Genomic DNA, 57,671 nt, shown 5'->3' with positions numbered 1-57,671 from the left:
GATCAGAGCTCTCGGACGTAGTTGGGATTGGTTCGATGACCCCAGCCAGAGCCGCGCGCAGTGACCAGGCTCATCTGCAGACGTACGAGTCGCTGCAGTATAGTCGTTCTGCCGCACAGAATGGTCTATTATCGCGAGCCGCGAAAGAACAACTCGCCGATCAAAGCTGCACCCGGAGCGATTGAAACTCAGCACGATCTCCATGTGTGCGAAGCTCCGTAAGGTTAAGTGTTTGGCGATTGCCTGAAGAACCATTTCGTCTGCACTCCGCCCTTAGTACCGGCCGGCGTACAAGATGTCTAAATGGCACCTTTCGATCAACGTATGAGCTGGGGACAGGCGGTGAAGTAGAGAGCGCAATCGCTCGTCGAATTCATCTCTTCTCTGGGTTAGTACGCCTGGGCAGGCCTTTGATGTCGAATACATATATTGGACGAGTGAGTCGGACGTCCAAAACACCGTGTAAGGGATGTGGCTCCTTGTGATGCTCGAAAACGTCGATTGGCGCAGAACAGCTTCGTGGTCCACCCGCAATTCGCGGCGCTTATCGCCAGGTCCAGCGGGAAAATGGCCTCCCCACCAGGTGTGCACGAACTCCCAGACCCTGTTCCACCAATCATTCGGTACGGCTTCGTCCCGAACTCTTGTGATGATCGCCACCTTGCCGGACGATAGCAGGCGACGATCAAGCGTCTCCATAACGAGCGACCGGTCCATCCAATGAAAGGCACTGGCGATCGTGGCCCCTTGGTAGCCGGTCAAGCCCGAATCCATCTCCTCGGCGGTGCTTTCGATCAGCGAAATGTTGAGCAGGCCGCGTTCGGAGGAAAGTCGGTCGACCTCGCCCAGCATGCCGCGGTTTGGATCGACGCAGTCCACGTGTCCAACGCCCGGAGCAAGTCCAAGTCCGATCTGTCCGGTACCACATCCAAGATCAAGTACCCGACTTTCAGGTGTTAGAAAAAGATGCTCGCTAAGCGACTTGAATAGCTTGTGCGGATACTCCGGTTGATAGCGAGCATAGTAAAACGCGGCTCCCTCAAAGATGCTGCTTGCTAACACCCAGCTCTCCTTTCGGCTGCTTAACACGGCCAAACCGGCGTCTGACGTCTCTCGGGCAGCTAAGTTTGGGACGAACTTGCGCAGCTCTAGAGACTCCGCACTGATACCTCCTGGCGCCAGGCTGCTTTAACTTAGGCCTCGCAATCCCAGAGTCGATGAAGCGATGACGACGAATATTGAGATTGCGACGTACATCGTCACATTCGGCGCCGCGACGCGAATCGACGCGACGTGGAGTCCTGCGAGGAGGATGAAAGTGCTGAGCGTGAAGCTTGCGAAAAGATCAACTGGAACCAACGGTCGAGCCAGGAAAATGATGGCCATCACAGGTATGTCGTATGATAGTGGGAGCCCTAGAAAGCTGCCATCACGTAAGTGGCCGAAGTTGTCAAAGTAGCTCAGCCTAACTGCTCCTGCTGCGAGCAGGCTGGTCGCAGTGACTAGGGCGAAAACCGAGGCCCCGCTGAGCTGGATCAGGATTACCGCGGGCAAGACGGCTCCGTAGATCATGTCGGCAAACCCGTCGAGGCTCTTTCCCATCTTGGCAAAATCTGGACGGCGATGTTTCGTGCGAGCTGCCACTACTCCGTCGAGGTGGTCCGACAGGACCGCCCAAAGTGCTGTTGCTAGCGACAGTTCAAGGCGATTGGACACCGCAAGAAACAGACTGACGGATGATAAGATAAGGCCGCCAGTTGTAATGGCGTTCGCCGGATCCCAGAGGTATTTGAGCATCGAAGTTTCACCCATTGCGAGGCACGCCCCGATCTTGCACTGCCCTGAAAAGTCGCTCTGCGACTTGCAGATCTTCAGTCGTGTCAATTTCGTACCATTTGACATGGTCGCACCGCGTCGTGGCGAGCTGCAGGCCGCGCAGTTCAATAAGGTACGAAAGAAGTTCTTCGATGTAGGCCTCCGTCGCGCCGGACCCTATGATCTGGTCCAGCGCTGGAACAATCGTCGCCTTGAGGGTCGGCGCTGAAAGTCGCAATAGGTTCATCGTTTTGAAAAGCTGTGGGCCATTCGCGGCTAGATTTGCACCGGTTTGCCTCATACGGAACTGCGAGATCAGGCCGCTTTCGGTTAAGAGGACTGCCGAGCCTTCCATGGATTCGTCGAACGGAACGATTGCTGCCACGTCGGTCAGCCCGCTGTGCAGCAGATGTCGTAGCGCGCCTACCTCGAAGAACACATCGCCCTCGAGGAGAAGGCAATCTCCGGAAAGCAGCGCGTCACGCGCGAGCCAAAGCGAATAGGCGCTTCCGGTACGCTCGAAAGCCGACGATGCCACATAGTTGATCGCGAGCGAGCCAAAGCGATGCCCGCACGCGTATTGAATAGCCTGCTTGCGATAACCGACCACGAGCGTCACCTCTTCGACCCCGACGGCTTCCAGATTTCGGAGGGCGTTGTAGAGAATCGGCGTACCGTTGACTTCGACCAAGGGCTTCGGCCGGAGGTCCGTCAGGGGCCGAAGGCGAGAGCCGACGCCGGCGGCAAGAATGATTGCTTTCTTGACAGTCATTTGATCGCGGTAGCCGCCCAGATATAGGTGGTTGGCCAAAGGCGTAATCTGTTCGACATCTCTGGCAGTAGTTGGAGCAGCAAACGTAGGTATTGTTGGCCGAGCCGGCCGTGAATGACCCTAATGCTGCAGCTTGTTGGGATGGAGGTACCGCGCGTCGGCCTCGGCCAGTTCATCATAGCTGAACAGTTCAAAAATATCTTCGAGGGACGCGATCTCGGGCTCGATGGTTGCAACGTTCTCTTCAGCGAAGATGCGGCCGCAGACCCGACGCATTGCGGCGACGGCGGCGCGCATCGAGTGATTGGCCCAAATGACGGTCGAGATCTCGGCGCGACGATACTCGCAGGTCGGTGTCCGATAATATTTCGTTGGAACAATCACGACGGGCAACCTGTTCTGCCAAGCATCTGCGAACGAAAGGATTTCGTCTGCGGAGCTGCTTCGCGAGTGAATCAGGATCGCATCAGCTCCGGATTCACGGTATGCGTGAGCCCGTGCGATTGCTTCGTTCATTCCGTGTCCGGCGATTAGCGCTTCGATGCGGGCCACAAGGACGAGCTCGTTCGCAACCGTATCCTTCACGGCGCGCAAGCGTCCGCAGAATTCGTCAATGTCGGCGAGGGGGTGACGGTTGCCAACAAACGAGTTTAGCTTCGGGAAGCAGCTGTCTTCCAGCGCAATACCCGCTCCGCCGCGCACGCGCAGTTTACGAGCCAGCAGGCGAGCATTGTTGAAGTTCCCGAAACCGCCGTCGCCGTCAACCAGCACGGGCAATTCACTCGAATCGACGATGCGTTCAACCGCGTCAACAAGCTGGCTCCACGATGCTTCGTTGGCGTCACGATAGCCTAGAGAGCAGGCAATCGATAGACCGGACGCCCAAAGACCCTTGAAGCCTGCGCGCTCGGCGATCGCAGCCGAGAGGCCATCATGTGCTTCCATCAGGAAAGAGAGTTCGGCGCTGGAGCAGACCTCGCGGCGCAGCGTATCAGCACGGGAAGAACGAACTTCTTGATCGCTGCCGTCGGTGAGGAGAGAATTTGATTGATCTTGCATGCAGACTCCCGGCGCGCCGATCGGTCTGTGTTCGTTGCTCGCCAAGTGACAGTTTTCTAACGACTTGATCAATTGCTAGCATTGGTAGGTGACATTTCGCTACGGATGCAGGTCGGCAGTTAAGCTGGATTGCTCGGCTAAGGCCGATCCCAGTACTGGCCTACGGCATGGACGGGAGCGGCGGGTACGGCAAGCTTGCATTGGGCTAAGGTTCGTTTTTGACCAATGCCCGGTTCACTGTTTCGAGGATATCTGCTTGCGAAGATGACGCTGCGGCGCTCATGAGCTGCTGCAAAACTCCAGTTCAATTTCACGCGTGACCTCGATGATGCTTTCTGGATGGCCTCCATTCTTGAGCAGCGCATATTTCATGGCATGCGCGCGGTTGACAAAAAGGCCGCCAAAGAAGCCCCCTTGTTCAAGCGCGACCCAGTAGCCGGCCCGATTCCTGCCAACAAGAATGATCCGTGTGGCGGAGCTGCGCGAAGCGGACTCGAGGAGCGGGGTCATCCTGTCCCCTCGTGGAACGAGGGCTGAGGCTCATGTGACGAAATCCATAGCGGAGGCATGACGAACAGTCGCGCAATTGTCAGGCGACTTATAGAAATGGAGTGACATCAACTTCGTTGTCGCCAGGGCTCCGCACAAGCTATGCCGTTAGGCGCAAGCCACGCACCGAGCTCGCAATCAATACGCCGAATTCGAGCGACCGTCTCCTACCAGTGCTGGCCAGCGAGGATGTCCGGCCCAAGTAGGCTAGATCAAAACGGGCAGCATCTCGGATGTGTTCCGCAGACTGGCAATGTAGAAGAATGCGGGGATGAGACGGGCATTTGATGCACCGATCATGTTCACATGATGATCCCACCCAAATATGCGGTGTTGCAACTGATGGGGTACATCAAGGGCAAGAGCGGTATCCACTTGGCGCGGGATGGAGAGAGGAAGCGCAACTTCGCTCGGCAGCACTTCTGGGCGCGGGGATACTTCGTCTCGACCGTCGGTCGCGGTGATCAGGGAATAAATCGCTAAGCAGGAGGCCGGAGTAGATCGGGCTCGACCAAATGAACATGGGCGCCAAGGCTGCGTCCAAGCAGCCAACAAGATCGGGGGCGCGTCAGCGCCCACCAGGGCCGCTTTGAGTAGGTTCGAAGGACGTTTTGGCCTAACCCAAAGCGTAATGGTGATCATCTCGTCATCACCGCGTCGGCCGGCTTAGCTCATCGAGCGGCCCCAGGTTGGTAGCGAACGACCCTATGGGCATGCAAGTCGATTGGCCGGTCTTTGATCGCGCCCTCCTGCAAGGGTCCGTTCTCAAGATGCACGTCCCCCATTTTTGCATCATGCTGCCGAGAAGATCAGCCCTCGTGCTGAGCCTCCAGTAGGCCATCAGATCACCTGCTCCGCAAGCCGATGTATGTGCTTCATCTTCGCCCCAGATAAATAGCCTGAGCAGGTGATGCAGAAGGCAACTTGGAAGTTGTTAAATCGCCTGTTCTTCACTGAGGGTGCGCACTGATGAGAAGGCATAGGCGGCTGAGACGAGCTTGTAGCAACAGCATGCTTTCTCTTCGAGCAATTTGTGTTCATCGATCTGCAAGACGCCGCGCATCTTGCGAAGAAGTCCTTGCTGCTCGAAGCGGATCAAGGTTTCGGTCACCCCCGCGCGGCGAAGTCCCAGTACCGAGGAAAGGTAATCGTGGGTGACTGGCAGCATGCGGCCGTTAACAGCTTCACTTGCAAGGCAAAGCCAGCTCGCGAGGCGCTGTTCGCGATGGTGCCGAACCCCGCACAATGCGGCCTGAACGCACTGAAATGTCAGCGCTTGGACGTACTCGAACAGATGTTCTCTGATCTCGGGACGCGTTTTCATGATCCGACGAAGATCCTCGACGCGAATTCTGTGAGCACTTCCGGGGAAGACGACGACCGATTGATGCGCTGAAAGATGTCCTCCCCACAAAAAAGAAGTGCCAACAGCGCCACGATAGCCTATGACTGCCGTTTCGAGCATACTGCCTGCGGCAATAACTCTCAGCGAAACGAGGCCGCTCTCCATGAAGTAGACGTGCTCGACCGGCCTTTTTGGCTCTTGCAGAACCATGCGTTCTTTCAAGACGATCGGCTCGAGGCACTCCCCTATTGCCGCAAGCTGTTGGATTGAAAGACGCGCCAGGATTACGTTCCTCACAACAGGCCGCTTCGCAGGACCCGCCGGAAGAGAACGCTGATGCTCCGGCCGTGTGCCGGACAGCTGCTCGAGAGCTCCATCGTGAGAGCAGTCAAGCACTTGGAGAACGGCGGGCACGCGATCGGTCATAGTCCCTCTCCTGGCAAGAGGCCTTTCGCTAGCCTGCGCGCTGACCGTAACGAGAGCGTGATTACGACTATAGCAACATCTTCATCTTAATTGGTGCAACGAATAACTCATAGGCGCCCAAATCCCGCGTTGAGGGGCTTATCCTCGACGGTTTTCAACCAAGAGAATGAAGGCGTTTGCGCCGGGAGAGTGGAGCGGTCAGGTCAACACCTCGTTCGCGGGCAAGAGGCGCGCTCATCGGCATCGGAGCAATCAATCGCCTGAGGGAAGCTCAACCGGAACAGCGAATCCGACCTTTACGCGATCCAATATAACCATGCTCTTGAAGCCTTTGATGTCGCGATTTTCGTAGAAGAAGCGTCGCGTGAACTCCTCGTACTCCTCCATGGACCGCGCCGTAATGTACACGACGAAGTCGGCATCGCCCGTAACGTAAAAGCCGTTGACGACGTCGATTGATGATCTCATGGCCTTTTTGAACCTATCGATGATCTCGGCGCTTTCCCGCTCTAAGGTCACCAGCGCAAGCACTTGAATAGGTCGTCCGACCGCTCTTGGCGATACAACCGACACGTCGGCCTGGATGATGCCCTCCGAGCGGAGCCTCTTCAACCGTCGTTGGCACGCGGTAGGAGAAAGCCCAGCCATCTCACCAATCACATCTGAAGTCAGACGGTTATTCTTCTGCACGATCTCGAGAATGCGGGCATCTATCCGGTCGTACTGCACAATCACCTCCAACCTTAGACGAATTTCGCCGCGAGATGACCACTCCGCGCAGGAAATCCTCGAGGATGAAAATACGAGGAAATCTTCCGTGACAAAGGCCAAATTTGAGTGGGTGTTGGTCGCATAGCACTATCAAAGTGAGGATGAGGAGCCTTGTCGCCGGCATTCTGCGGCTAACCGGGAGCGAAGCCCCAAAGCCGAACTCTCGGATGAGATCGCGATTTTCGTTTTCGACAAAGATGTGAACCAAAGCGAAGCGGAAACGCAATCGAGCCCTGCCGCCTGATAGATTCATGTGGAAACGGCAACTTGATTGAGGTTAGCGAGCTACCCGCCCGCTGACGAGCGCGCGGCTGCCGCCGTTTTGCTGCTGAGAGGCGAACCTTCGCGTCGACTTCGTCCCGCCAGCTCGATAACAGCCGCGAGAGCTTTCGCGAGCGGCGTTCCTGTTAGCCGTTGGCGTAACCTCGGTCGCTGGAAGATTGCCGCTGCTCAGCTTTTCCTCCTTTAGTGTCTGCAGTTTTGGAAAGATCCATAATGCTTGCGGTGCATGTTGTCCTCTGCCCCGCAGCTCGTTCTTCGTTGGTCGCCCGCCCGAACTCGGGTGTCTCGTCGCCCAACCCCCCGGATCTGGCTCAACTCAAAAAATAGCGTGCGTTCCCCGTGCGCCTTGCTCCAAGCTGGATTTGGTCTAATGGCGCTGGCGCCATTCAACAGCGCCGATCGGACGGCCGGCCCCTGCCACTGGTTCCGACTGGTGCAGGCCACGTCGCCAGGCTCGCGCTGCCGGCCGCGGACCATCCTGGCTACTATCGAGGTTATTCGAATTCAACGCTGTGGCCAGCATTGCGCTCCCTGCCGGACCGGATGTCGGGTTCGGAAGAGGATTATGATAGCTATCGAAGGATCAACGACTTCGTCGCGCGCGCGGCTTTCGACGTGAGACATCGGGACGCATTCTGGGTGCATGATTATCATTTGCTTCCGCTTGGGGCCGATCTGCATGATCTTGGGATTGAGCGGCCAACCGGCTTTTTCCTGCATACGCCATGGCCGCGCCCGACATGATAGAGTGCGTACCCAAGCATCGCGAACTGATGAAGTCGATGCTGGAGTACGATCTGCTCGGTTTTCAGACGAACCGGGATCTGAACAATTTCCTGGCCTGCCTCCGAACCCATTTTGGGCTGGCGAGCAAGGATGGCGTCGTGGCAACGGAGCGTGGCCAGACGCGACTTCAACGATTCCCCATCGGTATCGATCCCAAGCAGTTCGCAGATTATCTTGCGGCAGACCTCTCGCCCGCCGAACAAGAAAAGATCTCGTTGTTATTGAAAAACTTCGAGGGGTCCAAGTTTGCGATCGGCGTAGACCGCCTCCACTACACGAAGGGTATCGACAAGCGGGCCGAAGCGTTCAACCACCTTTTAGCGGCCGAGCCGGGCAGCATCTCGCTGTTACAGATCGCGCCGTCGTCTCGCGCTGACGTCGAGGAGTATCAGAAGTACAAGGAGGACGTAGAGAATGCGATCAACCACGTCAATGCCGAGCATGGCACAGACGGGTGGAGGCCGATCCACTACACCAATGACTCGTTCAGCCAGGCTGCGCTCGCGCGCCTTTACCGCGCGGCACATGTAAGTGTCGTCACGCCGCTGCGGGACGGCATGAATCTGGTAGCAAAAGAATATGTTGCTGCCCAAGATCCGAAGAATCCCGGCGTTCTGATACTATCGAAGTTTGCCGGGGCGGCTGAAGACTTCAATGAGGACGAGGCGCTGCTGGTCGACCCAAACCACCCCGAAGAGATCGCAGACGCTATTTCGAAAGCGGCCAACATGCCGCTTGAGGAGCGTGTCAAGCGCTGGGGATCGATGATGGATAAGATTGAATCCTATACCATCCACGACTGGCCGGCGGACTACCTCCGCGAGTTGGACAAAAGCCGCGTAACCGTTCCGGCGGATCAGTTCCACCATCTCGGTCTCGGCTGGACCAACGAGGCTCACATGCCCCTGTATCATAATTATACCGCGGCGCTGACCGCCTACAATGACATCGATCCCGCAGCTGCCGCCTTAAAGGAGGCTGCCTATGCAGACGTGAAGTCGGCTTTTGAGGCTTTAGCGGTCCCGCTGAAGCATACACAGGACAGACTCTGGGATCTGCCCGTGCCGACAGCTTCACGCGATGGTACTCGCGGACCAGAGCTCGGTGCTCGCGAGGAATGACCCGGCGAAAAGCATAACAGGGTGGATGACAGGCTTCTGTAGCAGGACAGAAGGGCGATCCATGTCTTCTGCGGTGACGCGGCTCTTGCGGGGGCGCAGGCCCGCGTGATGGCCAGAAACGTTAACGAGCTGCGTCACGACATGATGCGAGTCGTCCATGACCAGAATGGGAGCACCATTTGATGCTGCTATCTATAGACGGCGCTGATGCGACTGGTGGCGGCGCCAGCCGGCGCGCTGCTGGATCGCTCCGCCCCGGAAATCTGCGCTTGCCTCTAGGGGCCGCAACAGCACCGTTACGGGACAGTTCGTACTGAGGGTTGCAGTAGCATCGAGCTGGCCCGGATGATCCGGCAGCGGCGGGCATGCCTGATCGAAAATCTCGCCCTTGATTCCATCTGTGAATGCGACTTCTATGAGGACCACGCTCATGCGTCGGTCCCTCTTCGGGTGGATCAGGATCTAGCTCCCTCAAGCGCTGCTGATGCCCAGCTTCATGCAAGGCCCGCGGTGCGCGGCGCTCTCGCGATCTTGTCCCACGAAAGAACCTGATCGTATGCTTGTACCTGCTGTAGTTTGTTGGCTATCTCAAGACGTATTGCAACGTAGACGGTTTCGCGTCGCTTTCTACTCTCCATGTCTCGAGCACAATCTTCTATGCAATCAGTCAAGAAACGACCTATCGCGTGACTTCGCGCGGTTCGCAAGAAAGAAAGTTCCTCCAACTCGCAATGCTTTCGGCTGACCGGTCGGAAATCGGCCATGCATACCAACCTTAGGATGATGTCGATCTGGCCGCTAGTTAATGCGCTGGTCTTTGTCGGTGATGATGCCCGCCGAGAAGTCCGCCCGGTGACGCCAGCGAAGAGGACCTCAGCTGAGGAGGTAAGCAGCATCGCTGCGTCTCCGGTCTTCGCCCACTGGAGATGGAAAATGCTGGCGCCCTCTGACAGGGGCCCGCCGACACGCTGCGATGTCCGCTTGGCAACCAGTGTCCGCAACCGGACATGGTCGTGCGACCCCGAACGGCTGAAACTTGCGACTCTTTAGCCGGCACGCAGCTTGCACTGAGCAGCCCGCGACATAGCGCAAGCGGCGCTATGTCATACGCTTGCACGCTTTCGGCCGCGTCTGCTTGACGCGCCAGGGCCAGCCAGCGTGGCCCTCGATCTTATTTCGAGAAAGTCCATGAACACGCCACCACTCTTCTCCGCGGTATTGCCTTCGATTACCAGCGCCACGTCCACGGCGCTTTCACTGGAGCGAACTGATGCGGCGGTGGCTGACGACCCATTCCTTTGGCTCGAGGAGTTGGAAGGGCCAGCCGCGTTGGCTTGGGCTCGCGCCGAGAACGAGAAGACGCTCGGCGTGCTTCAGTCAGATTCTCGCTATCGGCGCTTCTACGAACAGGGGCTCTCCATCCTTCAGTCCAAGGAACGGATCGCATATGTTTCACTGAAACGGCGCGGCTTGGAGAATTTCTGGCAGGACGAGAACCAGGTGCGTGGCGTCTGGCGGTGCACCACGCTCGAGAGCTATCATAGCCAAGACCCACAATGGGAGACCATCCTCGATGTGGACGCCTTGGCGGTCGCCGAGAACAGGAATTGGATCTTTCGAGGGAGTAGCTGCCTTCCGCCTGAAGAGCGCCGCCGCCTGATTAGTCTTTCCGATGGCGGCAAGGATGCCGTGTCCGTACGAGAGTTCGACTGCGTCACCAAGACCTTCGTTGCGGACGGCTTTCATCTCCCAGAGGACAAGCAGCACGTCGGCTGGGTCGATGGTGACACACTCCTTGTTGCACGGGACTGGGGTGAGGGGACTTTGACGCAAGCCGGCTACCCCTTTGTGGTGAAGGAGCTCAAACGCGCTCAGCCGCTCAGTGAGGCTCGCGAGATCTTTCGTGGCGAGCCTACCGACGTTGGAGTGTCCCCCTTGGTGCTTCGTGACAGCGAGGGTCATATTCATGCGACCGGCGCGATCCGCGCAATCAGCTCTTTCGAGTCCGAGTATGTGGTCTTCCGGCCCGATGGGCCCGCCAAGCTCAATCTGCCGAAGAAGGCCGCTTTGATCGGTCTAGCGGGTGGTCGCCTGGTTGTAAGGCTTGATGCAGATTGGACGCCGCCAGGCGGTATCAGCTTCGCCGCCGGATCGCTGATTTCGTATGACCTGGCCGAATGGAAACAGGATCCCCTGCGCGCTAGAGCCTCGCTCGTCTTCCAACCTGGGCCCCGCCAGGCCCTGAGCGGGTTAGGCGCCACAAAGAATTTGTTGATCATGACGATCCTTGAGAACGTTCAGAGCAAAGCGTTCGTCTATAAGTACGATCAGGGAGCTTGGTCGACGACGCCCATCCCGCTGCCGGAACATGCAAATGTCAGCCTGTTAGCCGCGTCCGATCAAGCGGACCAGGCCATGTTCGCTGTCTCGAGCTATCTCAGACCAACCTCAGTCTGGTATTTTGATGCCGAACGCAAAAGCCTGGAGGAATTGAAGACGACACCCTCTGCCTTCGATGCGTCGAACCATGTCGTGGAGCAGCTCGAAGCCACTTCACGTGATGGCACGTCAATTCCCTATTTTCTGGTGCGGCCCAAAAACGCAAGGTTTGACGGTGCGATCCCGACACTTCTCTATGGCTATGGCGGGTTCCAGGTTTCTCTTTTGCCCTCTTATCTGGGACCGTTGGGGCGGCTATGGCTCGAACAAGGCAATGCCTATGCCGTTGCGAACCTGCGCGGGGGCGGCGAGTTTGGTCCACAATGGCATCAAGCGGCCCAGGCGGCAATGAAGCAGACAACATGGGATGATTTCATTGCCGTTGCCGAGGACCTGATCCGCCGGAAGATCACAAGTCCGCGCCGGCTAGGCGCGATTGGCGGCAGCCAGGGCGGCCTGCTCGTTGGCGCCGCAATCACCCAACGTCCCGAGCTCTTCCACGCGGCGATCATCCAGGTGCCGCTGTTGGACATGCTTCGATACACCAAACTGGGCGCGGGCGCCTCCTGGATCGGCGAGTACGGTGACCCCGCCATTGCCGAGCAGCGTGCGTGGATCGAAGGCTACTCGCCTTACCAGAAGCTGGTGGCGGACAAGACCTATCCCGCTCCCTTAATTCTTACCTCCACCAAGGACGACCGCGTGCATCCAGCGCACGGCCGCAAAGCTGCCGCGAAGCTCGCTGCGCTGCCCCAGCCTTACTTCTACTACGAGAACATCGACGGGGGACACAGCGCCGCGGCCAATCTCATGGAATATGCGCGTCATCTGGCCCTTGAATACACCTATGCATCGATGCGGCTTTGTTCTGAGTAAATCGGCGCACGGGCTGATCGCAGCCGATAACGTTGCTCAGACTCGATGAAGCTCGTCAGATGCGCCAATTACCGGTCTGAACAGGCTCCACCGCCGGCGAGCGGATTTCCTTGCGTCCCAAGCACAACATGGCGAGCTGGAAGTAAGTTGCCAGATGGGCTTCCTTGAGGATTGTCTCGCCAGGCCCCTGTTCGTCCGACATCGCCGGATAATAACCAAACGCGAACAGCTAAAGCGCAGCTCTGGGAGTGTCTCCGTGGTTGAGAAAGCATGTCACGTAGCTCATGCAGGCATGGCGCAGATTGACCAATCTTGTTCCAGGCTGCGCGAAGGAGTTCACGGCCGCCCTGTTGTTCAACGACGCTTCCCATTCGCTCCAGCTCGGCTCCGGATGAGCGCGGCGTATTCGACGTCTGCAACTCTTCTGTAAGCCGCTAGGGCGCTACAAGTGAAGCAAAGGTCAAAACGTCATCCGGGTCGGAAGCCTTGAAGCGAGGTATCGTCGACGTCACGGCGCATTCTGTCGTTTGCACAACGCGGCGGCAGCTAGAGCCACGCGACAAAAAAGAGCACGTGACTAGCACAGCGTCTCTTGCCGCAGGTCTTGATGGCCGGGAGACTCTTCGCTAGATCACAACGGTTCACTATGGAGATGCCGCCGTGACAATGGGTATTGTGAAGTGGTTCAATTCGAAGAAAGGGTATGGGTTCATCAGGCCTGAGGACGGTAGCTCCGATGTCTTCGTACACATCAGTGCCGTCGAAAAGGCCGGTTACACCACCCTCGAAGAGGGAGCACGGGTAAGTTATCAGCTCAAGGCCGGGCGTTCAGGCAAGATGTCAGCTGAGGATCTCCGGGTTGGCTGATCCAATTCGCCTCAGGAAGCAGCTCTCTGCAACGCGTGTTCTCGCACCTGTCCGGCGATGCCTTGTCAGGGCGCGTGAGCGTCTGGCCTTTCGATTGTCTCTTCCCCAGCCATGAGGCTGTCTGGCAAACCGCATGACAGCCTTGATCTCCCGACGCCGTCGACCAATCACTACGGTCAGAGTTATATGACTTGCGAGCCCGATCGCAGTGTGGGCGTGGCAACATATTCCTGCGAGCGGCCCACGAACGGCACGAGCCGTACGCTCGTGACCAACGCGCCGGGAAGTGGCACGCCAGCCGGGCTGGTGCTCCCCCGGTCCAGGCGTGATGCATATAGCTCAGGAAGGTGCTCGCACAACCGCGTTCGTCCGCTAGGACGATACTGCCCGGCTACGCTGAGGCTGCAGGTCTATTCTGCTATGCTGATGCCGTAAGCTTTCGAGGCCAAGTGTAAACGAACAAGCATTGGCTGATGCGCGCGGCGAGGTCAAATTCCAGGACGTCGGCGCTTGGGATGAGCCAATATAGTTGACGTTAAAGCAGGCCCCCCTTAGTTGTTTCATACGAGGCGGAACGCGCACGGCTTCGATCGAAAGCCATAGCACGCCGCGGAAATGTCGCACATGCGCAAGCGGTCCTTATTTGGGCGATAGCTCGATGGTTGACCGATATCATCTCCGACATCCTGCGGTCGCGGCTTCTGCAGGTGCTCCACTACGCATGAAGGCAACAGCCAGCCCGATGCCGATGAGACCAATCAGGAGCGATGCCGCAGCCAGAGACGCGACGCCGCTGGTCTCAACAAGGATGCCGCCGAGAAAAGCGCCAATTGCGATCCCCGCGAACGTGGTCGAGCTGTTCATTGCCAGCACCAGCTTCGAACGATCTCCGGCCAGACCGAGAAGCCGGTGCTGGATCGGGACGAGATACATATAGCTCGCGTTACCCCAAAAGAAGGCGATGAGTACGGTGAGGGCTCCATGCTGTCTGAACGCAACCAAACCTACGAGCAGGATGAGTTGTGCGCTCACAACCGCGATGAGAACTTTATACGGGCCAAAACGGTCTGTCAGAACGCCACACGCAGCGTTTCCCGTCACTGCTCCAAAACCGTAGGCAAAGAGCGCGGCTGAAAGCAGCGGCACCCCGGCAAGCAGAGAACCGATAATGAAGACGCTCACATAGGAGTAAACGGTGAACTCGGAAACGACGATGAATAGCGTCACTGAAAGCATACCGTAGACGCTCTTTGAGAGGCCTTGCGAGATCGGGCCGTTTCCGCGCTCCGGCGCCTTGACAGCTATTCCGGACATCATCGGGGCGAAGATTACCAATGCGAGAAGCCCGGCAATGACCACGAAACCGAATGAGAAGCGCCAGCCGATAGCATCTGCGATCCAGCTTGTGGCTGGAGCGCCCGCAACCTGTGAAACAGTCATGCCGCCAAAGATGAGAGACAACGCGAACTCTTTGCGGGCTGGCGGCAGGAGCTCCGCGGCCAGCGCGGTAGCCGTCGGGGTGAACATCGCCGCGCCGTAGGCCGCAATGACGCGACCTGCAGCAAGGGTAAGGAAGTTCGGAGCGATCGCGCAGATCAGGTTACCGATGATGAAGATCGAAACAGACAGAATCTGAACATTGTGGCCGCTCATCGCCTTGAACATCCAGGCATTCAGCGGCGCGAAGACCGCATAGCAGAGCGCGTAAATGGAGATGATCGAACCCGCCGCGCCGGTTGAAATCGCAAGATCGCGAGAGATTACATCGAGCACTCCAATGATGACAAACGTGTCCCGGCCAATAGCGAACGCAGCGGTGGTCAGAGCAGCAATGACGAGTTTCGTTCGCGCGTCGGGAGGAGATGAGGTCATGACGGTGCTCGTTCATGTTGTTGTGATCTGTTCAAGGCAGCACATCATGCAACTCAGGATGGGGCTGGCGATGATCGTACCCGAGTAGCGGTGTCGTGGGCCGTATAGCAGGCACTTCGTCCACCTCGCCGATTTCTTGCACGATCTCCAGCTTCTCGGGTGTTCGACCGTCGATATGCTGGAAGCAACCCCCCATCATACACGCCTTCAAGGAGGTTTTTCTCGACAACCGGCTTTGTTGTTTCGAAATTCATCCGAGTCCACGCTTTTGGGTCGATATATTCACCGTCGACTTGAGACCACCGCGGAATTTCGCGATCACGAGATAGACATTCAGGTGACGCGCTACACAAGGACATAGCTGCCTCCGTGTTCTGCGGCCTCGACCGTGGCAATCACGGAATCGTCGAGCGAGTATGATTTCGCATACCTTGAGTCCTTGGAACGTAAGATACTTTAAGATCGCATGAGCCTGACAGCGTCTCGCTGAGCGTGTAGATGCGCACGATCAGGAGACAGGCTTATCATCTAGTATTGTTGCTTCGAGCTCGCAGGCGTCGCCCATCATTGGCGCATACAGATCTTCCGTGAACCGCCTGCGCAAGCCACGACCCACTGCAATCGCGGGGCAACGTGCCTTACCTCTGCAACGCGATCGGGTTGCATCATGTGCGCGCGGCGGTGGCTGATCGAGCCTTACGCGGACAACCGGCAGCAGCGGAGGGGCGGTCCGTGAGGTGTCGTCTGCAGGGTCCGAGATGATGGTGTGCACCGGAGTGATTCGATCGGGCGCAGGATACCGAAACGATCGCCCGCAGTTTCGGACAGTGTGAGGCCTGATCGTTCGGGCATCTCTCCGGCTGGGACCAGCTTGGAGACCCGGATGCCGACGCGGAGGGGGGCATGCGCCGGGTGCGCGATTGTGAGTTTTGGCCATGAGGCTTGGCTCTCGACGCGGGTTGTTGGCTAGGATGTCCGGGTAGGGCCACGACGGCGGACACCGATTGTCAGCTTTCAGAGCCAATGTCGGGAAGCTGCCACGGCGATGCGGCACGATGCGCCGGAAGCCCTCTGTTTGTCCGCGGCATGCTGCTTGCACGTATCAAGCTGCGGGCGGCGCGTCACAGCGCGTGCACGGTCATAACATGAATTCGGCTGCGTTCGCCCAGTCGCAATAAGTTTGCGGGCTGACCTGCGTGCCTGGTCCGAGGATAAACCAGAATGAAAAAATCGCTTCGGCGCGCCGCGCTGCTCTCGATAATATGTCTTACGGTCGCGCTGCTCCACGGGCAGTCTGGTGCGACGCCGGCGGACGATGCGTTCCTCTGGCTCGAGGAGGGCGAGGGGCCGCGCACATTGGCCTGGGCACAGGCCGAGAAGGAAAGGACGCTGGGCGCGCCGCAGTCGGATTCTCGCTCCGATCGCTCTTACCGGGACGCGCTGACGATCGGCCAGGCAAAACGCCGGATTCCGTCCGTTTCTCTGGAACGGCAAGGTCTCGAATCTTTTTGGCAAGACGAGAGCCATGTGCATCCCATCTGGGGGCGCACCACGCTTGAGAGCTACGGCGGCCAGAATCCCCGATGGGAGACCATCCTAGAGATGGACGTGCTCGCTCTCGCCGAGAACAAAAGCTGGGTCTACAAGGGTCACAGCTGCCTTGCGCTGCGCTGCCGCGTCAAACGCTCTTACGGTGGCAAGGACGCCCTGTCCATCCGCGAGTTCGACAGCGAACCCAGAAGCTTTGTGGCAAATGGTTTGGAGCTGCCCGAGGGCAAGCAGAGCGTCGGCCGGCTAGGCCGCGACACTGTCCTTGCTGAAGGTGATTGGGGCGAGGGGACCACGACCGACTCCGGCTACCCTTTCGTGTTGAAGGAACTCAAGCGCGCTCAGCCGTTCGATCAGGCGCGCGAGGTCTTCCGCGGCCAGCGCACCGACTTGGGAATCGTGCCATTGCTATTTGGTGAACGGCGGATCGCCGTGACCTGGGTCGTCTGTTGGACCAACGGCTCCGAGCGGCAGTATGCGCTTTTCGAGCCCGCTGGGCCGATCCAGCTCGATTCCCCGAAGAAGGCGCTGATCGTCGGCGTCGCGAGTGGCCGGCTGCTTGTGAAAGTGAACGAAGACTGGATCCGCTACGATACCAGTGTCAAAGCCGGCTCCATGATCTCGTATGATTTGGTCGAATGGAAGCAGGATCCGCTGCGGGCAAAACCACCTGTCGTTTTCCAGACCAACTGTCGGCAGGCAGTCCTTCGATTTGGCGGCCCCAGGAATTTCCCTCCGCTGCTGACCTGTCAAAGCAAGGCATTCGCCTGTAAATATTTGACATGCCACGCCCGTCCCGTTGCCGCGAACTGCTTCGCAAGCTTGTCACCGTTCTCGAGCAAGCGGACGAGATGATGTTTGCTGTTTCTGACTATCTCGCGCAAACGCCGCTTTGGTACTTTGATGTCGAAACAAAGGGCTCGAGCTCTTGAAGACAACGCCCGCGTTCGGCGCGGCGAAGCATGTCGTGAAGCAGCTCAAGGCGACTTCGCATTCCGTACTTTCTGGTGCGGCCCAGGAGCGCAAGGTTGACGGCTCGGCCCCGACGCCTCTCTATGATTACGGAGGGGCTTAGCGAAGTGGAGATCTCAAAGTGCAGCGGACGATTGGGCTGATCGGCGGGATGAGCTGGGAAAGCACAGCTATCTATTACAAGGAAATCAATGAAATCGTCCGTCAGCGCCACGGCGGTCTCGCTTCGGCAGACATCTTGCTGCGCTCGGTTGACTTCGACTATATCGTGACTCTTCAGAACCTGGGAGATTGGACGCAAGCCGCTGCTTATTTAGCGAGGATAGCCCGGCAGTTGGTCGACGCGGGCGCCAACTGCATCCTGATCTGCACCAACACGATGCATGTGATTGCCGACATTGTTGCTGTCGAGCTGAGTGTCCCGCTCATCCACGTCGTCGATGTGACCGCTGCGGCTCTTCTCGCCGCTTCCTTCAAGCGACCGCTGTTGCTTGGGACCCGCTATACGATGGAGCAGCCGTTCTATCGTGATCGCCTGCGGCAGCGCTTTGGCCTTTCACCTGTCATACCGGCAGAGGACGAGCGGAGCCGGATCAACGATGTCATCTTCGATGAGCTCTGCCTCGGCACCGTTTCTGATTTGTCGCGCAAGGAAGTTGTCGACATCATCGCGCGCGGTCGTACACGAGGCGCCGACGCCGTTATCCTCGGCTGCACGGAGATTGGCCTTCTCATCGGCCCGGATCATTCAGAATTACCGGTTTTCGATTCGGCGAGGCTGCACGCCAGGGCGGCAGCTGATTTCGCTGAGGGTAAGCTGTCGGTTGGTGTCGTCTCCAGAAGCGCGCAGCGATGATCGCCTCGCCGATCGGCACTTAATCTCGTCCTCGGTGGTGATGCCGTCCTCGGCCTTAGCCGGCGTCCCAACGCCGCTGTACCGGGCCATGTCGGGCAGCGCGGTAGCGCAGGAAGGGCAATTGTCAACTTGTCGCAAGATCAAGCGAGCATCCGGCTCCGAGGAGTGAACTCGTTGTAGCGAGATTCGGCCTAGCCTCGACGTGCTTAGCGCGAAGGCGCGATCAATGGCTCAAGGCTCAGGCTGAAGCATCGCTCGTGCTTGCGACGGGAGGTCTGTCCGCCAAAAGCTGCAAGCGCAGTACAAGGAGGGCTGTGTAGATGGCCTTGCCGGTCGATAGGCCGATCCACATACGGGGCGGCTTCCCGATTTCGTCGGACCCGTTCGCTACGACCTCGACGAGGTCTGCCGCCGCCATGGCGCATGTCTCGAGGAGGCTGCCTTGTATTGTCGGCTGCGCAAAGCCACCCAATTTGGTGTCAGACCGCAACATCGGGATTGCGTTCCTGGATCACTTGGCTCTTGGTCATATTCTCCATTGATCTGGAACTGCTTGGCTCGAAGCATCCGGCCTTTCACACGGACGGGAAGTGCGGCTGGCAATCATGGGCACGCCCGGATCACCTAGCGCCTCATGTTTTCACGCGTTTTCTCGCCGCAGCGAGATCGTCCCCTATATCGCCCATCCGCTGCCAGTTCGTGAGCCCACAAGATCGCCGAGATCGTTGTGGGGTCGGCAGCGCCGCTCGACACAGAGCGGACGCTAAGGACCATGCTCCGCCCGACGGGACTAGCGCGGATTTCCCGCCGGTCGTCCTCGATCTCCTTTTCAATGAACCCAGTTGCTCGGGAGCAGAATTCCCGATCGGTAACTTTCTGAACCGCTTAGCCTCGGCTTGAGGTAAATGTTCCCGCTCGGTAACTTGAAGTCTCCTCAACTTCGACATTTGCCGGTCATTGGCCGGTTAAAAGAGCGCGTCCGGGCCGCGTGAAGCAGGCGATGCAGGACGAACCAAGTCGACTTCTGCGTGATGCCCAAGTCCTTGGCGAGCTTCAGTCCTTGGCGAGCTTCGTGGAAGCGATGCCCTTGGGGTGGTTCGTAATCAGCCAGATCGCGCCGAACCAAATGCGCAGTGGGAGCTTGGTGTCTTCGAAGATCGTTCCGACCGTCACCGAGAAATTCCGGCGGCATGCGGCGCAGCGGTGCATGTTCTTGCGGCTCAGGGTGTAGGCCTTGGCGCTGGAGCAGTAGCGGCAGACCGGGCCATTCGGCCAACGGAGCGCCTTGACGTGATCGATTGCGGTCTGGGGGGTCTGAAACGCAATCATCAAATCCGCCAAGTCTTAAACTGCGTCATCATGACCTATCTCCCTGATAGGCTAACGATCTCAAACTTCAAATTGGTGTCAACACGTATATTATTCCCCTTACGTCGGTGGCAAGGCGATCAACCGCCATAAGCGTCGTAGCGGCACGCAGGGTGGACCGTAAGGACAAGGCGCCCGTTCATCGGTGCGGTTGAGCGCGAGGGCGAAGTCGCCGCCAAGGTGCTGCCGGTTGCCAATCAGGCGACCATGCATGAGTTCGTCAAAGAGACGGTGGCGCCGGAGGCCAAGATGCTGGCGACCGATGCTCACCCGGTCTACCAGCACCTTGAGGGCCATCCGTCGTACCAGATCGTCAACCATCAGGCGGGCGAGTACAAGGGCGATGCGCACAATGATTCGATCGAGTCAGTTTGGGCGCTCCTCAAGGGCCAGATTGTGGGGACCCATCACTGGGTCAGTGCGAAGCATCTGCAGCAGTACGTGCAGGAAATGACTTGGCGACTGAATCGGCGTAGCATGAGCCCCGCCGAGTGCATGCACGCCCTATTCGACTGCGTTGTCGGTCCGCTGCCGTACAAAGTGCTGCTCGCCGTAAGAAGATTAAGAGCACACCGCCAGAGCCGCCGCTTGGCCTCGACATGCCCTTTGACGAAGCGCTCAAGCGCTTCATCGGAACTGACCCGAGGGAGGTTGAGGCTGGCGTTGTGCGAGCCAAAAAGAAAAAGCCGCCGGGCAGGAAGCAGAAGGCCCAGCCCGACGCCGATGTTAGTCAAGAGAACGTTGTTTCCTTACGCCAGAGGCGGATTAGAAAACGGAATTATGGCCGCTGATCTGCGGCCACGCGCGCCAGTGGCCGTGCACCGTCTGAATCTTTCCATTTCTGATCGATTGTAGGTTTCTACCCAAACTCGTTCCTTCGGGATTGAGTGAGGGCTCTGAGGCGACTTTCGCATGATGAATTCCTTTCTTGCATGCGATTGTTGAAGGTGACGCAGACGCGCACGCGCGCTGTCGCGGCCGGCGCGGAAGGACCGGCCGCGCTGTCGCGGCCTCGAACTGATTTTGAGGACTTCGGGAGGCCGCCCTTTCGCGGCTCCTACCCCGGGCAATAAAAAACCCGGCGCAGAGGCCGGGCTCCTAATTGGCAAAACGCACGCGGCGTTAAGTGAGAGGGAATGAAGAAAGAGGGATCAGCACCAGCGTCCCTATTCTCCTAATAGAGAGGGAATTGTGCGCCGCCGGCGAACACCTGGCGAAATTGCGGGATCAGCGCCGTCACCAGGCTCCCGCTCAGGCCGTGCCTGAGTGGTGGAAGCCGAAGGACAGTTGCAGGTCGGAATCGCGAAGGCTGAGCTTTGGCGTCAATCCCTTGAGGTACGAACCGACCTCAATGATTTGGCCGTTCTGCCATCGCAAGTGCGCCCTGACATAGATGTCCTTCGGCGCTTTCCCATGGTTGTGCATGGGTCTGCCTCCTCTTTGTTGGGCGGTGAACAACCGCCACACGCTTGGGAACGCACAAGCGGCCGTAAGTCAAAGGGAGTTGCCGGTGACGGCGCTGAACTTTCACCTCCAAGACGGGATTTGGACCCGTTCGGGCACAATTCTTCCCAACAGGGCAATGATCCATTTCCTTTAGTGAGCAAGCGAACTTGCTGCCGAGCAGACCAGAGCTAGGAATCCCGCAATAGCGGGGCCCTGGATGTACGTAATCTGCTCAGTCTAGGCACGGACGTTCGACCGTGGCGTGCCCTACACCTGTTTTGAACTGAACACGCAGTACACCGTTCGTGGACAGAGCTTTTTCTGTCCCGTCCGCCAAGCCCGAGCCGCGTAGTTCTGGCTACAAGGGGTGACTTCGCGGGCCTGTCCCGCGCATCGGTTCGGTCAACGCAAAAACTCCGGGTGGCCGGAGGGGTGTTACAAGGGTGACTGCACGCAGGGCGCAATAATAGCCTTCGTGAACAGACCATTTTCTGCTCAGTCCGCCATCTCGTTCCTCATGCGGCAAGGCCGCCGGTACTAGCAGAGGCTAGGCACGAATCGATATTTGCAAAACTGAGCCGCAAGTTGAGCTGTGTCAACTGAGATATAGGTGCCACTTTTATCCAGGGTAGTTGCCGATAAGATATGTTTACGGATCAATTTCTTAACAGAAGATCTGTAAACGTATTCATCTTGACTTGTAGAAATGATCTGTTTAGGTATCATATGTTCAGTGATGATCCGGGAACATATCATGGCTCCTCCTGCTCCAGATCCGCTGCTCAAGGAACTCGGGTTGCACTTTCGAAAGGCCCGGATGGCTGCTGGCTTGTCCCAAGAGCAAATCGCCCTTCGAGCGAACATCAGCAGACCCCGCTATCGCGACATCGAAACGGGCGCCGCTGCCGCCCGCGCAACGACACTCGTCAATGTCGCCCGCGCCCTTGGCATGGAAATGATGTTGATCCCGCAGGCGATGGTGCCCGCCATTAAGTCGATGTTGCAGCCCGTGACCGACGATGATGATCGCCCCGCATTCACGTCAGATGCCGAAGAGGAAGAACAGTCATGAATCAGGCTGTCCTCGCGGCCGAACGAATCCAGTCGCTTGATATCTCATTAAACGATCTTCCCGTCGGCACCCTTGTCCGCACGCCGGGTGACTACAACGCGTTCAACCTTTTGCCCGCTTACCGGAGCATGAACAACCCGCCGATCTTCAGCCTGTCGCTTCGCTCAGCGGATGGCGGCCTCCGGCGAGATCCCAAACCTATACGCGGGGCGCTGCCTCCGTTCTTTGCGAACCTGCTGCCCGAAGAGAAACTGCGCGAAGCGATGGAAAAGCACCACGCCGCGTCAGTCCGACCGGGAAACGACTTCGATCTCCTGGCTGCGCTCGGAACCAATCTGCCAGGCGCGGTACGCGCCCTGCCAAGCGACGGTATCCCCGTTCCGACTGGCCCGGAGACCGAGGGAAAGAAGAAAGCACGCTTTTCGCTCGCGGGCGTTCAGATGAAACTTTCTGTGATGAAGAACACAGGAAAGGAGGGCGGGATCACGCTCGCCGTCGATGACGAGCAAGGACAGTACATTGCCAAATTTCCGTCCCTCACGCACATCGGACTTTCGGAAAACGAATTCGCGATCCTGGCCTTGGCGGAAGCGTTGGGGATGGAAGTCCCGGCGCGCGAACTCGTCGACAATACGGAGTTCGCCGGCATTCCGGAAGAGTTTAACACCATGTCCACGGGCAAGGTGCTGCTGGTCCGCCGCTTCGACCGCGGTGCTGACGGCGCGCGCGTGCATATGGAGGATTTCGCGCAGGTCTTCGGCCGCTATCCGTCCGAGAAATATACTGGCGCAGCGTATCACAATATCGCGGCAGCGCTGACCAGCGGCGTCTCCTTCGATTCCGCAATCGAGTTTGTTCGGCGTCTCGCACTCACCGCGATCACTGGAAACGGCGATATGCATCTCAAGAATTGGTCGCTGCTTTTTCCCGGAGATGGCCGGACGCCAACGTTGTCGCCTGTCTACGATGTGCTTTCTACAATTCCTTACATTCCAAAGGACGGGCTAGCCTTGAGCCTCGGCGGCGAAAAGTCGTTCAAGGCGCTGACTCCAGAACGCTGGCGCAGTTTCGCAAACCGCAGCCGTCTTCCGGAAGGAGCTGTGGTGACGGCTGTAGCTGAAACCGCGGCGGCCGTGCGCGACAAGTGGTCAGTTCTTCCAGAGCGCGACGTCGTGCCTGCGCAGGTCCTCGCGCGGATCGATGCACATGTTGATGAAATGGCACCCATCCTTGACCCCTAGGGTTGGCAGGTCGCGAAATGTACATCCCGCCGTCGTATAAGGGATGTTTGACGAATGCGCTCCCTCACGGATCTCCTAGCTAGCCTTCTGGGCATCATGCCCATCAAGACGCGACGGCTCGTTCTCGAAGGTGAGCTCCTGTCCGCCGCCGAGCGCAGCGACATTCGCTCGCGCGACAGGTCGTTTCTCGATCTCGTCCTAGAAGTCGGGTCCGATGTAGCGGCGGCAATCCTGGCCGCATACAAGGACGGGCGTCTGCCGATGAAGAGGGGCGCAAAGCCAGTGGGCGCCCCAGGTGCCGAGGCCTATCTCGCGCAAGCCGACGAGCTCAGGACGCAAATCACGGAACGAGAACGACGAGAGCGCGAGGTCAAGGATCCATCGTTGATTACCGAAAGCGATCTTACCAACCACCGGCACATCGACAGTGTGTTTATCGCGAATATCGGAACCGGATCAGGCTCAATATACCGTGCACAAGCAAGTGATCGGCTATCGAAGCAATGCCGGGAAAAGCACGGGTTGCGCCGTTCGGTTTGAGTGGACCGGCTCCGATGGCCAGAAACGGCATTCCGAAACGACTCCACCCGAGGCCGACAATCGGCGCAACGATCCCGACCGAAACTGGGGTCTATACGAGTAGTCGCGAATCTCGTCGCTGCTCAATCAGAACAGGCCCGACGGGGTTGCCATACTACTTTTCCTTTTGCCTGCGCCGTTCCAAGGTTGCATCGGCGCGTCGCTCGTACGCTGGCGGAATGCTGTCCACGAGAATTCTGCCAAGCCAAAGTTCGTCTTCGCTATGGGTACCCGCATCGAGTATCGCGATCAACAAGCTCCATTGTCGGTCGGATGTCGCGGACGGAAATACCGCAAACAATGTGCGGACGTTAGCGAGTTTCCGCTGGAAGGCTATGGCGTCGAGGGCGGCACGTCTGACCTCTCGAGAGCTGTCGTGCTCAGCCAGAGAACCAAGAGCTTGCTCAATTTCCGAGGTGGCGATGTATTTCGCGACCTCGCAGACCGCCTTTCGTGCGGCGGCCGAGCCCCGCATCCGCTCGATGAGGATACTTTTGACTGCCGTTGCGTCGAGCCGACGTAATGTCCGGCCGACGGCACGCCGCAGTGAGGCGCGGTCGACCTCTCCGCGGCGGTTTCCGGCGCGACGCGTATAAGGAGTCTGCACAGCTGCCATTCGAGCGCCGGCTGAGAGCGAAGTGCGAGTTCAATTGCATCAACTGCGCGCGTGGTATCAAACGTCGCCAGGCCTTCGATGTGAGCGCAAGCACAATTTGCTCGCCCTGCAGCGGCAAAACCATGATCGGCTCCCACAGGAGGATTGCAGCCCATAGCCCCATGCGCACCGAGCGCCGTACCAGAGCTCCGTCCGCCGCACCACATGCTTGGGCCGGGAGCGGAACCACCGCCGAGATCACACCGGCTGCGAAGGTCACGCCGACCGACAAGATCATGCCGACAAGCGCGGCTGTCGCCACTGCCTCAGTGCCGACATGGCCGATCCAGGCCAGATCCGTCGCCATCATCGCGATCTGTCCGACCTGCGTGAGCGCGATCGGCGGGCGAGTGTTGCAGTTGCGACGAGTTCGTCGGTGAGTTGACCGCCAGCTACCCATTTCGCCAACGGACGAGGCCGCGATGCGGGTGCTTTTTCTGCTGTCTTCCTCATGAACACGCTGCCCCGGATTGGGCGCTTCAGCTATCCTTTGCTCTCGCTCACACGATCTTATTGCTGCGGTCGCGTTCGCATCATCGGCGCCATGGCCAGCGATAGCATGTCCTCACACAAAACGCACCGCTCACAAATGGTGAGAGCATTGTGGCCGACGTCCGCAAATCTTCTCTCTATATTGACCGCTGCCATCGTGAGCACTGCTATGGCCCTCGTGGTTGCGGATTTCGCTGTCTCGTTCAAGACGTCGTTTGTTTCAAGCGCGACAACAGCACCGCCTGCAACTACGTGCTGCGGGGAAACCGACATCGTTTCTTCATAAAACGCTCAACCGGCATTGGCATGCCGGTTGCTTGAAGATGGGTCGAGACCACTTGTGACTATGATGCTCGTTCAGCATCCGGTCGAAGTATTCAAAAGAAACTTGCCCGTTTGATCGATGGCAGAGGTCCCCTGATGCGCTTTCCAAACCGTGCGCCTGCCTCGCGAACTCTGCCATCTTTGGATCGCGCTCCGGTTTGCCGGGCAGAAGCCGATTGTCTTGTAAGTGGCTCGCAACGAATCGTATTCACTCAAGAAGAACGCAAGCTAAACGCATTCTCAGGACGATCGTTTGACATCGCTTTAAGCCCATGGCTCAGGGCGGGGCATCTGCGACATGCGGAGCCTGCGTTCTTGAAGCTAAGCTGCCGGCCTTGCATCGGTGCTTGCAGATGGTCAATGAGCTAATGCAGAACGATTGGGATCTTGACAAGATACTCGGGCAACAGGACGAGCTGAAGGTCAAGTTGCTTCACGCCCAATCGGTTGTCGCCGAGTGTAAGGCAGGATTGGCGGATCTGGAGCGGAGGCTCGAGCGTCGAGCGGCCTCATCGCCGATCGATGAAGGCAAGCGCAACTCCACGGCAAGCGATTCACGACCTAACGCGCGACCGCGCAGATCGGGAAGCATCGATGATCCTGTCGACCATGACGCTGCATTGGTGTTTTCGGGTCGATCATGGGACCGCTGAAGGCCGCAGCCGCGCACGTTAACGGCGAGGCTTTGTCATGGAGTTGGCGAAGATCTTGAGCCTCATCGTGTTGCTACCCCGGCGGGCGAACTAGCCGATGGGGTGCGGCCCTGCCGATTCTTTTTTTGACTTTTTGGTTGGTCACACTGTGTTGGCCAGGGATCGCGCGGAGTAGCGAAGGACGTATCACTCTTGACCAGAGCCTCTCGTTCGGGGCTGCTCACCCGGATCTCCCGGATAGAACATCAAAAGCTGTCCACCTTGGCCTAGGGCCACTTCGGTCGTTTGTCCGTGTTCAAGTCGCTCAAATTACCGGTCTGGACGTGGCTGAAGGCGGCGCAAGCGGGCGCGTTGAATGATCGCGATGGGCCGATATGGCTGTTGGGCAGGGCAGGCGACGTGCCAAGCGGTGCTGAGCGCGGAAAGCCGACCCATGCCTTATCCGCACCGCCTGGATGATGACGAGAACTGGCTGACGATGTCCCGCAAGCGATCACTATGCAATCCGCTGCCGGCCGGAGCCTCGTCAGCTTCTCGAAAGGTTGACCGGATACACTGGCCCACTGATCGTCCACGAGAGCCGGCCTGGATTCACGCGCGGCTGCAGATGCAAAAAAAGCCGAAACCCGGATCGGGTGGAGCTTAGTCACTTGTGAGCAGGCTGGGTTACGAAGCTTTCGAGCCTCGAGCTATCGCGAAACGCTTCGTCTTTTTTCGCGCACAGGCAAGGTGCTACCACGGGATCGCAAGGTCCAGGGATCTGCTGCGTCTTATAAATGTCATCCTTGCGCCGGCCGGTGACGGGCGCGGCGGCTCGATCGAGCGAGCGCTCAATACCACAAGAGGGACGCAGCAAGGATATGCGTGACAAAACAAGATGAGATCGATGACAGAATGTTTTCGCAACTGGGCCCTATTGATCATACTCGCCTCCATGGTTGTTTGCCCCTCCGCAAAGGCGCAAGACCGCCGGACTATCGCTGAACCTGTTGCACCTCAGACGGTCTGCGACCGCCCTGTGCCCTCCGGGGAGAACGATACAGTTAGGCTACAAGACGCCATTCAACATTGCCCCGCCGGGGCTGCAGTTTATCTCGGGCGCGGCGAGTTTCACTCAGGTCCACTCGAGATGAAATCGGGCGTGACCTTATGGATCGGACGCAGTGCGGCGCTGATGGCCGTCCCCGAACCAGCTGCTTACGACAAGGGCCGCGGACAGTGTGGTCGCATCACGGCTAAGGGCGACGGTTGCAGGCCATTCATCAGCTTTTCCAAAACGCGTGGCGGCGGTATCTACGGGGAGGGCATCATCGATGGTCAGGGCGGCGCAGTTATGGGCGACGGCGCCGAAACCTGGTGGCAGCTGGCCCGCCGGGCGCGAGCTGAGGGCGGCAACCAAAACACCCCCCGCTTGATCCAGATCGATCATGCGCAGGACGTCACGTTCTCTGGCGTCACCTTGCGCAACGCGCCGAATTTTCATGTCGCGATGAACCGGGTCGAAGGTGCCACGTTCTGGGGCCTCACGATCGATGCGCCGGCGGATGCCCGCAATACCGACGGCATCGACCCTGGCGCCAGTCATGATGTGACCATCACCCACAGCTTGATCCGCACGGGAGACGACAACGTCGCAATCAAGGCCGGCGACAATGGCTCAAGCAGTCATATCTCCATCATTGATAATTATTTCGGCTGGGGGCACGGCATGTCGATCGGCAGCGAGGTGAATTCCGGGGTGAGCGACATACTGGTCCGTAATCTGACGCTGGACGGTACGACCTCTGGCCTGCGCATCAAGAGCGATGTCGGCCGAGGCGGTCTGGTCGAGCGCGTGACTTATGAGAACGTGTGCCTGAGGGCCAACCGGTGGCCGGTGGCGTTCGATACGAGATATGATCCTCGCGCACAAGGCACGAGTATTCCGGTCTATCGCCAGATCGTTCTGCGCCATGTGCGTGGCGACAATGGTGTGCTGCTGATGCGCGGCATAGACGAGCGGCATGCGCTTGGCGTTACACTCGATGATGTCCATTTTGCCAGTTCCGCGACTTGGCAGCTCGAACATGCGAACGTGGCCGCAAATGACGTATCGCCGCCGCTGCCCGGACGAGCTGCAAAACCGCTGCCGCGCGGATCGGAGGCATGTTCCAGAGCATTCCGCGACGGCAATCGGTAAGCACTACATCGGGGCCGAACGCGGGTGGTGAGTCCCACATCGGCGAACCTATTGCTGATGGTGCGGAAGGTCGGCCTCGTGTGGGTGCTTCGTAGGGGGCTGCTAGTTTGCAGGGCTTGGATTGCGAAGCTACGTGCAGGTTCTGGTTTGGCGAGGACAATGTGTTGACCATGCGCGGCGGCTATCCCGCGGCGGTACCTTATATCGACTGCGTCCAGCGTGCCGCGACTCGACGAAGAGTGAGATCACATGCGAATTTTCGCGCCATACGCTGCGCTTCTGGCCGGATGTTTCTGCAATCCCCCAGCGTACGCTCAGCCACTGTTGGTGTCGCATGCCGGAAATGCAGACTATCATTCCGTGCAGCAAGCCATCGACGCCTTACCGGCGGAAGGCGGAAATGTCCGGATCGCGCCGGGCATCTATCGCGAGAAGGTCAAAATCTCCAAATCCGGTATTCATATCGAAGGGACTGGCAGGAGCCCGGAGGAAACGGTTATCGTGTATGGGGACGGCGCGATTAACGTAGGAGGAACGGCCCGTTCGGCGACGCTGGATGCGGCTGGCGATGACTTCCGGCTCGAGAATCTGACCATCCAGAACGACTACGCCCTCAATCCGGCCAATCCACCCTCGCAGGCGGTAGCGCTGTCCCTTACCGGCGACAGGGACGTCATTACGCGCGTCCGCCTGCTCGGCGCCCAGGATACGCTGTTTGCCGGCAAGGGACCGAACGGCCGAATGTCACGACAGTACTTCGCGAACTGCTACATCGAAGGGCATGTCGATTTCATATTTGGCAACGCCAAAGCCTGGTTTCGGCAATGTGAGTTGCACGGCATCGCCAACCACGCGGTCATCTATACCGCTCAGAGCAAGGCAGCGCCGGATGAGGACAGTGGCTATGTTTTTGATCATTGCAGGCTAAGTGCCGACCCCGCCGCGCGCTATATCGCGCTTGGCCGGCCCTGGCGCCCCTACGCCACCGTGGTCTTCCTGTCGGCGAAGATAGATGCCCCTGTGATCGCCGAAGCGTGGCGCGAATGGACGCCCGGCAAGACCAATACCTTGAGGACGAGCTATTATGCTGAATACAGATCCTTCGGCGTCGGGGCTAACCCCTCACGCCGCGAGCCTCATTCCCATCAACTGACAGATGGCGAAGCTGCGAGATGGTCGCTAAGCGTGTTCTTCGGGGGTGTCACCGATTGGCTGCCAACGAACCTTCACGCTCGCAACGTTCATGGCGCTGGGCTTCGACGGCGATCCTCGGGTGAATGAGGGGAGGAGAGCCTGATTGTGATGGAAAGTCTTGTACAGCAACCTAACTGCAGCCGGATTCAACCGGTAGAAGGGGCCGGCGCGACGATCTCATCTGTTCGTCGTCCGCCGACATGCGCGCGCTCGAGCTCGCAGATCATCTTGTCCGTTTTGGCGGATCAGTGTCGGCAAGCTCTACGGAACGTCACGTCAGCACCGCCGTTATCGCTCGGGAACGGCTGATTGTCTTGCTCAGGGCCTTGCGCAGATCTCCTGAGAACGAAGTGGGCTGATGCTTCGCGGCTATCTTCATTCGGCCAGTGATGGTCAGGCGCTCGTAGCTCAGCCAGCAGCCGTCGCCTCGATCAGCCGATACGCGCGGTGCAAGTACGGTGGAGTACGGCGTTGTTCCATGCCGGCTCCGGAGCCGTACAAACGAGCGTATCGGCTATCCGATTTCGATAATTCGCCCGTCTCCATGCGGCCGTCGATAGCAGCCGACGAGCATCCGCATCATCGCGAGATCGGCCATTGTCGCTTTAGGGAAACACCTGCCGGAACGAGTCAAGCAGCGCCGGTTTCTAGATTGGCGCTGCGCCGCGCTTGCTGCGCATCACGTGAAGGCTTTCGGGCACAAACCGACGCACCAGAGTGAAACTTTAGTAGGAATTAGCAGCCTCCCTGAAGCAAAGGTGACTTCACAGGGTGAGGCTGTGATCATTGAGCACCTTGTCTCTTAGAGTGCCCTTGATCTCACGGGCGATTTCTTTACGAACTGCGGCACCCAACTCTCGCTTGGCATCCTCGACGAGGTCGGTTTCAACCCCGCTCAAGTTTTTGTCGGCGAGCTGTTGCTCCAGTCGGCTGTCGAACTCCTTTCCCATTGCAGCAATGAGCTGGTCCTGCGTCCTGGCGTGGTCCTCCGGTGCGATGCGACGCACCACGTCGTCCCAAGGTTGCCAGTCCACCGCCAAATAGTCGGCGAATTCCGCCGCCTCCCTGTTCCGCACGGATGTCTCTGCGCTGTCAACATCAGCGTCGGTGACGCCGGAGACCTCAAAGAAGCGCATGACCGGCGCGACGTGTTGTAGTCCCAGCCGCTCGCGTAGCTTGTTTTGATAAGCAAGAAAGACCTCAATGGCGTCGATGTCTTCGACGTTGTTGCCCGAGCCCAGCGAGTGAACCTTCTCGCGCGCAATCCCCTCCAGCGCGTCTAGGCGGAACATGACGCGCCCCAGATCGACGAGATCGGGAAGCCGGGCCTTATTGTCATAGAGGCCGTTCTCGACGTCTGCGATGAGGCGTGCGGTCTGCATGCCGTTCCAGGTCAAAGTTCTGCGATCCTCGCAGCTCTGGTTGACGTCCAGGGCCAGTTGAAAATACTGGGCGCGCAATTGCGGGTTTTTTGCCGCCTGACGCAGATCATTGGCCACCGATTGCTGGAACCCTTCATTGCCAGAGTTGACGGACTCGAACAGCTTGCCGAGGAAAAGCCCGTATTCCCGAGCGCCCGGCTCTTCTGCAAAGTTCTGCCAAGCGGCAAGCACCTCCCGATCGTCCTCCTGTGGATTGCCCTTCAGCCATTCTGCAACTGTTTCAGCCAGAGCGTCCGCCTGCTCATCGTCTGTCCCGGACGATTCACTTTCGTCGTCGTGCGAAAGGTGGACAGTCGGGCCGACATAACCCTCCGTGCAATTTGGAACAGTGAATCCATCGCACCCCGTTATCTCCGCCTACACGCTTCCGCACCGACGCAGCAGCGGCTTAAGCACCGAGCCGTGGCGCGGCAACGGTGTGTTACCTCAATGGGAGGCAGGGATCCCTTTTCGGCCGAGTGCCTGAAAAACGAAGAGCGGCAGGCGCTCGAACGCTCACCTCCGCGGCCGTCCCTTCACATGCCCAAGGCAATCGGTGCAACGCTGGTCTTTGCTACGGCCAAACCGAGTGACTTGGGCGTTTTGCAGCGAGACTCGTCAGCTGATCGACAGGTGGCCGTGCTAGCGGCAGAACACTTTCACGTTAGCGGTCCTCCGGATTTGCCGGCCAACGGAAGGGCAGCGAACGTTGCAGCAGCATCGATCGATTCGCCGCCTCCAAATCGTGTGAAGCTGAACCGCCTTCGACCAGGGTGGGCCGCCGCGGGCGCACGTGCGCCCGCTCCAATGATTGTTGCGCCAGCGCGCAAACTCCTGCTCCGCGGCCTTGCGCAGCGGCACGCGTATTTCTTAGTTTCTGATGAGGGAGATAAGATGATGGACATAGGACAGGCACAGCGGAACGCAGGTTCTGCCCCAGATATTATTGAAGAAGGAGAGCGGGAAAGCTACCTTGGGGGCTTCAACCGTGCCTTGGCAAATTTGGTCGAAAGCTTGACAGGGTATCGGACCCCCAGCTCCGCGCGCGCGGATCCTGGACAACTGGGTTGGCGAAGAGGGGGCAGAGCTCAGCGGAGAACCGCCGACAGGGGCGCTCGCGAATCAGGGCTGCGGACAACATGCGCTCGCACTTGGTCGATTTGTCATCCCTGTCCTTAACCGCTTTGTCCGACGCCCTGCCGCCGAGACTGCTGAACCTCCGCGCCATGCACAACGAGCTAGGCAGCCTGCCCGCTAGGCTCCCGCCCGGTCTCCGCGAGCTTTTTATTAGCCACAACCGGTTGACCAGTTTGCCGGACGCTCTTCCGGCGAGCCTCTATCGCTTAGAGGTGAGCGATAACAGCTTGACGAGTCTCCCAGATAGCCTCCCGGCGCAGCTGGGGATCCTGAACGCAAACAACAACCGACTGAGTAGCCTGCCCGATGCTCTCCCGAGCAGCCTCACCTCGCTCGCGGTTAGTGGCAATCAGCTGACGAAACTCCCCGAGTCCCTCCCAGGGGATCTCGTTGAACTCGATGTCAGCAGCAATCAATTGGCCAATCTCCCCGAAACCCTTCCGAGCTGACTCGAAACGATCGATGTCAGTGGTAACCGGCTGACCAGCCTGCCTGAGGATCTCCTACCGGGAAGTTTGAGCCGTCCGCTGCAGAACGTCGAGTTCGGTGATAACCCATTCCCGGACGAGGTCCGCGCTCACCTCGCGGCACCCCATTTTGGGCAGCTGCCTCTGTACGAGGCTGCCGCGCACCGGCTCGGGGACGATCCGACGGCGCTGGCCGAGTGGCAGCACTTTGCGGATGAGCCTGGCGCCCAAGACTACGCCCGGTTCTTAGATAGGCTACGTGGGACCGTCAACTATGGTAATCACGAGTTTCGGCAGGCCGTGGCGGATGATCTGCGGCAGGCGGCGACCAATCCGAGATTGCGCGAACAGTTTTTCGCACAGGCTTCTGAAGCCAACGCGAGTTGCGAGGATCGTGTTACTCTGCATTGGAACGGTATGTGGACCGCGCGCCTTAATTCTGACGTCGGGGAGGGGGTGTATGATGATAGGCTCGGCCAACTGATCCAGCGCGGCGGCGTTGCGTTCCGCCTGGACGCGCTGGAAGGGATCGCGCGCGACAGGGTCAACTCGCTCCTCACTCTCCACCCGAACTTAGACGACGTTGAAGTCTACTTGGCCTATTAAAATCTTCTTCGCGAGCCGCTGGAGCTGATTCACGTCGCCCCTGACATGCGTTTTCTGACCGTTTCTCACGTGACATCCAATGATGCGGCGCGCGCACTGGACTCGGTTCGCGAGCAAGAAGCGAACCAGTTTAGTGACTACGTGGCAACCCGCTGGCAACCCTGGGAGACGGTGCTGAGGCGAATCGCTCCTGATGAATATGAAGCGATGCAAGACCGGCTCGTCGAAGCCATGGGCGTGGAGTTTCAAACCCGCTTGGATCAGCGACTGGCCGAGCACGGTCTTCTAGGCGATCCGGATGCCGAGCGGGTGCTCGGCGCCCAAGTCCGAAACGAGCTCGCCAGTGAGATCAAACCCGATGTCATGCACCGGGTGCTGGCCGAGCGTCGCGGCCTCGAAGTGTGAGGTCTCATCACGCCGGAGATATATCTGTTATTGCTCTGTAGCGAAGCCAAAAATCGATTGTCACGCCTCGCCAATTGCCGCGAAGGTGCTTTTGCACCTTGGAAAATGTGGGTCTTTCGGTCTTGCCCAGAGATGAAAACGCGCGCGCAAGACGAGGCATATCTGCTTCAGCTCAACAGCTCCTCGGGACGAGAGCTCCGTCGGTCGAAAGTTGTTGAGCAGACCAGACAGGGCGCTGCCGCGGCCAACCAGCTCGTTTGACGTGGAGTTCACTGTTCGTCAGATCTAGTTGAATTCGAGTCCTTCCAGCGAGATCCATTTGAGAAAGCAAGTGCTGGAGTACCGTATTCGTAGCTTACGATGGCCAATCCGTCATGCCGGCGAAGTCGTGCATGCGCCTGATCGAGGCGCTTCCGAGACTGCACGACAGGCCTTGCGGTTTCCCACTCAAAGGCTGAGGCGGATTGAAGCAAACGAATGAAGTTTGCCGGATCTTCATTTGCCGAGTTGGCTTGCCAAGCTCATCCTCGAACTGCGAGCTGCCTGTCCGACCCGAGCGCCGAGAGGCGCTCGGGATGACGACTGAGAACTCATGACAACCTGCACATCTCCTTGAAAAAAGCTGTCTAGGCGATTTGATGTCTGAACGCGCTGTTCCTCTCATCTAGGCGACTACGCTCTCTCATGGGCAGCCCTATGTGATCCACGTTTTCCCGGAAACGGCGGATGCGCGGTAAGCCTTCGAAAGGGACGTTCTGCATTCGACCAAACGCGCCGGACCTGGTAAACCGCAGTAGGCCAATTCGATCCCTGACAAGCGCAGTCGAAAGCAACAAATGGAAGTCCAGGTCACCAGGCCCCCGGTCTGCGTCAAGGAGAGGTCGCTGTCCGTCATTGAAGAGCGCCCGCAGGATAAGCTCAGCGCTAAAGTTGCGGAGAAGATGCTCGTCACGCATGACCTTACACACTGTTAACGGCTGAGTAGTTCCGGGCTGATGCTTGAATTCCTCGCACGATCGATAGGACGATCCATTGGTATCATCGGTTTACGAAATCCGTCGACTGGAACAGGCCGGGCGGAGAGGTGCGAAAAAATTGGAGCGCCCCGTCCTGTCGCCAGGCGGCCGATGCGAGTCCGTCGATCGCGCAGCAATGTCCTGATCTCGTCAGCTTTTCGAAAGGTTGCAGCTACAACAATCGATAATCTGTTTCTTGCTAGACGATCTGCTACGAGGCCGTACCGATTGCTGTAGGGCCTATACAAACATGAGGAGAGCAGGGTGGATCCGGTTGACCCATTCTTCGATTCAGGAGCCTGGATGCGGGAGTACGCCGCCCTGCAAGAGCGGACCGCGCAGCGAGGAGACAACCAAAGGGAGCACGGTGGCTTTGAACGGCGGCTGGAGGATTTGAGTCTCGATCCGTCTGATGAAAGCAACTCAAGTTCGCCTAATCGGGCTCCCGCAGGAGGGGGTCGAGCAATCCGGCGGGAGGATTTCGGCGGTTCGATGCGGGTGCCGCCGGACTCCGCGTTTCGGGAGAGTGCGCTGGGCGGCACGCGCCGGAGCGTAGACATTCCCAGCTTCCAGCTTTCCGCTTCGGCGCAAGTGCCGCAGTCCAGCTTGCGAGATGATCTGTTCAGCAGCGCGCGCTACAGCTTTCCGGACCCAGAGTCTGCCGCGTCGGCCAAGAGCGGAAAAGGCCGCGGATTATGGTCACGCTTCAAGTCGGGAATCGGCAAGGCTTTTGGCGGGAGCAGCAGCGAAAAGTACTCGCGCTATGCAGGACAGGGGGATGCCTTTTCCACGAATCTTCGCATTGACTATGCTCGGCAGCCGGGCCGAACGCGCGCTGTCCCAGAGGAGGACGAGGTGCTGATAAGAGAGTTCAGAAACAAGGCGGCGGGTAACCTTAGCGACGGCACGATCAAGAATGCCGCAGCCGATTTGCGCCATTTGAGCGCGCGCCTGAGCACGTTCGGCAGGCCCTCAATTGCGGATCGAATTCAACGGGAATTTGAAAACACGCAGCAGGACAACCCGGAGGTCGAAAACTATCAGCTGGAAGCTGAGCTGGATGAGGATGTCGATACCTACGCAAAGGACAAAAGCAGACGCATCAAGGCGGCCTTGAAGAAGCTTCGTGAGGTCGGTGCCGGAAACGCCCTAGCGCCCGATCTCCGCCGACTGGCCCCTCACCGTGCGGACGCAATCCTCATCGACATGTGGTCGGCGGCGGAAAAGGCGACGCACAGGATCGAGCCGGAGACGATCGACAGGCAAGCTCGCCGCATGTATAGGCTGAGTGAGTGGCTGCAGACGCATGATCGGCCGCCAATGGCTGGCAGACTTTCCACCCCCGCGTTTGTCGAGGATCTCGAGGAGTACAGGCGCGACACCAAAGACGGCAAGATCAAGCCTGATTTAGTCAAGCTTGGTCAATACGAGCAAATCCTGGAGGCGAACAGGGCGCTTGGATTGCGGCCTCCTGAGGATCCGGGCCAGCCTTCTTGGGAAGCTGCTCGACAGCCGCACTCACTGCAGGAGCCTCCTGCAACGCCAGCTACCCCGAGCGCGGGAGCCTGGGATTGGCTTGGCGAGCAGATCCACGGGCCCACCACATCGATGCGAGCGCCCAGCGATTGGCAGGCCGGTTCGTCGCAACAGCTTCCCGCAGCCCCGGCAACGCCGAGCGCGGCAGCCCCGGATTGGCTTGCCGAGCAAATCCACGAACCCGCCTCACCAGTGCCAGCGCCGCACTGGGCCGCGCAAGCTTATCCGCCGCTCGAGCTTCCTGCTACTCCGGCCACCCCGAGCCAGGGAGCCTGGGCCTGGCTTGGGCAACAAATGCAAGAACCCGCATCGCCGTCATCGGTGAGGCCCCGATCGTCAAACATCTACGGCGGTCTCGACTCCTTCGTTGATCTGGATCCACCCACACCGCACGACTTGCGTGACGATGCGCGCTCTGCGCCAGCACGTGAATTTGCAGCCACCTCGTGGTTCGCAGGACCGCCGGGGCCGGCTCCAGAGCCGCGGGATATCGGAGCGATCGTTGGAGCGGACTGGCGGCACGGCTCTCAGGCGGCTTCAGACGTGTTGATCGATGTATTGAGCAATATCAATCTGCTGCCACACCAGTTCGCGCCAAGTCAGTTTGCGATCAATGGGGAGCGCTATTCCGCGACTTTCGGGCCGGAAGGCCTCATGGATGTTCGCCTGATCCATCACCCGCGCGCTGGCGGGATAAACGAAGCCGGCCCATCCCAGCCCCTCTATCGTCCCCCGCAGATCGTCAGGGCCGCGCGACCCGACGAAGGTACAGTCGATCTTGGGTATTTGATTCGGGGCGGATGGGAGCACCGGGAGCGATTCCTGCCGGATTATCTTGTCCGCGTCCTCGAAGGCCAGCGCATCATGCCCGAAGTTGGGCGCCCGACCTATTTCGAAATCCGAGGAGTGCCTTACAGGGGCCAATTAGTGGAAAGCGAAGGCCGCCAGCGCGTACGCATTTATCCTGAACGTGGCTGAAGAGGCAGCAGGGCTGCAATCGGGCTTTCGGCGGGGCAGCTCGCGTGAGGCGTTCTATAAGTGCGGCTTCTGGCAGGTGATGATCGGTTGCAGGGGCACGGCCCGAACCGTCCAACCTCGTCTTTGTAGAACCTGCCAAGCTCAATGGATTCTAGGAATTTGGTGCATGCCCGAACCTGCTTTCTGCATCCATGATCCTTTCACATAGTCTCCAATTATTGTCTTGAAAACCGCAGTTACTACAGATCGCACATTCACAATCGACGGAGTAGAGCGCCGAGCGCAGTCGACGGAATAAGCGCCAAGAACTGGCTAGCAAACGGAAGTTTGCTGACGAAGACTTTTCCTGATGGCGGTCCAAATTGCTCGGGGGCGCGGTACTTCGCAACCTGCATACGTTTAGGCCTTCATGCGCAGTTCAGTTATTGCGCCATGCAAAGTCTCCTCGCGGTGCGTTGCAAACACCTGTTCCGCTCGGAGCAGAGTGCAAGTGTCCGCTGGACCTGGGAAGCCGATGGAAGCGAGTTGGTGCGTACAAAAATCGATAAACCATCGTATAGCTCGTTTCCCCTTTCCTTTCGGTTATTATCGCACAGTCAGCTATTGGAGCTTTCGGCGGCGATTGTCTCCGCTGTCATCCGATAGCTCGATCTCCATGCAAACAGACCGTGCCCTTAACAATAGGTGCTGGCCAACCTCAGCTATGTATTCGGCTGCTTGATACATCCTGTAACAGGAAACGTTGTGCCTGAGACAGCGCACGATCGCGATCTTTCTTTGGACTTCACCAAAGGAGTGCTCATCAATTTGGTGATCGTCGGTCACCTGATCCAATATATCCTCTACCCAAATGAAGGATTTTGGGATTCGGCATGCTTCAAATGGATCTACATGTTCCACATGCCCCTCTTTATGGCGATAAGCGGTTATCTTTCTTGCCGAGCGCTGCTGCGAAAGTCGTTCACGCAAGCTATCCGCGATCGTGCGATGCAGCTCCTGGTGCCGATGCTGTTTTGGTGCTCTCTTCTGGAGTCATTAAAGTTTGCCGTGTTTCCCCGATCGGCGGGCGCACAAGACCACGTTTTGCAATTCCTGAATGATTTCGCCGGCACATTCTGGTTCGTCTGGGCCGCGTTCATTTGTTTCATTCTCGCTAAAACTGTTTCGATCTTCGATCAGTGGTTGTCCTGGGCCTTGTTCGTATCCGTCATTCTGGTCGTGCTTGCGCCTCTGACTTTTTCAATATTCCCTCTCATAAAGTATATGTACCCGTTTTTTTGCCTGGGATTCTCATTTGCGCAGTCGACAGAACAGTGGGCGAGCATAATGCGCTCTCACAGGGCGTTCTTGATTATGTCTGCCTCAATAGCGGCTATGATGTGCTTTCTGGCTTGGCGCAACGACACTTATGTCTACAACAATCTCGCTTTGGTCCAGGATTGGCAGTCAGCAAAGAATGTGCTTCTGATGTTTCTCGGCTCCGCAGTTGCCTCAGCGGTAATGATTGAGGTCCTGCTTCGATGCTGGAATATCGGTCGCTCAAATAGGGTGGTCCGCTTTATCGCCGAGAAACTAGGGCCGAGCACGCTCGTGCTGTACTTGATTCAGGGTGCGGTATTCCGTCTCATGGATTCCATACAGTATGGAGAGCTTTGGGACCCCACAATGCGGTTGGCCGCGGCTGCATTTCTCGGAACAATGATTGTTGCCGTCGCGCTAGCGGTTCGCTGGACCGTGCGCGACATTCCTTATCTGTCCCAGCTCATGCTCGGAGTGCAACCCCGCTCCCTTCGTTTGTCGAGCCAGCCCTGCCGATAAGTAGCTGTACCGGAATCAACCAGGAGGCTCTCGCAAACAATCGTAGATTGCGGGACTTGTGAACCTGCTGTCCATTCATGACGCCCCAATCTGGGTGCCTCGCCGAAAAATGTTCCCGAAGATTGTGTCGTTGCCCCACGTAATTGCTTTCCCCGAAAGTGGAGTAGGGACAGCGATGAGGCGGCTTGCAGGACGACGCACGAGATACCGACAAAGAGCTGTTGGCGAGCGTTACAGATCATCAGACCTCGCGGAGAATAGGCGGATTCTGGATGGATTCACCATCGTGACGGGCTTCCATCGCAAGCACGCCATGAGGTCTTGTCAATCGGCTCTCAAATATTGCAGGCGGAATGACAGCCGGAACGATGACTTCGCGCGGCATTAGTGTGCAGGTCAATAATGCCGGCTCGAAGTCAGCGAACCTTCGCGCGGTTCATTCGAGTACCCGCCCGGCACTCACGTCAACTGGTATCGGCACGGTTACTGATACCGCACAGGGAGGCACGAGCACGCCTGTTCTCAGAAGGCCGCCAACTATCGTTGCGAACAGGCTGATCCGGATCATTTAAGCCGCTAAGTCCGGACCCAGCTCGCCAAAGCCACGAATCCCAACAGAAACCAAATCACAAGAGCAAGCGGCCACAACGAAGAGAGAACCTTTTCGGGTTGCGGCTCTGAGTCTTGATGGCCGGTCCGGGCTTTCCATGATCGCCAAATCGGAGGTGACATCGGTCCGTCAAAGTCACGAAGGCTAGTTTCGTCCACGGCTATCTCCCACCACAACCCCTAATCGATCAAGGCATAGTAGAGGGACCTGCCAACGACAGAACCCACCAAGCTTACGCAGGTTGGCTGCAATTCTGCCCGGCGGGGCAGCTCGCGCGAGGCGTTCGCCGCATAACCAGTCATGCATCCAATCGATGCAGGTAGCAAAGGTATGGCGTGAATACTGAATTCGACGGCGATGTTGGCCTTGGACGCGGTTTCTCAAGCTGCAACCTCCGCTGCTCGTAGTCAGACTCTAGCTTGGCTCGGGAGATTTCGAAACGACAGCCTCTCAAGGAACAGGGGTGTGAACCCGATCGATTGGCTAGGCTGCCCTGCAGCACTTGTCCAAGCGCGCTCCTGAGAACTCGCTCTGCGGCGAATGCGATGTGCCCTTGCACAAGAGCGGACGGGCGGGTTGATCACTTCTTGAAGCTCCTCTTTTTAGTCATCATCAAGCAGTCGCCGAAGCTCTCCTGGAGGGAGCTGCTCTGGGTCGAACGTAAAGTCTTCTGGATCAATGTAGACCAAAGGGGCGAAGTGATCGTCCTGTCGTCCGTGAAGCTCGTCATGCAAGCCCTTTTCCAGTTGCTGAAGGTCCTCTGGAGGGACGGAGACTGGCGAACGGCTGGATTGATCAATAAGATGATCCGGTCCTCGCCGAAGATCTGCCTGAGGGAGCTGCTCCGAATGGAGTGCGACTTGCTCCTGGATGAAAGCAGACGTGGCGGGTTGATCAGCTCGCTCTTCAACAAGCTCCTGTGCGTCTTCATCATCGAGCAGTCGCCAAAGCTCCCCTGGAGAGAACTGCTCTGGTTCGACGGTAAACTCCTCTGGATCAAGGGAAAAGGAGGGGCCGGGGGGGGCCTCCCATTGCCTGTGGAGCTCGTCACGCAATTCCTTTTCCAGCTGCTGAAGCTCCTCTGACGGGAGGGAAACTGGCAAAGGGATGGCTTCGTCATCAAGATGATCCAGTACGCGCCGAAGCTGCTCCTGAGGAAGCTGCTCTGGATCGACCGCGACGTGTTCTTCGAGGAGAGCCGACGTGACGGGTTGATTATCATGCCCCGGGTGATGCTCCTCTTGCCGATTAGCTTCGTGCGGTGCGCGATGCTGTGCAGCGGCGCCGTCGATGCGTATCGGTTCCGTCAGTAACGCGCTTTCGAGATTGATGGGAGGCACTTTCTGGAGGCGAGGATTGAGCTTGGCGCGAGTGCGCCCCGGATGCACGATGGGCACGACTACGCCCGTCGACCGAAAGGTCCGGAGATGCTCTAATGCTTTCAGGAGTCTGTCGCTCTTGCCGAACTCGTGCAAGTCACCGCCGTCGGTCAGCGACTTGCCGTCTACCCGAGCAACAATACTTGGTTTGTTTTTTGCGAAGAGCCAACGGCTATAGCCAAGAAGAGAACTTGCATATTGCTTCGCCGACGTGTCGGTCATCCCGCCCTTGATGAGGGCCTCCTCAAGGCTCAGGATAGCGGGAGCATCCTCGGGATAAAGAGGCCGACTGTCCCATTGCGCCCGGATTATGACGCCCGTTCGGGCGACCGGCATTGCTCCGCTGCTTCCTCCTGAGGCGGCGTTTGAGCTTGGCTGCCGGTATACCACGACCTCTTCCGGATCATTCAGCGTCCTCGGTCTTTTCGGTGCTCTCGATTGAGCGATGTCATGCTCGTGATTGATGAGGACCTCCTCACTTGGCAGGAGATTGCTCCTGGCACGTGCATCCATCGCTTCATCCGCGGATTGCTGGCTATCGTTAGATGTGTCTTTCGCTGAGGGGAGAGCGCGCGAGCGCCCGCGAGAAACTAAATGGTCGGGTTCATGATACGCACGAAGAACGCTTACGCCTGTCTTCATGGCCGTGTCTTTCGGAAAGTAAGTATTTGCGTGAGCAAGCAAGGACGCGTGGTCCTCTAAATCAGTCATTTGGCCACGAGCGCGCAGATCATTCGCCAGTTGACGAAGCGCCTGAGTATAGAAACTGACCGTGCTCGGTTGCAGGTTTTTCTGAGTCGCATATTGAGCAATCGCCCTGTCGATGAGGTCCCGGTCTTCTGTAGATAAATGGGGATAGTGGTCGCGAGCACCGACGGGAGCGGGATCTGCCTGCCTTGCCTCGGCCAAGTGCTGCTCAAAGGCATGTTGTGCGGCCGGGCTCGCCTGCGGCGCTTCCGAGACGGCGTGCTGCCCCTGCGGCCAAGCTGGTACGTCAGATGGGTCAAAATCTTGCGGGTCCACGCTAACCTCACCTCCAGGATCACCTGAACAGGTCTCCGTAATCGGGCAAGCTTTCGAGAACCTGACTTGGACATGGTTCCGTACGGGGAGTTATTCGCGCTGGCAACTTCTGAAATGACGACGACCGGGACAGCTTCTCCTCAACAACCGGCCGATCCTCCCTGGAGAACTAACGACATCCTGCCGTAATCTCTTTCAGCTGGCGTCCCCTCGCATCAGACTTAACGGGCTCGCAGATGCAAGCCGATCTCTTTATCAAGAGCTCGCAAAGCTCAGGTCCCATGCGTCACAAGAAAGCAGGAGCAGAACGGTGCTTGCGATGATCAGAAGAATACCAACGTAGACACCAACAGATTCAGTGCGTGTTCCGTTTGAGGCGTGTGTGTGATGCTTGTCGGGTTATGAATATATGACAGTCCGACGCTTGCATATATCCCCGGAGCCAGATGCGCGGTGTATGTTCCTGTGATGGCTGTGGTCTCGCGGTGCGCAAGCTGGCCCTTAGCCAGAGCAGCATCCATTGCAACTTTGCTCCAGGCCGTGTTGGTCGCAACGAGAGCAATCAGGTCACTGGGCCGATTATCAAAAGCTCCCTTCGCATAAAGACGAAGCTCGTAATACCGGCTAATCCTGTTGAGGTCAGGTGGAGCTCCCATTACGGAGAAGCCACTATAGATGCCGCGAGACGGCGACCCAAGGGCGTCACTCTGCCAGAGCTGCCTGTCCGCCGCGATGTAGTGAAAACTATTCCCGCTCTCCCTTTGTTGCTTAGGATCCGCCAAATTCGTGTAGCGGCTACTGTTGAAACCAACGCCCGCCCGCAGCCACGTGTCAGGTACGCCGGAAGCAGCCTTGCTCTTGTAGCCGGCCTCTTCAACGAGAAGGATGCCTGCATTGGCCGTGCTCCAGTTCAAGCCGGTGGGATTCTCGGTTATATGGACATAGGCACCATCTGGACTGATTGAGCGCTGGACGGAGACTTTGTTGTACAAGCGATCATCGAAATTGAGCTTCAAGTTGATCGCTGGCGTCGGCGCTGCATTGGTGCTCATCCCTGCCTGGAACAAGGCAGACATGTTCGATCCTGTGATCCCTCCGAACAATGTGCCGGTGAATTCATTTTGGTTTCTGAGGTAGCCAAGTTTCAGTTCTAGTGTCCTGTCGAAGAAAGTCTGGTAGTAGGCGAGCGTATTGAGTCCCACTCGATCTGGCCCTGGGCGATCCCACGTCCAGTATTGCTGCTCGGCTCCTACGACAATCTGTCCGTCGGCAATGCCAAACTGGCTGAGATCGTAGGTGACGATCATGAAGTTTGCCGACGCGAAGGTCGGATTCTGGCCCATTAGAGCTGGTTTGCGATAGGGCTTCTGGCTGCATTCGGCAACTGGTTGTTTGCAAAGGTGTTGTGTGTCCAGCCGATGTAGCCGATGCCGACGTCCGCCAGCGCAGATCTAACGCCCCCCTTGTCCTGACCAATCGTATCTGCAGGACCAGGGATCGGGAACCACAACCCTTTTTCACGCAGATTGTCGTACCTCGCGAAGGCATCGATGCTTTTTTTCGTTCTCGTCTGAGCAGCCTCGTCCGCATTGCCGCGCCGTTCGAAACGCACACTGGGACCTGCTGCTGGCGCCGGGGCAGGAGGGCGGATTACCTGACGGACCAAGTCGATCGGGAGCTTTGCGGCCCGATCGGAAACCTTTCGTCTTTTGCTGGCCTGATCCACCGGGTGGCTACTGGGATCAAGCCCGCTCGCAGTTTGTGCCAGTACGGAACTGCCGACCAGACAAGCCGCTAGCGAAAGTGCGATAAGAAGCCCAGGTTGCTCTGCCCTGAGTCTAAAATTGAAAGAAAGTGCTGCCGGAGCCGAGTATATCGGAGGCGAGGTCGTCGCGAGAAAGCCCTCACGCATGGCGCAGTTCGGGTCCCTGTCGGCCATGAATAGATTGAACCGCGGCCTGATTGACACAGAGTAAGCTCCCTGCGTTTTCTCGTCCGAGGGCGAGGGAGACGAGCCAGAACTCGATGTACCCGAAGAGAGCCACTCGGACTTCCCGAACCTCTCAGCTCGCGGCGCCATGATGATGTGGTCCGAAACTTTGCTTGTGCATGACGCCAGTGCGCCGAGACCCAGCGGCGAGCGCTGGCTCGGCAAAATGCTCACGACGAGCGCGCGGAGCCTCGCTGTCCTGGCCACACGACATTTGCGAATGTCCACCTTGCTCACTGTGAATCAGGCGATTCTGGCGGTGCCGCGCATCTGCATCGAAGGCGGCTTTCTCGACGAAACGGCAGCTAACAGAAAGCAAGGCTCGCCGGGCAGGAGGCGTGGCTTCGCGAAGCGCTTCATTGGTATCGTTGTCACCGAAAGACGAGACAATCGCCAGGCTCGAAGGCCGAAGAGCGTTTGAAGTTGCGCGGCCGGCAACCCCACACGGTCTAACGCGGTGGCCCAGGAATACGGAGGAATGAGCCATTGAGCAGCTTTGCTAGGTGTCGGCGAGCAGTTGCTGGTTCAGTCAGCGCCGTTGGCACGGCAAAATCCGTCTTGCATCCGAATCCTTGACGTGGGCGGTCGTTGGTCACGCTTGCCACGTGCCCGTCATCTCGAACAACCTGCCGGAATTGGTAGTAGACCAGGCGTAATGGTTGCCGGTCCAATCGGCCATTGCGGCTCGGCCGATCAGCCGTGGCGCTTACGTGGCTCGCCCCCGAAAAAGTTGCTGGTCTCAAGGCGGAGGCGGGCTCCATCGAAACGCGCTGCAGGAATCAGGTGGGCGGTGTGCATTTGGTGCAACGGCAAGGTAAGAAAACCTGCAAGGTTCTTCTGAATGATGAGAAAATGCTGCACCATCGCCGACGAAGACGAGAACCATTGCTCGCTGGTGACGCTATGATCGAGAACGCGCGCAACTTGTCGCATTGCGTTGCTCAAGGATGAGCGTTTCACAACAGCAGGGGCAGCCCATCGGGAAGGTCGCCAAGATTGATTATTGTCGACCCTGGCAGCTCCTGGAGCGCGTGAGCATCGCAGGCTCGTGCCGACGAAATAAGCCTGCTGGAATGGGGATGTTGGGCGAGGGACCATGGACTTGATTGATCAAGCGGCCGCTTCGGACTTGCGGCCGCTCTTGCACCGGCCGTCAAGACGGATTCTCCCGGTTTTGGTGCTACCGCTTGTCCTCGTCGTCTCGTGTGCTGCTGGCGCCTGGTTTTGGGCTAATCTTGAAGAGTTTGTCGAGACGCGGGGGACCCGGGAAGTCGCTTCAACGAGCAGCCTGTCACCGGAGGACAGGACGTCCCTGTCCGAGATAAAGTGGGCACAACAGAAAGCTGGCGATGAGATCGCAGAACTCAACCGCCGGATCGATGCCCAGCGGGATGTCCTCAATGGAATCCTGGATCAGATCACGGTGCTGACTTCGCGGATCGATTCGCTGCAGAGTTCAACGCCTATCCCTTCTGCTGCTTCCGAGCCTCCTTTGTCGCCGGCCCAGGCTGTTTCAACCGTCGCCAGGAAACGCCTCGGGCGGTCCAAACCACACGGACCTGTTTCCGTCGGAGGCGCGCCAGTGATCGCAGGACCGAAAACAGCCGAGCCTTGAGGTCTCAGGTCGCTGCAGGGGTGGCCGAGTCTCCAACTGCGCTCGATGAGGTGGACCGTAACTTCGCAAAGCTGGCTCCGGCCGTAAAATACCCGAAGCTTGTGCGGCCGCGGGCGTCTCCAGCGGCATATCGTTGAGGCCCTCACCATCGTCGAGAGCACTCCGGGGAAGGTGGGTCAGAGCCCTTTTCGCATGTTCTAGGCGTGCCCCTGACCGGCGGAATCCGCTGCGTCTGTCCTCAAAGTCTGCTTCCTTCTAATCAGCCTCGCCGGTTTGAGGCTATATCTGAAAGGTCATGTCATCACACCGCCGCTATATATCCTCGAAATCTGGCCTTTCTGCCCGGGGCGCCTCTTCGGATCATTCCCTCGCGAAGAGCTTAGATGTGCGGGGTCTGCTCACATCCGTGGCTTCGTTAATACGGGGTACGGTCGAGATAAGTGTCGAATGCGGCAGCAACAGCACGAATGACAAACCGGTGTTCCTGCTTGACCCGAATGAACCCCTCTTCAATGTCCACTATCCCGTCTTCGGCAAGCATTCCCAGGCGGTCGGCCGAATCGAGAAGAGGAATGGGATCAAATCCGTGAGCAGCACAGATCTCTGGTACGTCGGCCTGCAAATCGCACATCAGGCGCTCGATAATTGCGGCGCGGAGGCGATCTTCGGCGGAGAGGCAGTAGCCTTTTGAGGTTGCCAGACGACCAGCCTGAATGTGTTGGTGATAGGAAGCGGTTGCGATCTCGTTCTGGACGTAACCATCACGCAGACGGCCGATGGCTGACGGACCCAAGCCGATCACGGTTTTGCAGGTATCAGACGAATAACCCAGGGAGTTGCGGCGCAGCTCACCGGCTTTCTGCGCCAGCGCGAGCTCGTCGTTGGGCAGGGCGAAATGGTCGAGCCCGATCTGGCGGTAGCCGGCCGAGACCAGTGTATCTGCAATAGCCGCGGCTTGCTCAGCGCGGGCGACATTGTCCGGCAGCGCCGCCTCATCGATCTGGCGCTGACGTTTCATGTAGGAGGGGACGTGCGCATAGCCAAAAACCGCAAGCCGGTCTGGCCGCATGGCCAGAGCCGTTCGCGCGGACTCCACGCAGGACCGCACCGACTGATGCGGCAGTCCGAAGAGAAGGTCGAAATTGATGCGGCTTATCCCATGCTGGCGAAGACTTTCGACGACAGAAGCCGTCTGCTCCTCGCTCTGGACCCGGTTGACCGACCTTTGAACTACGGGGTCGAAGCTTTGCACGCCGATGCTCGCGCGATTGACGCCTACCGCTTGTAACGTCTCGACCATCCCGGCGGTGAACGCGCGCGGGTCGATTTCTATAGCGATGGTAGCCGATTTGCTGAACGCGAAGCGGCGGCGCAGGAGCTCCATCAAGGCCAGGAAATCGGTTCGCGCAATGGTCGTCGGCGTCCCGCCGCCGAAATGCAGGTCGCTCACCGGCAGAGCGCGCGGCGCTTGTTCCGCGACCAGGCGTACCTCCTCATGCATCGCCGCCAAGTAATGGCGGATAGGCCGCTCGCTGCGAGTGAGGCTTGTAGGGAAGCCGCAATACCAGCAGATCGATCGGCAGAACGGAACGTGGACGTAGAGCGATACGGGTTCGTCCGGCGGCAGCTGCCTCAACCATAACTCACAAGTCTTGGCACCAAACATCGCGGAGAAATCCGGTACGGTCGGGTAGATGGTGTACCAAGGCAGGCGAGCATCGCAGTACTTGTTCAAGAGCGAGGTCTGCAAGGCTTAAGTTTCCGATGCTCAGATACCAAGAAGGTGACCGAGGCCCCTTCTGGTGTCTTTGCGTTATGTCAAACGCGCCTAGCTGTTCCTGAGATCTGGTCCCGCTCTCGATGTGACTGCCAACGAAGCTTAGGGGTTGGGACTGAGAGCGGGAGTGGGAGCCATCCGTTGGCGATTATCTGGATGCTCGTGGGTAGAATGAACTCTTTGTGAGCACGCTTTCAGGACAAATTGGCGGACAAGGATGCCGAGGTTTCCTGCAAGGCTGAGGCTTTCGCCAGGAGCGGAAGGCCACGCAGCGCGAGCATCGAGGACGTCGCCGAGCGGTTCGCTGCCGAGCGCGGCCAGCTCGGTCGCCATGGAAGCGAAGAAGGCTCGAGACGCTGCGGCAGCCGAGCTGATGGCATAAACTGTCCAAGCGACCGAGCTTCGTCAAACCTTGGAGTCCAACAATGCCAAGCGTGCCGAGGCGGAGCAGGCTCAAGCCGAGCTGATCCGCAAAGCGTGCCCTCAACGGAGAGAAATGGGAACTCGATCTGACCATCAAACGCGTACAGGTCTCGATCGGCGACATCCAGGCCATAACCAGGCAGGAAGCGGACGAAGCCGCGCGCTTGCGTGTGGTCGAGAAGGATCAAACGATTGAGTCAATGGCCCAGACGATCGAGGAGTTGACGCGCAGGGCGGAGTAGGCTCGCAGCAATCCCAGGGCGAAGTGCGCGAGCTCGAAGCGCTGTTTCGTAGCCGTTTCCTACGGACAGGGCTGAGGCGATCGGCTAAGAAGAGCTGGGGCGCGGACGTCGTCCAGCAGCTTGAAGGTTCGATCGGTCGTCCAGCCGGTAGCATCCATTGAGAATCCAAGCGCACGAAAACAGCTGCTAGGGAGGCGACTGGCGTCTCGCCGCTTAGCTTCGATATGCGCAAGAACCTCTCCGCAGACGCCATGAGTCGGACGCGTCCCGTCGAAGCCCGCGTGTCCGGAAACAAGTTGCTTGTAGATGAAGTGCGCCAAGTCCGCGACCGTACAACGTGACACTACGTGCGATTCAAGTGCTTTGGAGCAGCTCACGAAAACATTTGTGAATTTCAAGCATGAAATGCATGAGCCTCAATTCCGCCACGCTGCTTGTCTCATTGCCACTAGCATCATCACGGATGTACTGATGATGTTGGGGCGGGCCCGGCGCACTTTCAGACCCGGCAAAGTGCGTCGGGGCGCCTTGGCTCGGCGTTCCGTGCCGGCTCCAATGCAGCTCACCAACTCACAACAACTTTCAGGTCCTTCTTATAGCTAATGCGAGCCCGGCCAGAGACTCTCACATGTGACACTATCTGAGGTACGCTGCTATTCTGCTTCAGCGTATACCAATCCAGCGAGGATGATTCCCGCCGAGCAGTTTTAATAACTTGAACTCCGGCACAGCACGCGATGTTTGAAATGCTCGGTTCGCCGCCAGCCAGCCATCAGGTGACGACTACCAGGAAAACGGTTGGCGGCAACAATCAGGAGGCCATAGCGACGGCTACGTACGTAGGGATCTGATCTATGGCGATCATGGCCTTCAGTTCGCTAGTCAAACAATCAATGCTCACGGCTGCGAACCGCTTGAGCTGTCACTTGCTCGAGATAGTTAGCAGCGTTGAGCGATACCGCGTCAGATGGTCTCAGCGTGTTTTAGGATGGAGATAAGGCCGAGGAATGATCGCGTCGTCCCATCATGCGCCAGCAAACCCCATGTGCAACGCCGCGAAGGCGCCGAACTTGTCGAGGGGGCGGTGAAAGGATGACTTTCGCCGCGGCTGGTTTCAAGGGACATGCACGACATCTGGTGACGTCGTGGCGTAGGAGGCTAATTGCCGCGCGTCCGCGGACCATACTTCGCCGATCTTCAGCCGCATCATGATCCGAACGTAAGGCGCCGGGGCAATTTCCCTCCGCTAAGGCCGATTCCGAACGCTTATTCGGGATCCGCGCGATCCAAGGTACAGCCAGTTCAAGTTCTAATTTTCACGTGTCACTGACCTCCTCAATTTTCAAGGTGGTACTTGCGTTGCGAGAGGGCTGCGCTTGCGGCGTCGACGGTTAGGAGCGAACACAGCCTCGAGGCTGCCGCCGAGGGGAGCTCCACCTTTCATACGCTAGGTAATTGGTGCCGCGACTCGCGCAAATGGCCCTGTCGCGTTTCCTCCCGATGTCATGATTGCTTCAGGCACTTACCGGAGAACCACCCATTCGACTACAAACCCATGTTCTGAGGGTTGATTTTCGCGAAATCACGGTTGGTACGACGCTTGCTAGTCGGTCCGGAACCCCCCTTTGTGGAGATGCGCATGCAAAGTGTCCTCTGCATTAAGAAAGCCTCCCGACTGTGCGTATCTCCCGTTGCGCCTTCGACATGGCCATTTTCTGCCCCTTCGATTCATTCGCGCCGGACCTGCCGGACGGCCCCGCTGAGACGCCGGGCGATGATGCGAAGAGTACGGCTTCGGCTGTTGCGTATTGGTCATCGATCGCGTCCCCGACGCCGTCACAGGGCGGAAGTTCTGCCAACTATTAGCGATGCTAATTCGCAAGATTGGGAACCGAGCACGCGCGGGTCAAGTCCGGCACCGCCAAGCGCATCGGCGTCCTCTGCCTTCCCTGTATCGCGGAGTTCAGTGCCCAGAATCTCCTCGTGCTTGGCCTTTAGACAAAGCGAAGCGTCGTCCGGACAGGATCCCGGTTGCTCGCCATCGAATAGAGCTGAGCGTGTAGCCGCCGGTGCTGTTTGGTTCACTTCGGCAGCTGGGTCGCCATGGCCCTGGAACGCGCTATCACCGCCGACATCAGCAAGGCGGTTCAGCGTTGGGTCGGCATGGATGGCAGAGGTCATCAATACGGATGAGGGCGCGGTGATCCCCGATTTGGCCACCCCGTCATCGGCGAACTGGACCGATTACTTTGCATGTGCAAAGGCGCTTCCATCGCGGCGTGCCGTTCAGCTCGGACCAGGGATGCTGGCGGCATTTCGGCTGTTTGATGGGACGATCATGCCGACGCATCCGGCGGCGGGGCAACGACTTGGAGAGCGGTCTGACGCACCTCGAGAGCGGTCAGAATTCACAAAGAACAAACGCAAGAGTTCAGGTCATGGAACGGCTCTTTAGCTTCACGGAATGTGCGAACCAGACCCGTTCGCTCAAGGCGTTGTTCGAGCTCCTTGTAAGGTGTGCTACCGAAGAAGGATTCAGTGAAGTCGCTTACGGCGCTCTCAACTTCGTCGAGCCACTTCGGCTGGCGGAGTATCCACCTCCGACTGTGGCTGTGAAGTGGCCGGCAGACTGGTGCGACCGATACTTCAAACGCAAGTACCATACGATTGATCCGGTGGTGCGGCGGACGCCAATGCACAAGCGGCCGTTTCTGTGGGATCACCTCGCCGACCACTACCAACTTCAACCAGACGAGAGACGGGTACTGGACGAGGCGAGAGAGGCGGGCCTGAAACATGGTATGAGCGTCCCATTGTTCGGCCCGTTGGGTCGGATATCTGTGGTGTCGTTTGCATCTCCATCCGACGATGCTGATCCTCAGGATCGCATCGGTCATCTTAACGCGCTGGCCTGCCTCTTTCACACCGCCTATGGCGAGATCGCTCCTCCCTCCAATAATGACTGCGACCGAAAAGTCGCGCTATCGCAGCGCGAGCTCAGCTGCATGCGGTGGGCGGCCGAGGGGAAATCGTCATGGGAAATTGGAAGGATTCTGGGAGTCAGCGAGAATACAGTCAATTTTCATATGAAGAATGCGATGCGAAAGCTGGATGCGACCAGCCGGATTCAAGCGATCGTTACGGCTATTCGCCTCGATGTCCTTTGAATTCATCAGTCGAACGGAACGAGCACCAACGGCCCATTTTGCTTCAAGATTCTGGCAAGTTCAGCATGGCATTTTTGGCCAGATCGCAGATGCAACGGTCATCGAGACAAGCGATCTCGAACCACACGCGACCTGAGATTGTGCAGCTCCAGGACCTCCGACGACGTGTGAATCGACCGACCTGGTCCGACAACGTTGAAGTCGTTCCACCCCGGTCACCCAGGCTTAGCCGAGCGCGGGGCCTGGTGCTTCCGAAGTGCCGCAGGGATGCGCGGGAGAGGAGCTCTGAAGGAGGAGCCCCGACCGTGGTCAGGGCTCCCGATTCACGCATTCGCGTGAAGAGCACTATTTGGCAAACGCCGGACCAAACTTGTAATTAAGCCGTGCCGTGATGAGATCAACGTCCTGGTGGACGCGATCGGTGCCAACGGCCGTTGGGAAGCTTACGTTGCCGCGCTGCATGAACAAGTGGGCATACTCGACGCCAGCTGACCACTGCGGCGTGATGCTGACTTCTGCACCGGCGCCCAGCGCGCCACCCCAACGCACATCATTGGTTTTGGCAAGCTCGGTGCCATTAGCCAACGAGTTGATGTGATAGGTGTTGCTGGTCACCGCAGCACCGCCCTTGGCGTAAAGCAACACAGCATCGAACGCGTAGCCGATATGGCCAGTGAGCAGACCGAACGCATCTGTCTTGGTGCCAATGGTGTTTGCTGGGAAGGCGGTGCTGACATTGGAGCCGCTGAAGTCGGCCCAGTTGCCCTGGCCTTCGATGCCATAGACGGTTTTGAAGATGTGCCAACGATAGCCAATCTGGCCGCCAATGGTGGCGCCAGCTGAATTATGGCAACCCTCGGCAGTGACACCATTGAAATCCCAGCAATTGTGGCTCGTGCCCCAGCCGCCGTTCACACCGAGATAGAGGCCGGACCAATCGATAATCGGGGCTGCGACCGGCAGCGGGGGTGCCTTGATCTTGACGGGCTGCCCGGCGAGGTCCGTGCCGAATGCGGGAGCGGCCGCACTGAGTGCACCGATGATTGCGGTCAGAATCAGAAAATTCTTCATTCGAGTGTCGTTTCCTTTAGCTACTCCCCGGCGGCGTGCGTTTAACAACATGATCGCGAATTGCTGTAACCGCGGCACAACACGTCTTCGAAAGAAATCGGTGCAATCGCACGCCGCGTCAGATTGTGAAGCGCGCAAGTTGAGATGCGCAGACTCCACTGAATGCTGCGCCCTGACGGTGGTCACTTGGAAGTTGCGCAAGCTGGTGTCGAGCACAAAGTTGGGAGAGAAAGCGGTATGCCCTTTCCCGGCGCCAGCGAATGGCGGCTGTCCCGTCTCGTCGTCGACCCGCTTCGAGTTCGAGCTTACTGGCGTCGGTCGCCAGAAAAGTTGCACAGACAGCAGCCGTCGGGAATGTGCTCGTCTTCAGCGGGGCAGAACATGAGTGGAGGACGGTCAGCTCGACCATGCTCAGACCCTGTTGTTTTCCTGCCCCACAAAGTCTCCAAGAGCCTTTAACGACCCAACCCATCCGGCGGTAGAGGTGCAAACTCCTTATCGCTCGGTTGGCGGCGCCAATTCAGCCCTCAAACTGCGTATCGCCTCGTTTGCCAAATTTAGAGTATTCCGTTCGCCGTTCCTTATCGAATACTCAAGGACAGTTCGCAACCGGCTATGAAGGACCGTCTTGAGATTGTGCGCCAGCAACGGGTCCTTCTCGACAAATTGCCAAGCCTTATCAAATGCGACGCTCACGATAGCATCTGGCACCTGCACTTGCTCTGGTAAGAACTGATCCATCTCAACACTCCTCGACGCCGCGATACAAGAATGCATCTTGCCAAACGCTAACCGAGAGTTTGTGGCTTATCCCAGCGAGTAAGATGTGGGGTCCGCAGCCCGTGTTCGTATCGATCTGCTCTCAGCGCTTCAATAAAGTTTATAGATGTTTGTTGAACCTCCGATGACCGAACGTCGTATTCCAGGTCAAATTCGAATAATTATGAAACGCTAGAAATGAGCACGCGTTGTTCGCGCGCTTGGTTGCCACGATGCTCTTGTTGCTTGGCATCGGTCAACATTTGCGGCTCCTCTTGCGATCTGAAGAATCGGTGCCATGCCAATCATGACTAGAACCGAACATGACCACCGTTCAAATCCTTTCGCGGTCACAAGTCCAGAAGCGTTCTAGTCGTACTAGCACTTGAGATGTCCCTTTTTGGGCCGATGTGGCGTGTTCGAACGCCGCTTGTTTGCTTTCTGACATGAGTCCACGGCCCGTCACCCTGTTGTTTCACCCTGCGCATGGCTTCCCGCTATCCGTGCGGTTTTTGCCCCAGTTGAGTCACACGAGGGAAGGGCAGGAGATGCAGCGGCGATTGCAGTGCTCCCCTGCCGAATTGTTGTCATGCGGCAGGGATTGTGGGGGGCGTTCCGTTGCCGGTTTGTAGGAGACAATGCCGCAACGAGGGCCGAAACGCATTGAGCGGTCACAAGCGCCGATAGCCGTGCGATGTCTCGCATCCAAGGGTTGGGTTGCGCTTCCCCGCTATAAGCCCTCGGAGTGGGCGGCAGGTCATACAAGACACAATAGCTATCAGGTGCTTGAGGAACAGCAGGGTCTAGCTGGACCAATGTAAGGGTGTCATCTCCGGCGCGAGCTGGGTAATAGGACGCGCCAATTTTCGAGTCAGTTGCGAAAAGCGAGCGGAAGCGGCGTCGCTTACGGGACGGTGAGCCCATCAACCCCAAGCCATCGATCCCTGGGGAGTGCGGGCCCCGGCACGCCTGTCGGCCAGCGATAAACGTTCAGCAAGCACGCCAGCCAAACGAAATCTCATTCCGTTGCTGCACGTGCCAGAATTAGCTTGGCGATCGTCATTTGGTTGGCGGGAGTTCGCAGCGCTGCCGGTAATGCCGCCACTGCCTGGTCGAGAAGGCGTCCCAAAACCTGTAGGTCTTCTGGGTAGTAAACGCCACGATCTCGCGACAGTCGCCCCACTCGCCGGTCGCCGGCACAGCGAAGGGCTCTCGTATCGCCGAGCTGGCCGAGCTCCAGTTCCGCCGTAATCATCTGATCTGTGAGTGCGTTAAGCAGTCGGATCGCTTGGACCTCGTTGCCTTCTTCGCGTATGAGGGCGGCCACGATGTCAAGTTGCACGTCGATGCGATCCTCGAGATCCTGCATGCGTGAATTGGAAGGGTCAAGTTCCACGGTATTGCTCCAAAGTAGTTAGGTTGAGTAACGGTGTTCGTGCTTTCTCGTTCGCGAGACGGCAGATGCGACGCTAGAACGAATGGCTGCTGCTCCACGGTTTCCGCAAGACAGAGCGGCAGGCAGGTGCCCCGTAAGGACAGCAAAGATCGGAATCGATGGTACAGGGCGCTGCGAAGAGCGTTGTAGATGGCCTGTCATTTGATTGGACCTTCGAGACGGTCCCGCACATGGGGCGTGGCAGCGGCTCCAGCCAGCGGGGACGCCGCTAGTGGCTGCAAGTTGCGAACGGGCCGCCAGAGCTGCTGCGGCCGGATTGCTTGCGGCGTGGTATGGTGATCAAGGTGTAACCAAAGGGCTCGCCAGGCAGAGCACCATACAGAGCGCTTGGCGCTGGATGAAGCTGTTGCTGAAGATGGGCCGTTAGCGGCTCCCGAACCGGACGCCTCACCACACCGGAAAATGGTGCCCCAGCCCGTGCCAGGCAACCCAAAACCCGGATCCGCTACATACGTCTGCGGTTTCTCTTTGCGGTCCTTGACTGGAGATGATGCCTGGTACGCTGAACGTGCGGATCGGTTCCTGGAAGCTGCGCGCGCTGAGATCCAAGACCGGTAGATCGCGCACGGCCACCACCCGTTCCGATGGTGATGTAAGGACTGCTGACAAGGCATAACCGCGTCTGGATACCGTCGAGGAGGGTCGGCGCATAGAATGACATGGCGTTGCGTCAGTTTGTAGGCAGCACGTGTGCGCGCGGCCCGCCGGAGAAGACTGAGCGCGCGAGCGGAGTGAGAATCTGCGATCACAAGGTAGGAGGCTGGGTAAGATCGCGAGGCTGGTCTCATCACACGGATCGACATGAGTGCCTCGCCTTAGGCTGGAGAATATGTGTCTTGCACTTAGGGTGGTCACATAGCTGACTGCATTGCTGTGTTTGCAGGCCGCCGCAGCGGTCGATTGTCGATGCTGGCCGCTTGGTCAGGGCAACATGTCCATCCCACACCGCTGCAGAGGGGAGTTTCCCTGCCCAAATTCTATGTCGCGCACGCATTTTCCCTGGCCGAGCAATTTGCGTGAGAGCCGGCCTTCTTGGACGGCTTTAGCATGATGGGAAAGGCGGAGGCGGCGGTGCGATAGATTGGGCGCCCGACGCTGCGATTGGCCATCCCACCGCATCTGCGCCGCACGTGCGTCGATCTCAAGGATTGAGAGGTGTCGTTGGGGATGCAGCCACGAGAAGCTTCAAGTGGTCTGTAACCATGCTGAAAGCAAAGAGGATCCATTGTCACACAAGGTTCGTGAAATGTGCTTCCCGGAAACCGGCGATCGCGTTATGGGGTATTTGGCTGAAATTGGTAAAATCGAAAGTGTTGATGGCATGCATCCAGTTCGTGGATAGCGCACGCGTGTAGTCTCATGTTCTACATCCAAATCGGTTAATTTGTGTTTTCTCACCGGCTTGGTTCAGTGAGCTTAAGGCTTTCAGGTGAGCCTGCTCATTCGTTGATGACCTGCCAAGATTGAGAACACAAAAAGGTCGCAACGTCGACCGGTTGGCCGTCGCATATAGCGATCGCCTTGCTCGATGTAGTTGCCACCACAGCGAAGGCTTGCACCGTCCGTCCCGACAATCTTGCCGTTGCCGACGTGGACGGCACCGCCACCAGTTCCGCCTATGCCGACAAGATTCATTGTGCAAAAGCACTCACAACACAGATTCCCTTCGAAAGCAGAGTTCATCCGCCTAAGTAGCAAGAAGCGTGGTCAAAAAGATGAATGGTACATCGCTGCCATTGAGGCTGACGATCGCCTTCGCTCCCACCGCTAACGACAGCCAAAATCGCAACCAGATTCGGACAACCTCGTGCACGGGTTTCCTTGCCACATGAGTCCCAAATGTAGACATTAACGGCCAAAGCTATCGAGGATTTCAGCCTTGATTGCGGTTGCCGTGTACAGAGAAATCGCCAGCGGAAGGTTTCCAAATGCAAGCTGGCAAAGCAAGTAATTGGCGCCAGCCTCTTCCATTTGGTGAAGAAGGAGCTGTCGCACGGAAGCTGGCGTTCCAACGACGCACAACTCGCTCTCAAGTGCTGCATCGAAGGTGAGCGGAAGGGCAGGCGGCGTGGGAATAGCATTCAGGTCGTAGAGAAACTTGAAGCTCTCCAGCCACCGTCCATACGCAGTCTTGGCCGCCGCACGAGCGTCCTGGTCAGACTTCGCGATCACGACCATGCGGGTAAGCCCGAAAAATGGCTCGCGGCCGTGTGCGGTTCTATTCTGGGCCCGATGGGAGCGGTAGGCATCCGTAACTTTCCGGACAACTGAGGCGGGGCCTATGCACGCCAGATTGGCGCCATTTGCAGCGGCCCACTGCGCCGTCTCAGCCCGATTGGTCGCGATCCAGGTCGGCGGATATGGACGTTGATGAGGCCTCAAGGTTAAGGGTATTTCGCTGAGCTCAAAGTGGTGTCCCTGATAGGATAGTGTATGTCCCTTCAGCGCAATATTCAGGATTTCGCTGGCTTCAGTGTAACGGCCTGAAGCGGTTTCTGCGCTGATGCCGAAATAGCCCCATTCAATCGGCTGGGAGCCGCGGCCGACCCCGAGCTCCAGCCTGCCGCCGCTCAACTGGTCAAGCATGCAGATCTCTTCGAATGCGCGCAATGGGTGATAAAGGTTGAGCAACATGACGAGCGGACCAAAGCGCAATCGTCGGGTGCGCTGCGCGAGGCTTGATAGGAACAGGTTCGGCGAGGGCCCTCTGCCATGGGGTGTGCAGTGGTGTTCGGCCAGGTGATAAGCGTAGAACCCGAGAGAATCGCAGACCTCCGCCAGCTTGAGACGATCTTCATATTGTCGTGCGGCATCTCTGCCGTCGTCATCCAAATGGTCAAAAATGCCGCACGTTAGTCTTGAAGGAAGGCCATTCTTCACTCGATCGATCTCCGATTATGGCCAGGTGGTGAGTCCTGGTTGCTTCATGCCGTCGCGCTCAACGAGGTCTCATTCCTCATTTGAGGGCTTTTGGTGTTTCACTTTGGGTGGGTGGATCCGAACTTGCACAACGTGATTGGGTCACGAGAATGCGTGGATGGCGGTCCGGCCGTTACTGTGATAGAAGGTGGCGCCTCTACACGGAGCATGTGCTCGACCAGAAGCATCGTCAGTTTCGTGTTAGCCTCTTCCTGGTCCTGTCAACCGCTTGACCGCGGAAACGTCCATGCCGCCGAGCCTAGCGCAATTGTAGATGGCGGCTTCAGGGATCCTGTG

General features: G+C 58.1%; 39 protein-coding genes and 4 pseudogenes. 19 read left to right on the top strand and 24 right to left on the bottom strand.

Annotated features, from left to right (window positions below; all coding sequences use genetic code 11):
* Positions 1-273: 273 nt before the first annotated feature.
* The 5 genes from I6F31_RS05030 to I6F31_RS05010 all read right to left on the bottom strand — a co-directional run bounded on the left by I6F31_RS05030 (position 274) and on the right by I6F31_RS05010 (position 4,156).
* Positions 274-1,062 carry a class I SAM-dependent methyltransferase gene (locus I6F31_RS05030; protein WP_225184895.1) on the bottom strand — a complete coding sequence of 263 codons (789 nt, stop codon included), beginning with the start codon at positions 1,060-1,062 and terminating at the stop codon, positions 274-276.
* A gap of 126 nt (positions 1,063-1,188) precedes the next feature.
* Positions 1,189-1,797, bottom strand: coding sequence for a CDP-alcohol phosphatidyltransferase family protein (locus I6F31_RS05025; protein ID WP_225184894.1), 609 nt, complete (start codon positions 1,795-1,797; stop codon positions 1,189-1,191).
* A gap of 7 nt (positions 1,798-1,804) precedes the next feature.
* On the bottom strand, positions 1,805-2,587 hold the full coding sequence (locus I6F31_RS05020) for a phosphocholine cytidylyltransferase family protein (protein WP_225184893.1): 783 nt from the start codon (positions 2,585-2,587) through the stop codon (positions 1,805-1,807).
* 120 nt (positions 2,588-2,707) lie between these two features.
* Positions 2,708-3,646 carry a phosphoenolpyruvate mutase gene (aepX, locus tag I6F31_RS05015; protein WP_225184892.1) on the bottom strand — a complete coding sequence of 313 codons (939 nt, stop codon included), beginning with the start codon at positions 3,644-3,646 and terminating at the stop codon, positions 2,708-2,710.
* 279 nt (positions 3,647-3,925) lie between these two features.
* A complete protein-coding gene (locus tag I6F31_RS05010; protein WP_225184891.1) occupies positions 3,926-4,156 on the bottom strand; it encodes a hypothetical protein in 231 nt (76 codons plus the stop codon).
* Positions 4,157-4,489: 333 nt separating this feature from the next.
* On the opposite strand from I6F31_RS05010, the pseudogene tnpA reads away from it, so the two are divergent.
* Positions 4,490-4,678: pseudogene (tnpA, locus tag I6F31_RS05005) on the top strand (IS200/IS605 family transposase); the annotation flags it as partial.
* A gap of 451 nt (positions 4,679-5,129) precedes the next feature.
* Here the strand turns inward: tnpA and I6F31_RS05000 are convergent.
* Positions 5,130-5,966: a Crp/Fnr family transcriptional regulator gene (locus I6F31_RS05000; RefSeq protein WP_225184890.1), complete on the bottom strand. Its 837-nt coding sequence runs from the start codon at positions 5,964-5,966 to the stop codon at positions 5,130-5,132.
* 252 nt (positions 5,967-6,218) lie between these two features.
* Positions 6,219-6,695 carry an Lrp/AsnC family transcriptional regulator gene (locus I6F31_RS04995; protein ID WP_225184889.1) on the bottom strand — a complete coding sequence of 159 codons (477 nt, stop codon included), beginning with the start codon at positions 6,693-6,695 and terminating at the stop codon, positions 6,219-6,221.
* Positions 6,696-7,358: 663 nt separating this feature from the next.
* On the opposite strand from I6F31_RS04995, the gene I6F31_RS36460 reads away from it, so the two are divergent.
* Positions 7,359-7,763 (top strand): trehalose-6-phosphate synthase, encoded by a 405-nt coding sequence (locus I6F31_RS36460; protein WP_346656461.1) that lies wholly within the window; start codon positions 7,359-7,361, stop codon positions 7,761-7,763.
* Positions 7,745-8,926 carry a trehalose-6-phosphate synthase gene (locus I6F31_RS04990; protein ID WP_276573187.1) on the top strand — a complete coding sequence of 394 codons (1,182 nt, stop codon included), beginning with the start codon at positions 7,745-7,747 and terminating at the stop codon, positions 8,924-8,926. The genes I6F31_RS36460 and I6F31_RS04990 overlap by 19 nt, the downstream gene beginning before the upstream one ends.
* Before the next feature lie 192 nt (positions 8,927-9,118).
* Here the strand turns inward: I6F31_RS04990 and I6F31_RS04985 are convergent, their stop codons facing one another.
* Positions 9,119-9,358 carry a hypothetical protein gene (locus I6F31_RS04985; protein WP_225184888.1) on the bottom strand — a complete coding sequence of 80 codons (240 nt, stop codon included), beginning with the start codon at positions 9,356-9,358 and terminating at the stop codon, positions 9,119-9,121.
* Between the two features lie 756 nt (positions 9,359-10,114).
* On the opposite strand from I6F31_RS04985, the gene I6F31_RS04980 reads away from it, so the two are divergent.
* Positions 10,115-12,241, top strand: coding sequence for a prolyl oligopeptidase family serine peptidase (locus tag I6F31_RS04980; protein ID WP_225184887.1), 2,127 nt, complete (start codon positions 10,115-10,117; stop codon positions 12,239-12,241).
* Between the two features lie 55 nt (positions 12,242-12,296).
* On the opposite strand, the gene I6F31_RS04975 is transcribed toward I6F31_RS04980, so the two are convergent.
* Positions 12,297-12,443, bottom strand: a complete 147-nt coding sequence (locus I6F31_RS04975; protein ID WP_225184886.1) for a hypothetical protein — start codon at positions 12,441-12,443, stop codon at positions 12,297-12,299.
* Positions 12,444-12,901: 458 nt separating this feature from the next.
* Here I6F31_RS04975 and I6F31_RS04970 point away from each other — a divergent pair, with 458 nt between their 5' ends.
* Positions 12,902-13,108: a cold-shock protein gene (locus tag I6F31_RS04970; protein ID WP_271593229.1), complete on the top strand. Its 207-nt coding sequence runs from the start codon at positions 12,902-12,904 to the stop codon at positions 13,106-13,108.
* 672 nt (positions 13,109-13,780) lie between these two features.
* Here the strand turns inward: I6F31_RS04970 and I6F31_RS04965 are convergent.
* Positions 13,781-14,980 (bottom strand): MFS transporter, encoded by a 1,200-nt coding sequence (locus I6F31_RS04965; protein ID WP_225184885.1) that lies wholly within the window; start codon positions 14,978-14,980, stop codon positions 13,781-13,783.
* 1,221 nt (positions 14,981-16,201) lie between these two features.
* On the opposite strand from I6F31_RS04965, the gene I6F31_RS04960 reads away from it, so the two are divergent.
* Both I6F31_RS04960 and I6F31_RS04955 read left to right on the top strand, forming a co-directional pair.
* A complete protein-coding gene (locus tag I6F31_RS04960) occupies positions 16,202-17,383 on the top strand; it encodes a hypothetical protein (RefSeq protein WP_225184884.1) in 1,182 nt (393 codons plus the stop codon).
* A 238-nt stretch (positions 17,384-17,621) separates the two neighbouring features.
* The gene (locus I6F31_RS04955) at positions 17,622-18,356 is read left to right on the top strand and encodes an aspartate/glutamate racemase family protein (RefSeq protein ID WP_225184883.1); all 735 of its coding nucleotides are present in this window, start codon (positions 17,622-17,624) and stop codon (positions 18,354-18,356) included.
* Positions 18,357-19,409: 1,053 nt separating this feature from the next.
* On the opposite strand, the gene I6F31_RS04950 is transcribed toward I6F31_RS04955, so the two are convergent.
* Positions 19,410-19,685 carry a transposase gene (locus tag I6F31_RS04950; RefSeq protein ID WP_225184882.1) on the bottom strand — a complete coding sequence of 92 codons (276 nt, stop codon included), beginning with the start codon at positions 19,683-19,685 and terminating at the stop codon, positions 19,410-19,412.
* A 171-nt stretch (positions 19,686-19,856) separates the two neighbouring features.
* On the opposite strand from I6F31_RS04950, the pseudogene I6F31_RS04945 reads away from it, so the two are divergent.
* Positions 19,857-20,579 (top strand): annotated as a pseudogene (locus I6F31_RS04945) (IS1595 family transposase); the annotation flags it as partial.
* 396 nt (positions 20,580-20,975) lie between these two features.
* On the opposite strand, the gene I6F31_RS04940 reads toward I6F31_RS04945, so the two are convergent.
* Entirely contained in the window at positions 20,976-21,149 is a 174-nt protein-coding gene (locus tag I6F31_RS04940; RefSeq protein ID WP_225184881.1) for a hypothetical protein, read from the bottom strand.
* Between the two features lie 775 nt (positions 21,150-21,924).
* Here I6F31_RS04940 and I6F31_RS04935 point away from each other — a divergent pair.
* The 3 genes from I6F31_RS04935 to I6F31_RS04925 are packed head-to-tail and all read left to right on the top strand — an operon-like array spanning position 21,925 to position 24,023.
* Positions 21,925-22,242, top strand: a complete 318-nt coding sequence (locus I6F31_RS04935) for a helix-turn-helix transcriptional regulator (protein WP_225184880.1) — start codon at positions 21,925-21,927, stop codon at positions 22,240-22,242.
* The gene (locus I6F31_RS04930) at positions 22,239-23,483 is read left to right on the top strand and encodes a type II toxin-antitoxin system HipA family toxin (protein WP_225184879.1); all 1,245 of its coding nucleotides are present in this window, start codon (positions 22,239-22,241) and stop codon (positions 23,481-23,483) included. Before I6F31_RS04935 ends, I6F31_RS04930 begins: the two co-directional genes overlap by 4 nt.
* 54 nt (positions 23,484-23,537) lie before the next feature.
* A complete protein-coding gene (locus tag I6F31_RS04925; protein WP_225184878.1) occupies positions 23,538-24,023 on the top strand; it encodes a hypothetical protein in 486 nt (161 codons plus the stop codon).
* A gap of 154 nt (positions 24,024-24,177) precedes the next feature.
* Here the strand turns inward: I6F31_RS04925 and I6F31_RS04920 are convergent, their stop codons facing one another.
* Positions 24,178-24,678 carry a hypothetical protein gene (locus tag I6F31_RS04920; protein WP_225185155.1) on the bottom strand — a complete coding sequence of 167 codons (501 nt, stop codon included), beginning with the start codon at positions 24,676-24,678 and terminating at the stop codon, positions 24,178-24,180.
* A gap of 85 nt (positions 24,679-24,763) precedes the next feature.
* Positions 24,764-25,117, bottom strand: a pseudogene (locus I6F31_RS36455) (MATE family efflux transporter); the annotation flags it as partial.
* Positions 25,118-27,315: 2,198 nt separating this feature from the next.
* On the opposite strand from I6F31_RS36455, the gene I6F31_RS04910 reads away from it, so the two are divergent.
* Positions 27,316-28,365, top strand: a complete 1,050-nt coding sequence (locus tag I6F31_RS04910) for a glycosyl hydrolase family 28 protein (protein ID WP_225184877.1) — start codon at positions 27,316-27,318, stop codon at positions 28,363-28,365.
* A 249-nt stretch (positions 28,366-28,614) separates the two neighbouring features.
* A complete protein-coding gene (locus I6F31_RS04905) occupies positions 28,615-29,646 on the top strand; it encodes a pectinesterase family protein (RefSeq protein ID WP_225184876.1) in 1,032 nt (343 codons plus the stop codon).
* 677 nt (positions 29,647-30,323) lie between these two features.
* Here I6F31_RS04905 and I6F31_RS04900 read toward each other — a convergent pair.
* Entirely contained in the window at positions 30,324-31,205 is an 882-nt protein-coding gene (locus tag I6F31_RS04900) for an NEL domain-containing protein (RefSeq protein WP_225185139.1), read from the bottom strand.
* 1,427 nt (positions 31,206-32,632) lie between these two features.
* On the opposite strand from I6F31_RS04900, the pseudogene I6F31_RS04895 reads away from it, so the two are divergent.
* The 3 genes and pseudogenes from I6F31_RS04895 (at position 32,633) to nolL (ending at position 38,943) form a co-directional block, all read left to right on the top strand.
* Positions 32,633-33,595 (top strand): annotated as a pseudogene (locus I6F31_RS04895) (NEL domain-containing protein).
* Between the two features lie 1,280 nt (positions 33,596-34,875).
* On the top strand, positions 34,876-37,125 hold the full coding sequence (locus I6F31_RS04890; RefSeq protein WP_225184875.1) for a hypothetical protein: 2,250 nt from the start codon (positions 34,876-34,878) through the stop codon (positions 37,123-37,125).
* Between the two features lie 717 nt (positions 37,126-37,842).
* Positions 37,843-38,943 carry a nodulation factor fucose acetyltransferase NolL gene (gene nolL, locus I6F31_RS04885; RefSeq protein WP_249788108.1) on the top strand — a complete coding sequence of 367 codons (1,101 nt, stop codon included), beginning with the start codon at positions 37,843-37,845 and terminating at the stop codon, positions 38,941-38,943.
* Positions 38,944-40,155: 1,212 nt separating this feature from the next.
* Here the strand turns inward: nolL and I6F31_RS04880 are convergent.
* The 3 genes from I6F31_RS04880 to I6F31_RS04870 all read right to left on the bottom strand — a co-directional run bounded on the left by I6F31_RS04880 (position 40,156) and on the right by I6F31_RS04870 (position 43,567).
* Positions 40,156-41,955: a hypothetical protein gene (locus I6F31_RS04880; protein ID WP_225184873.1), complete on the bottom strand. Its 1,800-nt coding sequence runs from the start codon at positions 41,953-41,955 to the stop codon at positions 40,156-40,158.
* 323 nt (positions 41,956-42,278) lie between these two features.
* The gene (locus I6F31_RS04875) at positions 42,279-43,262 is read right to left on the bottom strand and encodes a carbohydrate porin (protein WP_225184872.1); all 984 of its coding nucleotides are present in this window, start codon (positions 43,260-43,262) and stop codon (positions 42,279-42,281) included.
* Positions 43,263-43,297: 35 nt separating this feature from the next.
* Complete coding sequence (locus I6F31_RS04870) at positions 43,298-43,567, bottom strand: hypothetical protein (RefSeq protein WP_225184871.1); 270 nt, start codon at positions 43,565-43,567, stop codon at positions 43,298-43,300.
* Between the two features lie 598 nt (positions 43,568-44,165).
* On the opposite strand from I6F31_RS04870, the gene I6F31_RS04865 reads away from it, so the two are divergent.
* Positions 44,166-44,366, top strand: coding sequence for a hypothetical protein (locus I6F31_RS04865; protein ID WP_225184870.1), 201 nt, complete (start codon positions 44,166-44,168; stop codon positions 44,364-44,366).
* 272 nt (positions 44,367-44,638) lie between these two features.
* Here the strand turns inward: I6F31_RS04865 and I6F31_RS04860 are convergent, their stop codons facing one another.
* Entirely contained in the window at positions 44,639-44,878 is a 240-nt protein-coding gene (locus tag I6F31_RS04860; RefSeq protein WP_225184869.1) for a hypothetical protein, read from the bottom strand.
* A 163-nt stretch (positions 44,879-45,041) separates the two neighbouring features.
* On the opposite strand from I6F31_RS04860, the gene I6F31_RS04855 reads away from it, so the two are divergent.
* On the top strand, positions 45,042-45,560 hold the full coding sequence (locus I6F31_RS04855) for a hypothetical protein (RefSeq protein WP_225184868.1): 519 nt from the start codon (positions 45,042-45,044) through the stop codon (positions 45,558-45,560).
* 415 nt (positions 45,561-45,975) lie between these two features.
* On the opposite strand, the gene hemN is transcribed toward I6F31_RS04855, so the two are convergent.
* Complete coding sequence (gene hemN, locus I6F31_RS04850) at positions 45,976-47,310, bottom strand: oxygen-independent coproporphyrinogen III oxidase (protein ID WP_225184867.1); 1,335 nt, start codon at positions 47,308-47,310, stop codon at positions 45,976-45,978.
* A gap of 3,130 nt (positions 47,311-50,440) precedes the next feature.
* Here hemN and I6F31_RS04845 point away from each other — a divergent pair.
* On the top strand, positions 50,441-51,169 hold the full coding sequence (locus I6F31_RS04845; RefSeq protein ID WP_225184866.1) for a LuxR family transcriptional regulator: 729 nt from the start codon (positions 50,441-50,443) through the stop codon (positions 51,167-51,169).
* A 345-nt stretch (positions 51,170-51,514) separates the two neighbouring features.
* On the opposite strand, the gene I6F31_RS04840 is transcribed toward I6F31_RS04845, so the two are convergent.
* The 4 genes from I6F31_RS04840 to I6F31_RS04825 form a co-directional block, all read right to left on the bottom strand.
* Positions 51,515-52,240 (bottom strand): outer membrane beta-barrel protein, encoded by a 726-nt coding sequence (locus tag I6F31_RS04840; protein WP_225184865.1) that lies wholly within the window; start codon positions 52,238-52,240, stop codon positions 51,515-51,517.
* A 495-nt stretch (positions 52,241-52,735) separates the two neighbouring features.
* On the bottom strand, positions 52,736-52,981 hold the full coding sequence (locus I6F31_RS04835; RefSeq protein ID WP_225184864.1) for a hypothetical protein: 246 nt from the start codon (positions 52,979-52,981) through the stop codon (positions 52,736-52,738).
* A 1,036-nt stretch (positions 52,982-54,017) separates the two neighbouring features.
* On the bottom strand, positions 54,018-54,395 hold the full coding sequence (locus tag I6F31_RS04830) for a NolY (RefSeq protein ID WP_225184863.1): 378 nt from the start codon (positions 54,393-54,395) through the stop codon (positions 54,018-54,020).
* Positions 54,396-56,303: 1,908 nt separating this feature from the next.
* Complete coding sequence (locus I6F31_RS04825; protein WP_225184862.1) at positions 56,304-57,335, bottom strand: LLM class flavin-dependent oxidoreductase; 1,032 nt, start codon at positions 57,333-57,335, stop codon at positions 56,304-56,306.
* Between the last annotated feature and the right edge of the window lie 336 nt (positions 57,336-57,671).

It is taken from the genome of Bradyrhizobium sp. NBAIM01, assembly GCF_020194115.1.
Lineage (GTDB): Bacteria > Pseudomonadota > Alphaproteobacteria > Rhizobiales > Xanthobacteraceae > Bradyrhizobium > Bradyrhizobium yuanmingense.
The sequence above is the reverse complement of the archived record's forward strand: the minus strand, read 5'-3'. Positions and strand labels throughout refer to the sequence as shown.

Excerpts from the sequence above, each read along its gene's own strand:
- I6F31_RS04860 (WP_225184869.1), bottom strand. The coding sequence starts at position 44,878 with ATGCGACAAGTTGCGCGCGTTCTCGATCATAGCGTCACCAGCGAGCAA.
- aepX (WP_225184892.1), bottom strand. The coding sequence starts at position 3,646 with ATGCAAGATCAATCAAATTCTCTCCTCACCGACGGCAGCGATCAAGAA.
- I6F31_RS05020 (WP_225184893.1), bottom strand. The coding sequence starts at position 2,587 with ATGACTGTCAAGAAAGCAATCATTCTTGCCGCCGGCGTCGGCTCTCGC.
- I6F31_RS05025 (WP_225184894.1), bottom strand. The coding sequence starts at position 1,797 with ATGCTCAAATACCTCTGGGATCCGGCGAACGCCATTACAACTGGCGGC.
- I6F31_RS04910 (WP_225184877.1), top strand. The coding sequence starts at position 27,316 with ATGAAATCGGGCGTGACCTTATGGATCGGACGCAGTGCGGCGCTGATG.
- I6F31_RS04960 (WP_225184884.1), top strand. The coding sequence starts at position 16,202 with ATGAAAAAATCGCTTCGGCGCGCCGCGCTGCTCTCGATAATATGTCTT.
- I6F31_RS04925 (WP_225184878.1), top strand. The coding sequence starts at position 23,538 with ATGCGCTCCCTCACGGATCTCCTAGCTAGCCTTCTGGGCATCATGCCC.
- I6F31_RS04920 (WP_225185155.1), bottom strand. The coding sequence starts at position 24,678 with ATGGCAGCTGTGCAGACTCCTTATACGCGTCGCGCCGGAAACCGCCGC.
- I6F31_RS04950 (WP_225184882.1), bottom strand. The coding sequence starts at position 19,685 with ATGATTGCGTTTCAGACCCCCCAGACCGCAATCGATCACGTCAAGGCG.
- I6F31_RS04990 (WP_276573187.1), top strand. The coding sequence starts at position 7,745 with ATGGCCGCGCCCGACATGATAGAGTGCGTACCCAAGCATCGCGAACTG.
- I6F31_RS05010 (WP_225184891.1), bottom strand. The coding sequence starts at position 4,156 with ATGACCCCGCTCCTCGAGTCCGCTTCGCGCAGCTCCGCCACACGGATC.
- I6F31_RS04840 (WP_225184865.1), bottom strand. The coding sequence starts at position 52,240 with ATGAAGAATTTTCTGATTCTGACCGCAATCATCGGTGCACTCAGTGCG.
- I6F31_RS04985 (WP_225184888.1), bottom strand. The coding sequence starts at position 9,358 with ATGAGCGTGGTCCTCATAGAAGTCGCATTCACAGATGGAATCAAGGGC.
- I6F31_RS04905 (WP_225184876.1), top strand. The coding sequence starts at position 28,615 with ATGCGAATTTTCGCGCCATACGCTGCGCTTCTGGCCGGATGTTTCTGC.
- I6F31_RS04980 (WP_225184887.1), top strand. The coding sequence starts at position 10,115 with ATGAACACGCCACCACTCTTCTCCGCGGTATTGCCTTCGATTACCAGC.
- I6F31_RS04975 (WP_225184886.1), bottom strand. The coding sequence starts at position 12,443 with ATGTCGGACGAACAGGGGCCTGGCGAGACAATCCTCAAGGAAGCCCAT.
- I6F31_RS04835 (WP_225184864.1), bottom strand. The coding sequence starts at position 52,981 with ATGGATCAGTTCTTACCAGAGCAAGTGCAGGTGCCAGATGCTATCGTG.
- I6F31_RS04845 (WP_225184866.1), top strand. The coding sequence starts at position 50,441 with ATGGAACGGCTCTTTAGCTTCACGGAATGTGCGAACCAGACCCGTTCG.
- I6F31_RS04965 (WP_225184885.1), bottom strand. The coding sequence starts at position 14,980 with ATGACCTCATCTCCTCCCGACGCGCGAACGAAACTCGTCATTGCTGCT.
- I6F31_RS04930 (WP_225184879.1), top strand. The coding sequence starts at position 22,239 with ATGAATCAGGCTGTCCTCGCGGCCGAACGAATCCAGTCGCTTGATATC.
- I6F31_RS04875 (WP_225184872.1), bottom strand. The coding sequence starts at position 43,262 with ATGATCGTCACCTACGATCTCAGCCAGTTTGGCATTGCCGACGGACAG.
- I6F31_RS04940 (WP_225184881.1), bottom strand. The coding sequence starts at position 21,149 with ATGCACAACCATGGGAAAGCGCCGAAGGACATCTATGTCAGGGCGCAC.
- I6F31_RS04855 (WP_225184868.1), top strand. The coding sequence starts at position 45,042 with ATGGACTTGATTGATCAAGCGGCCGCTTCGGACTTGCGGCCGCTCTTG.
- I6F31_RS04865 (WP_225184870.1), top strand. The coding sequence starts at position 44,166 with ATGTCCACCTTGCTCACTGTGAATCAGGCGATTCTGGCGGTGCCGCGC.
- I6F31_RS04935 (WP_225184880.1), top strand. The coding sequence starts at position 21,925 with ATGGCTCCTCCTGCTCCAGATCCGCTGCTCAAGGAACTCGGGTTGCAC.
- I6F31_RS05000 (WP_225184890.1), bottom strand. The coding sequence starts at position 5,966 with ATGACCGATCGCGTGCCCGCCGTTCTCCAAGTGCTTGACTGCTCTCAC.